At 59.9% G+C, this 55,090-nt stretch carries 59 protein-coding genes (2 of these 59 only partly in view); 31 read left to right on the plus strand and 28 right to left on the minus strand.

All coding sequences use genetic code 11. From position 1 onward, the window contains the following. From HQ912_RS09480 to HQ912_RS09490, 4 genes are all read right to left on the minus strand, one after another. A protein-coding gene (locus HQ912_RS09480; RefSeq protein ID WP_173406706.1) for a hypothetical protein crosses the window boundary here: on the minus strand, window positions 1-995 show its 5' portion. 28 nt of this gene lie to the left of the window's left edge; the window shows 995 of its 1,023 coding nt (coding positions 1-995); it begins with the start codon at window positions 993-995; its stop codon lies off the left edge, out of view. A 106-nt stretch (window positions 996-1,101) separates the two neighbouring features. Next, complete coding sequence (locus HQ912_RS27750; protein WP_260990086.1) at window positions 1,102-1,152, minus strand: hypothetical protein; 51 nt, start codon at window positions 1,150-1,152, stop codon at window positions 1,102-1,104. 155 nt (window positions 1,153-1,307) lie between these two features. Further along, window positions 1,308-1,580, minus strand: a complete 273-nt coding sequence (locus HQ912_RS27755) for a hypothetical protein (protein ID WP_313959892.1) — start codon at window positions 1,578-1,580, stop codon at window positions 1,308-1,310. A 45-nt stretch (window positions 1,581-1,625) separates the two neighbouring features. Beyond that, window positions 1,626-2,000, minus strand: a complete 375-nt coding sequence (locus tag HQ912_RS09490; RefSeq protein WP_173406707.1) for a hypothetical protein — start codon at window positions 1,998-2,000, stop codon at window positions 1,626-1,628. Window positions 2,001-3,304: 1,304 nt separating this feature from the next. Here HQ912_RS09490 and HQ912_RS09495 point away from each other — a divergent pair. Further along, window positions 3,305-3,805: a nuclear transport factor 2 family protein gene (locus HQ912_RS09495; protein WP_230682628.1), complete on the plus strand. Its 501-nt coding sequence runs from the start codon at window positions 3,305-3,307 to the stop codon at window positions 3,803-3,805. 77 nt (window positions 3,806-3,882) lie between these two features. On the opposite strand, the gene HQ912_RS09500 is transcribed toward HQ912_RS09495, so the two are convergent. The 4 genes from HQ912_RS09500 to HQ912_RS09515 all read right to left on the minus strand — a co-directional run bounded on the left by HQ912_RS09500 (window position 3,883) and on the right by HQ912_RS09515 (window position 7,148). After that, window positions 3,883-4,950 (minus strand): alpha/beta fold hydrolase, encoded by a 1,068-nt coding sequence (locus HQ912_RS09500; protein WP_173406708.1) that lies wholly within the window; start codon window positions 4,948-4,950, stop codon window positions 3,883-3,885. A 179-nt stretch (window positions 4,951-5,129) separates the two neighbouring features. Continuing rightward, window positions 5,130-5,606 carry a GNAT family N-acetyltransferase gene (locus HQ912_RS09505; protein ID WP_173406709.1) on the minus strand — a complete coding sequence of 159 codons (477 nt, stop codon included), beginning with the start codon at window positions 5,604-5,606 and terminating at the stop codon, window positions 5,130-5,132. A 104-nt stretch (window positions 5,607-5,710) separates the two neighbouring features. Further along, a complete protein-coding gene (locus HQ912_RS09510) occupies window positions 5,711-6,061 on the minus strand; it encodes a hypothetical protein (RefSeq protein ID WP_173406710.1) in 351 nt (116 codons plus the stop codon). After that, a complete protein-coding gene (locus HQ912_RS09515; RefSeq protein ID WP_107323254.1) occupies window positions 6,048-7,148 on the minus strand; it encodes an NAD(P)/FAD-dependent oxidoreductase in 1,101 nt (366 codons plus the stop codon). The genes HQ912_RS09510 and HQ912_RS09515 overlap by 14 nt, the downstream gene beginning before the upstream one ends. Window positions 7,149-7,225: 77 nt before the next feature. On the opposite strand from HQ912_RS09515, the gene HQ912_RS09520 reads away from it, so the two are divergent. The 5 genes from HQ912_RS09520 (at window position 7,226) to dapF (ending at window position 10,156) form a co-directional block, all read left to right on the plus strand. Then, entirely contained in the window at window positions 7,226-7,681 is a 456-nt protein-coding gene (locus tag HQ912_RS09520) for a GNAT family N-acetyltransferase (RefSeq protein ID WP_173406711.1), read from the plus strand. Window positions 7,682-7,819: 138 nt separating this feature from the next. Beyond that, window positions 7,820-8,395 (plus strand): GNAT family N-acetyltransferase, encoded by a 576-nt coding sequence (locus tag HQ912_RS09525; protein ID WP_173406712.1) that lies wholly within the window; start codon window positions 7,820-7,822, stop codon window positions 8,393-8,395. A 75-nt stretch (window positions 8,396-8,470) separates the two neighbouring features. Beyond that, on the plus strand, window positions 8,471-8,872 hold the full coding sequence (locus HQ912_RS09530) for a PaaI family thioesterase (protein ID WP_047228246.1): 402 nt from the start codon (window positions 8,471-8,473) through the stop codon (window positions 8,870-8,872). A 106-nt stretch (window positions 8,873-8,978) separates the two neighbouring features. Next, on the plus strand, window positions 8,979-9,344 hold the full coding sequence (locus HQ912_RS09535) for a VOC family protein (RefSeq protein ID WP_173406713.1): 366 nt from the start codon (window positions 8,979-8,981) through the stop codon (window positions 9,342-9,344). After that, the gene (gene dapF / locus HQ912_RS09540; RefSeq protein WP_173406714.1) at window positions 9,335-10,156 is read left to right on the plus strand and encodes a diaminopimelate epimerase; all 822 of its coding nucleotides are present in this window, start codon (window positions 9,335-9,337) and stop codon (window positions 10,154-10,156) included. Before HQ912_RS09535 ends, dapF begins: the two co-directional genes overlap by 10 nt. On the opposite strand, the gene HQ912_RS09545 is transcribed toward dapF, so the two are convergent. After that, a complete protein-coding gene (locus HQ912_RS09545; protein WP_173406715.1) occupies window positions 10,138-10,875 on the minus strand; it encodes a GntR family transcriptional regulator in 738 nt (245 codons plus the stop codon). The two genes, dapF and HQ912_RS09545, sit on opposite strands and share 19 nt — an antisense overlap. A 167-nt stretch (window positions 10,876-11,042) precedes the next feature. Here HQ912_RS09545 and HQ912_RS09550 point away from each other — a divergent pair, with 167 nt between their 5' ends. Next, window positions 11,043-11,867: an amidohydrolase family protein gene (locus tag HQ912_RS09550; RefSeq protein ID WP_139049485.1), complete on the plus strand. Its 825-nt coding sequence runs from the start codon at window positions 11,043-11,045 to the stop codon at window positions 11,865-11,867. A 34-nt stretch (window positions 11,868-11,901) separates the two neighbouring features. Then, entirely contained in the window at window positions 11,902-13,200 is a 1,299-nt protein-coding gene (locus HQ912_RS09555) for an SLC13 family permease (RefSeq protein WP_047228249.1), read from the plus strand. Between the two features lie 266 nt (window positions 13,201-13,466). Here HQ912_RS09555 and HQ912_RS09560 read toward each other — a convergent pair whose 3' ends face one another. Together HQ912_RS09560 and glcC are read right to left on the minus strand one after the other, a co-directional pair. Further along, a complete protein-coding gene (locus HQ912_RS09560) occupies window positions 13,467-13,628 on the minus strand; it encodes a DUF2986 domain-containing protein (protein WP_076383854.1) in 162 nt (53 codons plus the stop codon). 101 nt (window positions 13,629-13,729) lie between these two features. Next, window positions 13,730-14,503, minus strand: coding sequence for a transcriptional regulator GlcC (gene glcC, locus HQ912_RS09565; RefSeq protein ID WP_047228250.1), 774 nt, complete (start codon window positions 14,501-14,503; stop codon window positions 13,730-13,732). 251 nt (window positions 14,504-14,754) lie between these two features. On the opposite strand from glcC, the gene glcD reads away from it, so the two are divergent. The 12 genes from glcD to HQ912_RS09625 all read left to right on the plus strand — a co-directional run bounded on the left by glcD (window position 14,755) and on the right by HQ912_RS09625 (window position 28,925). Continuing rightward, a complete protein-coding gene (gene glcD / locus HQ912_RS09570; protein ID WP_047228251.1) occupies window positions 14,755-16,254 on the plus strand; it encodes a glycolate oxidase subunit GlcD in 1,500 nt (499 codons plus the stop codon). A 5-nt stretch (window positions 16,255-16,259) separates the two neighbouring features. Continuing rightward, a complete protein-coding gene (glcE, locus tag HQ912_RS09575; RefSeq protein ID WP_047228306.1) occupies window positions 16,260-17,318 on the plus strand; it encodes a glycolate oxidase subunit GlcE in 1,059 nt (352 codons plus the stop codon). Window positions 17,319-17,320: 2 nt separating this feature from the next. After that, window positions 17,321-18,538, plus strand: coding sequence for a glycolate oxidase subunit GlcF (gene glcF, locus HQ912_RS09580; RefSeq protein ID WP_047228252.1), 1,218 nt, complete (start codon window positions 17,321-17,323; stop codon window positions 18,536-18,538). A gap of 12 nt (window positions 18,539-18,550) precedes the next feature. Then, window positions 18,551-18,952 (plus strand): heme-binding protein, encoded by a 402-nt coding sequence (locus HQ912_RS09585; RefSeq protein ID WP_047228253.1) that lies wholly within the window; start codon window positions 18,551-18,553, stop codon window positions 18,950-18,952. 78 nt (window positions 18,953-19,030) lie between these two features. Then, window positions 19,031-21,208, plus strand: coding sequence for a malate synthase G (locus tag HQ912_RS09590; protein ID WP_047228254.1), 2,178 nt, complete (start codon window positions 19,031-19,033; stop codon window positions 21,206-21,208). 249 nt (window positions 21,209-21,457) lie between these two features. After that, window positions 21,458-23,155, plus strand: a complete 1,698-nt coding sequence (locus tag HQ912_RS09595; protein WP_047228255.1) for an L-lactate permease — start codon at window positions 21,458-21,460, stop codon at window positions 23,153-23,155. A gap of 503 nt (window positions 23,156-23,658) precedes the next feature. Then, on the plus strand, window positions 23,659-25,851 hold the full coding sequence (locus HQ912_RS09600) for a response regulator (RefSeq protein ID WP_173406716.1): 2,193 nt from the start codon (window positions 23,659-23,661) through the stop codon (window positions 25,849-25,851). A gap of 681 nt (window positions 25,852-26,532) precedes the next feature. Then, a complete protein-coding gene (locus HQ912_RS09605) occupies window positions 26,533-26,949 on the plus strand; it encodes a glycine zipper domain-containing protein (RefSeq protein WP_047228264.1) in 417 nt (138 codons plus the stop codon). 193 nt (window positions 26,950-27,142) lie between these two features. Continuing rightward, window positions 27,143-27,310, plus strand: coding sequence for a hypothetical protein (locus HQ912_RS09610; protein ID WP_171061338.1), 168 nt, complete (start codon window positions 27,143-27,145; stop codon window positions 27,308-27,310). Between the two features lie 69 nt (window positions 27,311-27,379). Continuing rightward, window positions 27,380-27,583, plus strand: a complete 204-nt coding sequence (locus tag HQ912_RS09615) for a hypothetical protein (protein ID WP_076383858.1) — start codon at window positions 27,380-27,382, stop codon at window positions 27,581-27,583. A gap of 90 nt (window positions 27,584-27,673) precedes the next feature. After that, entirely contained in the window at window positions 27,674-28,033 is a 360-nt protein-coding gene (locus HQ912_RS09620; RefSeq protein ID WP_047228266.1) for a hypothetical protein, read from the plus strand. 196 nt (window positions 28,034-28,229) lie between these two features. Then, window positions 28,230-28,925, plus strand: coding sequence for an HAD-IA family hydrolase (locus HQ912_RS09625; RefSeq protein WP_047228267.1), 696 nt, complete (start codon window positions 28,230-28,232; stop codon window positions 28,923-28,925). Window positions 28,926-28,994: 69 nt separating this feature from the next. Here the strand turns inward: HQ912_RS09625 and HQ912_RS09630 are convergent, their stop codons facing one another. After that, window positions 28,995-29,741 (minus strand): 3-oxoacyl-ACP reductase family protein, encoded by a 747-nt coding sequence (locus HQ912_RS09630; RefSeq protein WP_047228268.1) that lies wholly within the window; start codon window positions 29,739-29,741, stop codon window positions 28,995-28,997. 125 nt (window positions 29,742-29,866) lie between these two features. On the opposite strand from HQ912_RS09630, the gene HQ912_RS09635 reads away from it, so the two are divergent. Further along, complete coding sequence (locus tag HQ912_RS09635; RefSeq protein ID WP_047228269.1) at window positions 29,867-30,790, plus strand: LysR family transcriptional regulator; 924 nt, start codon at window positions 29,867-29,869, stop codon at window positions 30,788-30,790. Window positions 30,791-30,936: 146 nt separating this feature from the next. Here HQ912_RS09635 and HQ912_RS09640 read toward each other — a convergent pair whose 3' ends face one another. Continuing rightward, window positions 30,937-31,665 carry an aspartate/glutamate racemase family protein gene (locus tag HQ912_RS09640; RefSeq protein ID WP_076383859.1) on the minus strand — a complete coding sequence of 243 codons (729 nt, stop codon included), beginning with the start codon at window positions 31,663-31,665 and terminating at the stop codon, window positions 30,937-30,939. A gap of 142 nt (window positions 31,666-31,807) precedes the next feature. Then, window positions 31,808-32,548 carry a phosphoadenylyl-sulfate reductase gene (locus HQ912_RS09645; RefSeq protein WP_047228271.1) on the minus strand — a complete coding sequence of 247 codons (741 nt, stop codon included), beginning with the start codon at window positions 32,546-32,548 and terminating at the stop codon, window positions 31,808-31,810. Between the two features lie 173 nt (window positions 32,549-32,721). On the opposite strand from HQ912_RS09645, the gene thrH reads away from it, so the two are divergent. After that, the gene (gene thrH / locus HQ912_RS09650) at window positions 32,722-33,339 is read left to right on the plus strand and encodes a bifunctional phosphoserine phosphatase/homoserine phosphotransferase ThrH (RefSeq protein ID WP_047228272.1); all 618 of its coding nucleotides are present in this window, start codon (window positions 32,722-32,724) and stop codon (window positions 33,337-33,339) included. 138 nt (window positions 33,340-33,477) lie between these two features. On the opposite strand, the gene pabB is transcribed toward thrH, so the two are convergent. The 4 genes from pabB to HQ912_RS09670 all read right to left on the minus strand — a co-directional run bounded on the left by pabB (window position 33,478) and on the right by HQ912_RS09670 (window position 38,152). Then, entirely contained in the window at window positions 33,478-34,821 is a 1,344-nt protein-coding gene (gene pabB / locus HQ912_RS09655) for an aminodeoxychorismate synthase component I (protein ID WP_047228273.1), read from the minus strand. 270 nt (window positions 34,822-35,091) lie between these two features. After that, window positions 35,092-36,078, minus strand: coding sequence for an alpha-L-glutamate ligase-like protein (locus HQ912_RS09660; protein WP_047228274.1), 987 nt, complete (start codon window positions 36,076-36,078; stop codon window positions 35,092-35,094). Further along, a complete protein-coding gene (locus HQ912_RS09665; protein ID WP_047228275.1) occupies window positions 36,078-37,610 on the minus strand; it encodes an inactive transglutaminase family protein in 1,533 nt (510 codons plus the stop codon). Before HQ912_RS09665 ends, HQ912_RS09660 begins: the two co-directional genes overlap by 1 nt. 5 nt (window positions 37,611-37,615) lie before the next feature. Next, a complete protein-coding gene (locus tag HQ912_RS09670) occupies window positions 37,616-38,152 on the minus strand; it encodes an ATP-dependent zinc protease (RefSeq protein WP_173406717.1) in 537 nt (178 codons plus the stop codon). Window positions 38,153-38,436: 284 nt separating this feature from the next. Here HQ912_RS09670 and HQ912_RS09675 point away from each other — a divergent pair, with 284 nt between their 5' ends. The 5 genes from HQ912_RS09675 to prpF all read left to right on the plus strand — a co-directional run bounded on the left by HQ912_RS09675 (window position 38,437) and on the right by prpF (window position 45,230). Further along, window positions 38,437-39,150 (plus strand): GntR family transcriptional regulator, encoded by a 714-nt coding sequence (locus HQ912_RS09675; protein WP_173406718.1) that lies wholly within the window; start codon window positions 38,437-38,439, stop codon window positions 39,148-39,150. Further along, window positions 39,147-40,031 (plus strand): methylisocitrate lyase, encoded by an 885-nt coding sequence (gene prpB / locus HQ912_RS09680; protein ID WP_047228278.1) that lies wholly within the window; start codon window positions 39,147-39,149, stop codon window positions 40,029-40,031. Before HQ912_RS09675 ends, prpB begins: the two co-directional genes overlap by 4 nt. 42 nt (window positions 40,032-40,073) lie before the next feature. Then, window positions 40,074-41,201, plus strand: coding sequence for a 2-methylcitrate synthase (gene prpC, locus HQ912_RS09685; protein WP_047228279.1), 1,128 nt, complete (start codon window positions 40,074-40,076; stop codon window positions 41,199-41,201). Window positions 41,202-41,401: 200 nt separating this feature from the next. Continuing rightward, window positions 41,402-43,993, plus strand: a complete 2,592-nt coding sequence (gene acnD, locus HQ912_RS09690) for a Fe/S-dependent 2-methylisocitrate dehydratase AcnD (protein ID WP_107322048.1) — start codon at window positions 41,402-41,404, stop codon at window positions 43,991-43,993. A 43-nt stretch (window positions 43,994-44,036) separates the two neighbouring features. Continuing rightward, window positions 44,037-45,230, plus strand: a complete 1,194-nt coding sequence (gene prpF, locus HQ912_RS09695; protein ID WP_076383863.1) for a 2-methylaconitate cis-trans isomerase PrpF — start codon at window positions 44,037-44,039, stop codon at window positions 45,228-45,230. Between the two features lie 305 nt (window positions 45,231-45,535). Here the strand turns inward: prpF and HQ912_RS09700 are convergent, their stop codons facing one another. The 10 genes from HQ912_RS09700 to soxR all read right to left on the minus strand — a co-directional run bounded on the left by HQ912_RS09700 (window position 45,536) and on the right by soxR (window position 52,988). After that, on the minus strand, window positions 45,536-46,435 hold the full coding sequence (locus HQ912_RS09700) for a metal ABC transporter solute-binding protein, Zn/Mn family (RefSeq protein WP_173406719.1): 900 nt from the start codon (window positions 46,433-46,435) through the stop codon (window positions 45,536-45,538). Further along, window positions 46,436-47,335, minus strand: a complete 900-nt coding sequence (locus tag HQ912_RS09705; protein ID WP_139049502.1) for a metal ABC transporter permease — start codon at window positions 47,333-47,335, stop codon at window positions 46,436-46,438. Continuing rightward, window positions 47,335-48,087: a metal ABC transporter ATP-binding protein gene (locus tag HQ912_RS09710; protein ID WP_107322051.1), complete on the minus strand. Its 753-nt coding sequence runs from the start codon at window positions 48,085-48,087 to the stop codon at window positions 47,335-47,337. The genes HQ912_RS09705 and HQ912_RS09710 overlap by 1 nt, the downstream gene beginning before the upstream one ends. Next, entirely contained in the window at window positions 48,084-49,010 is a 927-nt protein-coding gene (locus HQ912_RS09715; RefSeq protein WP_047228285.1) for a metal ABC transporter substrate-binding protein, read from the minus strand. The genes HQ912_RS09710 and HQ912_RS09715 overlap by 4 nt, the downstream gene beginning before the upstream one ends. Window positions 49,011-49,045: 35 nt before the next feature. After that, the gene (locus HQ912_RS09720; RefSeq protein ID WP_173406720.1) at window positions 49,046-49,621 is read right to left on the minus strand and encodes a DUF6162 family protein; all 576 of its coding nucleotides are present in this window, start codon (window positions 49,619-49,621) and stop codon (window positions 49,046-49,048) included. Beyond that, on the minus strand, window positions 49,618-49,944 hold the full coding sequence (locus HQ912_RS09725; protein ID WP_173406721.1) for a hypothetical protein: 327 nt from the start codon (window positions 49,942-49,944) through the stop codon (window positions 49,618-49,620). Before HQ912_RS09725 ends, HQ912_RS09720 begins: the two co-directional genes overlap by 4 nt. Then, window positions 49,941-50,480 carry a hypothetical protein gene (locus HQ912_RS09730; RefSeq protein WP_047228288.1) on the minus strand — a complete coding sequence of 180 codons (540 nt, stop codon included), beginning with the start codon at window positions 50,478-50,480 and terminating at the stop codon, window positions 49,941-49,943. The genes HQ912_RS09725 and HQ912_RS09730 overlap by 4 nt, the downstream gene beginning before the upstream one ends. Beyond that, the gene (locus HQ912_RS09735; RefSeq protein WP_047228289.1) at window positions 50,477-51,691 is read right to left on the minus strand and encodes a PepSY-associated TM helix domain-containing protein; all 1,215 of its coding nucleotides are present in this window, start codon (window positions 51,689-51,691) and stop codon (window positions 50,477-50,479) included. The genes HQ912_RS09730 and HQ912_RS09735 overlap by 4 nt, the downstream gene beginning before the upstream one ends. Window positions 51,692-51,968: 277 nt before the next feature. Next, window positions 51,969-52,430, minus strand: a complete 462-nt coding sequence (locus HQ912_RS09740; protein WP_047228290.1) for a VOC family protein — start codon at window positions 52,428-52,430, stop codon at window positions 51,969-51,971. 105 nt (window positions 52,431-52,535) lie between these two features. Then, window positions 52,536-52,988, minus strand: a complete 453-nt coding sequence (gene soxR, locus HQ912_RS09745; RefSeq protein WP_173406722.1) for a redox-sensitive transcriptional activator SoxR — start codon at window positions 52,986-52,988, stop codon at window positions 52,536-52,538. A gap of 96 nt (window positions 52,989-53,084) precedes the next feature. On the opposite strand from soxR, the gene HQ912_RS09750 reads away from it, so the two are divergent. The 4 genes from HQ912_RS09750 to HQ912_RS09765 form a co-directional block, all read left to right on the plus strand. Continuing rightward, complete coding sequence (locus HQ912_RS09750; protein WP_047228291.1) at window positions 53,085-53,450, plus strand: antibiotic biosynthesis monooxygenase; 366 nt, start codon at window positions 53,085-53,087, stop codon at window positions 53,448-53,450. A gap of 116 nt (window positions 53,451-53,566) precedes the next feature. Beyond that, window positions 53,567-53,833, plus strand: a complete 267-nt coding sequence (locus HQ912_RS09755) for a hypothetical protein (RefSeq protein ID WP_047228292.1) — start codon at window positions 53,567-53,569, stop codon at window positions 53,831-53,833. Between the two features lie 101 nt (window positions 53,834-53,934). Beyond that, entirely contained in the window at window positions 53,935-54,549 is a 615-nt protein-coding gene (locus HQ912_RS09760) for a LysE family translocator (RefSeq protein WP_047228293.1), read from the plus strand. Window positions 54,550-54,658: 109 nt separating this feature from the next. Further along, window positions 54,659-55,090: the 5' portion of an aminopeptidase P family protein gene (locus HQ912_RS09765; protein ID WP_173406723.1), read on the plus strand. Its footprint extends 1,377 nt past the window's final position; only the first 432 of its 1,809 coding nucleotides appear in the window; the start codon lies at window positions 54,659-54,661; its stop codon lies off the right edge, out of view.

Raw genomic sequence — 55,090 nt, forward strand, 5'->3', positions numbered from 1 at the left:
ATGAATTTAAAATACTGGCAATAATTTTTAGCGTCTGTGAGGTCGCCCAGCTTAATAAGGTCGGCAGGGTCGTATTTCATTCCGGTATTTGTTTTGTAGAATATAGTCACAATAATCGTAAATGCTGCACTAATAATGCCGAGCAATGCGCCTTTGAAGGAGAGTATATTGCTTTTGATTGTTGTAATTGATGCGCTAATTTCTGGTGCGCCAATGGCAGGCATAAAGCTAAGCGGGTAAATGACTCCTATAAAGAATATAAATAGTACTAATATAAGGGCGATTGATATTTGAGCGGGGGATTCTGGATTCGCTGCTGTTGATTCTAGTAAGTCAGCAACTAATCGTCCGTGATGTTTCGCCTCTAAATAATTTTTCTCTAACTCCTCTCGTTCTTTTTTAACCGCAGGCCACGGCGTGTCATATACATCGCCGTATGTTGTAAATAGTGGCTTATAGCGTGGATTTAACATGTCGCTTATTCTGTTTGCGCTTCCCATAACTTGTGTAATTCCAAGTAGTCCTCCTAAGGGTGAGTTTCTAAGCTCTATTTCTGCTCTGTTGGCGGCCTCCTCGCGTTGTCGTTCTTCGGTGTTAAATTCAAACTGTTTTTCAACGATGTGTCTTAGTTCTTTTTTAATGTCGGTGGTGGAGGAGTATCTAGAGAATTTGTTGTCCGTAATAAATTTTTCCAATATTTCATTTGTGACTTTCGAGGTGTCTTCTTCTGATTTGAAATTTTCTTCGAGAAAGTCGTGAAAGTCTTTGAAGTGTGAATGGTTGAAGTGCAAGTTGTACCATTTTATATTACAGCTGTTAGCGTTGTCTGAAATTTTTCTGGCTTGAATTAGTAGTTGTTTTATTTTAAATTTTTTCTCTGAATATGAAGTTTGGTTTGAGAAGATCTTTGTGATGATGAACGCCCCAAATATCCCCACTATTGCAGCGGCGGATTGGGAAAGAGAACTAAAAAACCAGTTCCAATCTTGAGTCATGGCTTGATTCCTAGCGGCCAACAAAGTTGATAAGATTTATTTATATCGATTATGTCACACCTGGGTATCATAGCAGCGGCATTGTAACTGCGGACTATCAATTTGACTACACAACCCAAAGTTGATCAAGCTTCGTGGTGAAGCGTTGACTCCTCATCTCTCGCCTCACCCCCAATCAGGGTTTGCCGGTACACCTCCGGTGCGGAGCGGTCACAGGCCTCAGTGCTGGTTGATCTGATCCAGCACACTCATAGATTTTTCGGTCGCCTGCGGTTGAGGCTGTGCGAACAGATCATCGGTAAATTTGCCTGGTTACCGCAGACCCATAAATAGCACTTCGGCCTTACTGTATTTGATACCCGGCCGGAATATCCAATTAACCGCTTCGGTAGCGGCCTTGGACAGCAGCCGGACATCATTCGTTGGGTAAGGCAACCCCACTCCACGAGTGCCCCATTGGCATACTTGGCTTCCTCCCGGGCTGAACATGCCGCTACGGATGCTGACGCGCAGCTTTTTGCACAGCGAATTCCGAGCGCGCAGCTTTTCCGCAACACGCTGTGCGTAGAGGCCAGCAGAAGAAATGTCCGGATTTGTGTGGCTGGACTGATCCTATCCCACTAGCGGTCGTCATTTAAACGCGGCAATTGTCTCAGCTACTTCTGCATCAAGCACAGGGTCATGGTTAGGGCTGTTCTTTTTCCACTGTTCCAAAAGGGATAGCAACAAACGAATGGTTAGCTCTTTGTACTCAGGAAAATGGCGAAGCTCATATATGTACGCTCGTTGACTAATGTGCTTCAACTGACCGGCAGCGTCAAAGCCGCTACTAACGGTTCGCAGCAGATAGTGATAGCGCTCATACCGTTGGTTGCGAAGCTCATCTCTACGGACGGTTACATATCTGTACGCAGAAAACGCCAGAACACCCACCGCTATCAGCATGGAAAGAATAGTGGCGATGGTGCCTATGTCAGCTAGGTGATCGATGAAATATTGTCCCATGTATTTTTAACTCTCAGTTATTCAAAGGTGACTACGTCAATGCTAGGCATTGTGTGTGGAGCTGGAGGAAAAATGAAGCGGCTATAAAAAACGTTGTGAAAAAGCACTTATCCCCCTCCCGCCAACGGGCTTTGTGTCGCTTTTTGTGCTAAGGCGGGAAGGGGGGCAAACAATAGCTCCGCCTAGGCCGGCTGTGGGCCCTGTGGTTGTTGCCGTGATTGCACGAAGTGCAAGGTTTTGAAAAAAAGTGCAGTGGGTTTGCACAGCGTTGTGTCGGGCGCGTGAATTGATCAGGGGAAGGGGATGGCCGGCCCACGCGGTCTGCAGAGGTGAAAACCGCCAATAGACGCAGTTTTCGTTTTTGGAACTGTTGGCACCACCGGAATTTTAGTCATCATCCAGCCTAACCCAAATCTAGCTGAAAGGCCCAGCCAGTAAGGCTTTCCGGTGTTCTGCACCATTGCACAGCGTTACCAAGAAATTGGCAGGTTTCAGCGCCGGTTAAGAGGGGTAGAGAATTGTCATAAAATGGAGGGCGCTCGGCCATTTTTCAAACGTGGGCTGGGAAAAAGGTAATTTTGGTAACGGAGGGATGAAAAATAGCTAGGGCCGTTGCTGGACTTGGCTCTCAGGCATTACCTCAAGAGGTAATTTTTGGTAATGGTTAGGGTAATAATTTCTGAAGTGCCCGATTTTACTGGGTTTGAGGGCTATCAGGGATTACTAATAAGAAAGGTAATTTCCTAACCTCATACTTACCAAATTATTACCTCTGCGAAATTCGCTGAAAGCCACGATTTTCAAGGCTTCCAGAGGTTGGCTCATGCTCCATTACCAAAATTACCTTTTTCCCATGGGTCAACATGAAACGTCGGAATGGACTTCGCGACCCTGTTCTACAACCTGGTGCGCAAAACCCATGGGACTGGCACGGGACTGAGATCCAAAATCTGGCTCCTCTGCAGCCCTTATAAACCGGGGGGGTATGCTCAGAAAACCGCAAACGGGTAGTTTCGAATCTCTCCTTCACCGCCACATTCTGCAAACACAAACCCCTGATTTTCCTAGAGAAAGTCGGGGGGTTGTGGTTTTTGGCGTCTGGAAAAAGCCGATATGGGACCGGCGGGCGACTCCCCGCGTGCTGGCGGCAACCACGCATAGGAGCCAGGCTCAGGTGCCCACGCCGTTCCACCAAACAGCATCGGGCAATCTCACAGCAGTATCGAGCAAAAGCTTCCGAGCCCATGCCGTTAAGGTTCCTCTTGAAGAGGTTCCTATCAACGTATTGTTGTGAGAGAAAGATCATGACCCCATGGATGAGTTTGGCTGTGCGCCTTCAGGCTGTCGCGCTGTGTTTGGTGCTTTCAACGAACACGGTTTCAGCGTCGCAAGCCGCTGACCAAAACATCAATACCGACCTGGTGCGCCAAGCATTTACCAACTGGCAACAAGGCCAAGGCACGGTTTTCGATCTGCTGGCGCCCGACGCAACGTGGACCGTATCTGGATCAAGTCCGGTTTCTGGTGTGTATAACAGCAAGACGGATTTAATCGAACGAGCCGTACGACCGATCACCGCTCGGCTGGCAACGCCCATTTCCCCTACCGTGCAAAGCATTGTGGCTGAGGGCGATGTCGTGGTGGTTCTCTGGAAGGGAGAGGCCATGGCCCTTGACCGCAAGCCCTACAACAACACTTACCTGTGGCACATGACACTCAAGGATGGCCAGATCACAGAGGTAACAGCCTTTCTGGACACCTACGTGTTGAATGACCTTATGCGTCGGGTTGATCCTGTTCGGTAATAGCCCGCAAAAAGACGGCTCGTTGAATAAACGAGCCGTTTTTTTATGCCGGTGTTATCAAGGCAAGGGGCTGGCTATCAAAGATGATCCGCATCAATCACAGCCTTGGCAAACGCTTGCGGATCTTCCTGCGGCAAGTTGTGGCCGATGCCGCCGCTGATCAACCGGAACTCGTACTTGCCGGTGAAGCGCTTGGCGTAATCCTCGGGAGCTGGGTGCGGCGCGCCGTTGGCATCGCCTTCAAGGGTGATGGTCGGCACGCTGATGGAGGGCGCCGTCGCCAGTTTCTGTTCCAGCGCGTCGTATCGGGTCTCGCCCTGGACCAAGCCGAGACGCCAACGGTAGTTGAATACGGTGATCTCGACGTGGTCGGGGTTTTCCAGCGCCTTGGCGCTGCGGTCGAAGGTGGCGTCATCGAATGCCCATTTTGGCGACGCCAGTTGCCAGATCAACTTGGCGAAGTCGTGGGTATTTTTCTCGTACCCGGCGCGGCCACGGTCGGTGGCGAAATAAAACTGATACCACCACTGCAACTCGGCCTTGGGTGGCAGCGGGTTCTGACCGGCGGCCTGGTTGCCGATCAGATAGCCGCTGACCGCGACCAGCGCCTTGACGCGCTCCGGCCACAGGGCCGCGACGATGTCCGCCGAACGTGCGCCCCAATCGTAGCCACCGAGCACGGCTTGCTTGATTTTCAGCGCATCCATGAAGTCGATCACGTCACTGGCCAGCGCGGCTGGTTGACCGTTGCGAAGCGTTTTTTCGGACAGGAAATGCGTATCGCCGTAGCCCCGGGCATACGGCATCAGCACGCCGTATCCCTTCGCTGCCAGCAAGGGCGCGACTTCGTCATAGCTATGAATGTCGTACGGCCAGCCGTGCAACAGAATCACCACCGGCCCATCGGCGGGGCCGGTTTCGGCATACGCCACGTCCAGCAGACCGGCCTTGATATGCTTCAGCGCACCGAACGGGGAGGGCGTTGTATGCGTGACGCCGGACTTGTTCGCGGTTGGCTGCGCGGCGCTGGTGGATTGCCCGTGGGCTACCCCGAGCGCGCCGAACAGACTGAGAGCGAGGATGGATGAGCCGAGCAGGCGGCGATGGGTTTTACCGGTTTTGCTGTGCTGCAGTGCCGTTTTCATGGTGATGCCTCCATTGCGAGCCATGGGTCAGGGGCTCTGGTTGATGCCCTTGAAACCTTGGGTGCATTTGAACGGGGCAACGTATCCGGGCTGTGTCGAATGGGAGGTAAAAGTGCAAGGTTATGTAGCGATGTATCCTCGGGATACACGAGGATACATCGCAGTAAGATTGTCGGTGGCTAACGATTTTGGCCAACTGCAGGACCATTCTGTCGCAGATAATAATTGTCGAACTCGCCGCTTTCGATGAGTTGGAAACCGTGGCGGATGTAGAAGCGATTCGACGCGCTTTCTTTGAGAGCGCCCACTCGTAATGGCAGCGCAGCGGCATCCGCCTCTTTGAATATTTGGCTGAGAACAGCAGAGCCTATTCCTGATCCCTGCGCGTCAGGGCGCACGTACAAGTGGTCAAGCAAGAGTTCATTGCCGTGACGTTTGATGACTACGAACCCCACCCTCTGTCCTGTTACCACGATGTGGCGTGTGCAGTCTGGTTTAAAACCGCCTAGAAATCGCTCGCGTGCGCGCACGGGATCAAATCGCCCGACACGCTCAAGACTTTCGCGCATGGCTTCGATTCTGACGGCTACCAGATCGTCCAGGTCGCTGTTTTGAGCGGGGACCAAGGTGACAAGCGAATGGGGTGTGAGGGGCATTATTTCGTGCTCTATCATTTTGCCGAAAGACGTTGATCAGTGTGAGATTGTTGCCTGCCGAGTGCGGCATCCTGGGCGCGCGAGGGGCCGGATAAAAACCGGGATCAGGCATATCCCGGTGGAAGCCGGGTCGCCACATGGTTCCAGCATCTGGCGATCTCCACGGCAATACTGCCGCTGGGTTTTCGGACCTCGAGTTGATCATTTATCGTGAGCTGCTCCAGCAGCCACTCATCCGTCCATCCCGCCCATTCGCCTGCGACGGACCTGAGGTTTGCTTCCAGGACCGGGAACACTTCATTCCATAGGATGCTGTGGATTACCTTAGGTGAATAGCCGGTTTCAAGGATCACGCGAGCGATGTAGTCGTAGGTTAATGCGTCGATCTCGGTGTCGAGAAACAGTGATGAAAGGGCTTGCCAGATTTTCAGGCGATTGGGGTCAGCGGCTTTCATGCTTTGTCCTCTGCGGGTTTGGGAAAAAGCGGTCTGGACGACATGGGGCAAGGGCAGAAGAGGTCTTCTTATCGATTATCTCCTCGCAGACAAGACGACCCACTATCGCTGCCAAGGTGACTCCCGGATGCATCGCGCAAACATACATGCCGCCGATATCGGGTAGATAGCCGATGATCGGGATACCGTCGATAGGAATGGGTCTGAGTCCGACACAGGCCGACTCTGGTCGAATGGAAATAACCCCGTGTAATTCGTTCTGAATGACCCTGGCGGTCCTAAGCGCCATTTCCCCTGGCTGGTTTTCCAGAGCGTCGTCCAAGTAGTCTTCTGCTGCGACTAACGTACCGTTTGCGCTTTGTCGGACTTCCATTTCAGGGCTTGAGATGATGGTGTGCACGAGGTTGGGTTGTGATGTGTAACGGATGAATATTGCAGGGGATGCCTCTATTGGAAGGGACACTTTTAGCGTCTCTGTCAGCTTCGCGATACCCGTCCCAGCTGCCAGTACAACTATGTCGGCATCGATGATGCCCCGTGTGGTTTCTACGCCCGTTACCTTTGTCTTCTGAGTTGTAAAGCCAATGACCCGAGTCTGAGTCAGAACTTTCGCTCCATGAGCCTGAGCGCCTGCGATCAACGCATGGGTTGCTTGCACTGCGTCCAAAGCGCCTTCTTCAGCGTTATACAAGGCCTGTTGAGGGGGATTTTTGAGATTTGGCTCAAGGTCGAGAATTTGCGAACGGGATACCAAGGTGGCCGAAGCTCGATTCGCTGAGGCTTGCCGCACTCCATCCGGGCTCGTGCCATAGGCCAGAGAGCCAGTCCATTGCACCTTCAGGTCCGGCAGCTCCGTTTCGAGTCGACGGTACTCCGTGATGGCTGCACCTCGCAATTGCGCGACTGGGTCGTGCCCGCTGTGTGAGGTGTTGATCCATGCGAATGAGCTTCCAGTCACTCCAGACGCTATATCTTGAGCTTCGAGCAGGGTGACATTCGCACCTTTGCCCGCCAGATGATATGCCAGGGATGCGCCCACGATGCCCGCGCCAATGACAACAACTCGTGTATCTACAGCAATGGCCATATCAACTTCCTCCCTGTCGACCGCACGATGGTACAACAGCTGCATTGATCGCTGATCACTCGGAGCAAGAACTCAAGATGCAAGCCCACATTCGTCTCGCAACCCCTGAGGATGCAGAATCGATAAGCAACGTAGTGATCAGCGCCCTGCGTCAATCCAACGCCAACGATTACCCACCCGAGGTAATCGCCCAGGTTGAGCGCAGCTTCTCTGTTCAGGCAGTTCAGCTATTGATGGAGCAACGTCGGGTTTATGTGGCGTCTGTCGATCAATGTGTCGTCGCGACGGCCAGCCTCGACGGAGGTGTTGTCAGAAGTGTTTTTGTCGAACCGCAGTGCCAGGGAGAAGGCATTGGCGAGCAACTAATGTCCGTCATTTGTTCGGCCGCTCTCAACAGGGATCTGGACGTTTTGCTCGTGCCTTCCTCCATCACGGCAGAGGGCTTTTACGCAGCGCTGGGCTTTCAGAAAGTACGTGATGAACTTCACGGCGCCGAGCGCACGATTATCATGCGCAAATTGTTGTTGAAGTAGTGCCTGCTCAATCCCTGACTCGGTTGGAACAGCCCATCGCTTTTCAATACATCGGTGATCAGTGCTACAACATGTTCAGTTTTGTCCCTAAGGCAGGATGGTTTCGGGACGCCATAACATTTGAAAAGGAACTTCACTATGGAAACCATCCCCACGATTCAGACCCGCCGTCTCATTCTCACACCACTGCAACTGGCCGATGCACCGGCTATCCAACAGCTGTTTCCGCACTGGGAAGTGGTGCGTTATCTCGACAGTCGCGTGCCATGGCCCTATCCGGAAGACGGCGCGCTGACGTACGTTCGCGACCATGCGCTTCCCGCCATTGCGGCCGGGCGCGAGTGGCATTGGATGATCCGCACTTGCGAAGATCCGGCACGTTGCATCGGCAGCATCAGCCTGTACGATCAACCGGGCAACAACCGTGGCTTTTGGCTGGCGCCTCAATGGCAGGGAAAGGGCTACATGCGCGAGGCCTGTGAGGTTATCAACGCCTATTGGTTTGAAACCCTGGGGCGTCCCGTCATGCAAGTTCCCAAGGCGGTGGGCAATCATGCTTCGCGTAAAGTTTCGGAACACGAAGGCATGCGCATGATTGCAACGCGGCAGGGTGATTTTGTCTGTGGGTCGTTGCTAAAGGAAGTTTGGGAAATGACGCGGGAGGCATGGCTTGAGAAAAAAGCGGCTTTGGGGCCATTGAGCAGGGAGCAATGAGTCTGGTCGCTTTTGACGATCATTAATTACAGTCGCCGGACCTGAATACGCCTACAGGGTAAAGGAGTGAAAAAAATGGATATTCCACAGGATTTCAAACCGTTATTTCGGAGCAGTCCTTTTCTTGATCTACTGGGCCCTTTCTACTATCGGGAAAACGCCGAAGGATTCACCGTTGGGATTCGGGTCGAGGAGAAACACACCAATGCGCGTGGACTCGCTCACGGAGGGTTGTTCATGGCGCTGGCTGACATTGCTTTGGGCTACAGCGCTGCCTTCTCGAAAGATCCGCCCCTCAAGCTCGTGACGACCACAATGACCACTGATTTCGCAGGCTCCGCTAAGGTCGGTGATTGGTTGGAGGCGGCTGTCGATATTCAAAAGTCCGGTAGCCGACTGGTTTTCGCCAATACCTATATAAGCGCTGGGGAGGAGCGCGTGGTACGAGCCAGTGCGTCTTTTCTTGTGGTTGGTTGAAAGCATCTGGAGACGCACTACAAACGTCGAGCTTTGCATCCAAGCCCCGCTGCGATGATGCACAGCGTGCTTAGTTTCACCGTCAGCAGTGATCAAGGAAGAACACATGGAACCGACACTTAATCGAATCATGCTGTACGTACGGAACGTCCCGGCAACCTGCGCTTTTTATGAGCAACATTTCGGCTTTGTCAGTGAAAAGCATGCCGATGATCGCGTCACGGAATTGAAGCCTGCAAACGGTGGCGCGATTCTGATGGTTCATGCGGCAGGGAAGAGCGTTAAAACGGGACAAGTCACAGTCAAGCTGGTTTTTGATACCCGGGATGTTGAGGGCTTCAAGGAGAAGTGCATGGCCCAAGGCTTGAAGTTTGGCGCCACCCACAAGGCCGACGGCTATTCATTCGCCAATGCCAAAGACCCTGATGGCAACACCATCTCTATTTCCAGTAGAGCGTTTGCATGCCGCTGAACTTTCACAAAATGCACGCCAACGGCGATGATTTTGTTGTCGTGGACGCGCGAAACTCAGCCAACCCCATAACCAGTGCCCTGGCCCGGCGGATGGGTGATCGCAACCGAGGCATCGGTTTCAATCAGCTCGCGGTGATGCTCGATTGTGAGGATGCAGACGCACGCCTGATGTTCTGGAATGCAGATGGCTCCACGCTGGACGTTTGCGGCAGCGCGACGCGGGGCGCTGCGGATCGGCTGATGCGCGAATCGAATGTGACTTCGATAACGCTGCGCACGAACCGCGGTCTGCTCACTTGCGAACGAACTTCAACCGGTGCAATTTCCGTCAACATGGGGCAGCCGCTTTTCGGCTGGTCGGACATTCCCCTGGCTGGGGACCTGGATAGCGCTGTTCTGCCACTGGCGGGTAGCCCGATAGCGTGCAGCATGGGCAACCCACACTGCACTTACTTTGTGGATGATCTGGCCGACGTTGATATCGCGACAGTCGGACCGGCAATCGAAACCAGCGCGCTGTTCCCGCTCAAGACCAACGTGCATTTCGTTCAGGTCATCAATCGAAAGCACATTCGTTTGCGCATATGGGAACGGGGCGGTGGCATCGCACTCGGCTCAGGTTCCTGCTCTTGCGGCGCCGCTGTGAACGGGATTCGTCGTGGCTTGCTGGATCATTGTGTTGAGGTTGAATGTGATGGTGGAAGCGTGACGGTTCAATGGGATGGCCGGGGACCGGTGTTTCTCAGCGGGCCGGTAGAGGCAACGTTTTCGGGAGCTATCCCCGATCGTTTTCAGCAAATCTCCACCTGATAGCGAAAAGTGTCGGCTGCGCCACGCGACAGTCGGTATTCCAGTGGTTGACGGTCGTAGCCCAGGGCCACCCGTTCAACTACCACCACTGGGCTGCCGGCGGTGACTCCCAGCGTGGCGGCCAGTGGCTCATCGGCCGAGGTGACGGTGAGGGTTTCCCGGGCTGATGCGACGCGCATGCCGCAGCGTTCTTCGTAGAAGGGGTAGAGCAGGGTGCCGAAGTCGTTCAGGTCGGTGTCGAGCAGGGCGCCGAATTGAGCGGCCGGTAGCCAGATCTGCTCGTGGAACAGCGGTCGGCCGTTGATGAGGCGCAGGCGCTCCAGGCGGATGGTGGCGTCGTGCTCGGTCAGATTCAGCGCCTGGCGCACGTGGGCGTCCGGGGTCTCCTGGGTGCGACTCAGGATGCGGCTTTGCGGCACTTGCGATTGACCGCTGGCATCGACCTGTCGAAAGAAACGAAACAGTGAACCGTCGAAGTTGGGTCGGCGCACGAACGTGCCACGGCCCTGGACGCGCAGCAGTAACCCTTCCCCGACCAGCGTTTCCACCGCTTTGCGTACCGTGCCTACCGCAACGCCGTAGTGGCGGGTCAGTTCTGCCTCGGTGGGAATGGCTTCACCGGGCAGCCATTCGCCTGCGGCGATTTTCGCCAGCATCTCTTCACGCAGTCGTTGATAGAGCGGCAGTCGCTCGTCATGTCCAAGGTGTGTAAGGGCCATACCGTCAATCCAAATCCAAGCAATGCGCCACTTTACCTCACTGGGCGCGTTGACAGGGATGGTTGTTTATAGATATGGTCATCCAGTCATCTATATGAATTTTAGGTCTGTAATCACCTTACATGCCTGGCGGGCTCCCACAAAAAATCAACAAAGGCAGCTTCCTGATGTCCCTGTCGTTCGAAGGTATAGATACTCACGCCCACATATTCCGACATGACTTGCCCATGGCGAGTGATCGTCGCTACAGCCCTGATTACGACGCCTTGGCCGAGCACTATCTGGGGCATCTGGATCGCTGCAACCTTGCCCAGGGCGTGCTCATCCAGCCGAGCTTCCTGGGAACCGACAACCGTTTCATGGTCGAGGCCCTGCAACGTTATCCGCAACGTTTGCGAGGCATCGCGGTGGTCGAACCGGACATCGAGGATGCACAGCTCCAAGCTTTGGCCAAGGCTGGCGTGGTAGGCATTCGCTTGAATCTGATCGGCAAGGCGCCGCAGGACTACATCGATGCACGCTGGCAAACGTTTTACCAGCGACTGGCCCGACTTGGCTGGCAGGTTGAAATCCAGTGCGGCTTCGACGCCTTGGTCCTGGTTGTACCGTTCGTTCTGGCGAGCGGCGTCACGGTGGTCGTGGATCACTTCGGTCTTCCGTCCAATGGTATCGACCCGAGTAACCTCGCCCATCAGGGCTTCCTGGCCTTGCTCGGCGAGGACCGGCTGTGGGTCAAGTTGTCTGCCGCCTATCGCAGTCAGTCAGACCTGCCCCGCGCGGCTTGCGTGTTGGCGCAATTGCGCCAGGCATGTGGCGGTATCGATCGTTTTGTCTGGGGCAGCGATTGGCCCCATACCCAGTTCGAGTCGCGCACCGGCTATGACGCGCAATTGGCCTTTGTGCATGCCTTGTTTCCCGACCCGGTGGAGCGCCGGCAGGTGTTGGTGGATAACCCCACAACCCTGTTCGGCTTTGCTGCGTCGACGCGTTGAACTCCCCATAACAAAATAATACGGAACACACATCATGATGAGCCTGTACGTCGTCGCCGCGATCGTTCTTGCTGTCGCGCTGGGATACACCACCAAAATCAACATCGGCCTGTTCGCCATCGCCTTTGCCTATCTACTGGGCTGTTTCGGCATGGGCTTGAGTCCTTCCGAAATCATCGCCATGTGGCCGCTGAAGATTTTCTTCATCATCTTCTCGGTCTGCCTGTTCTACAGCTTCGCCATCGTCAACGGCACGCTGGAGAAACTGGCCGAACACCTGCTCTATCTCTGTCGTAACGTGCCGCACCTGCTGCCTTATGCGGTGTTCCTGACCGCTTGCCTGATTGCCGGGCTCGGCGCGGGTTACTACACGGTGCTGGCTTTCATGGCCCCGCTGACGCTGCTGCTGTGCCAGCGCACGGGCATGAGCCTGATACTCGGTGGCATGGCGGTGAACTACGGGGCCCTGGGCGGTGCCAACTTCGTGTCCAGCCAGAGCGGTATCATTTTCCGAGGCCTGATGACCGGCCTGGGTGTTCCTGAAAGTGAAGCCTTCATCAATGGCCTGGCGATCTTTGCCAGCACCATGGTCATTCCGCTGGTGGTCATCACTGCGTTCGTATTCTTCGCCGGCCACGGCCGTGCGCTGAAGAGCGCGGCGGTCGCGATCGAGACGCCGAGCCCGCTCAACCGTGAGCAGAAAATCACCTTGTGGCTGACCTTGCTGATGATGCTGATTGTGTTGGCCGGTCCTATCGCGCACATCCTGTTCCCGGACAATGCTACGGTGACGTTCGTCAACTCGAAGGTGGACATTGGCCTGATCGCCAGCGTGTTCTCGGTGATTGCGCTGGTGCTCAAGCTGGGCGACGAGCGCAAAGCCATCGCCTCGCTGCCTTGGGGCACACTGATCATGATTTGTGGTGTGGGCATGCTGATTTCGGTGGCGATCAAGGCCGGCGCTATCGACGCTTTGGCATCGTGGATTGGCGGCAATATCCCACCGGTGCTGGTAGCCCTGGTGTTCGGTGTCGTCGCTGCGCTGATGTCGATTTTCGCCAGCACCTTGGGAGTGGTTACACCCGCGCTGTTCCCCATGGTGCCGCCGCTGGCCGCCGCCATGTCGATCGACCCCATGGTGCTGTTCATCAGCATCGTGGTTGGCGCCCAAGCCACCTCTATCTCGCCGTTCTCCTCCGGCGGCAGCCTGATCCTGAGCTCCTGCGCCGATGAGCAGAGCCGAACCCGGCTGTTTCCCCAATTGCTGCTGCGTGCCGCGCCCATCGGCTTCGTCGCGGCCATGCTGTTTAACCTTGCGCTGACTTTTATCTGAAGAGTTCGTTTTGGTAGGTCTGGGAAGTTGATCGTTCCCACGCTCTGCGTGGGAATGCATCCCGTGACGCTCTGCGTCATCTTCCAGAAGCGGAACGCGGAGCGTCCCTGGCGACATTCCCACGCAGGAGCGTGGGAACGATCGAGGTGCAATTCACTCAAGACCTGCCTGAACCACTGTGGCGAGGGAGCTTGCTCCCGCTGGGCTGCGCAGCAGCCCCACTTTCACCGCCATTGCTGATGCGACTGGCGCTTAAGATCGAAGACTCAGCTCTCAGGGGTTATGACTGACTCTGGAGCGGGTTCAGCAGCCAGTTTTAACCGGTCAGCCTTACTGATGTATTTGGATTTCTTCGGCGGGGCCAGTTTGGCACTCGCCTTTTTTGCGTGAGCTTTTAGTAACTGATTTATTTTTTTACGACGATTCATACTTTTCTACTCGGTTTGCAAAGTCTTGGATGATGGTGAAAGTCTGGTGTGAAGCCAGGCATTGATTTTGCGCTTCCCAGCCGGCCCCGCTACCCAGAAACCTACCCCCAACCCTCAAGCCGCATGGTCGCGCGTACCAGGCGTTGCTCTTCCTGTTCGATCTCCTTGAGGTTGTCGCGGATGCTGTGGATGTGTTCGCGCGCAGCGCGCTGAGCTTGTTCTGGCAGGCGCTCGATGACGGCGTGATAGAGCCGGGTGTGCTGGCGGTCGATCTGGCGTTTTTGCATCGGGCGATGGTAGAGGTTGTTGACCGAGGCGAACACCGTACTGAGCATCAAATCGGTCAACGACTGCAGGGTGTGCAGCAACACCGGGTTGTGCGAGGCCTCGCAGATCGCCAGGTGGAAGGCGTGGTCGAGGCGGGCATGTTCGCGCGGCTCGGCAGGTACGGGTTGGCTGTGGGCGGCGAGCATTTCTTCGTAGCGCCGGGTGAGCAGGACAAAGTCTGCATCGGTGCCGCGCAAGGCGGCCAGGCGTGCTGATTCGGCTTCCAGCAGTGCGCGCACTTCCAGAAGATCAAACAGGGTGCGCGGCTGCGAATTGAACAGGTGCATCAGTGGGCTGGCATCGCGGTTCCCGTTCAGCGTGGCCACCCGTGAGTCACGGCCTTGGGCGGTCTCGATAATGCCGCGCCCGCGTAGCACTTTCAGCCCTTCACGCAGGGCCGAGCGGGATATTCCCAGTTTTTCGCACAGGCGGCGCTCCGAGGGCAGTGCCTGGCCCACCTTGAGCACGCCATCGACGATCAATCGTTCGATCCGCTCGGCGACCACATCACTGACCTGGCGGCGAACGGCGGAAGTTTCTTCGAGCATGTCAGGGGCCTCGGCTAACTGGTAGTACCAGTTTTAAATGGTCATTCACGCTGCGCCCAATATAGCCACTAACCCCTTTATAAGTAAGGCCCTTGGCAAATACGGGTTAGAGGCGGGCTTGAATAAACTGGTCATACCAGTTCATCCGGTGATAGACGACCACCCTGCAAGGCTCTACATATAGCGCATAACAAGCAGCCCGGCTCGCTACCGGCGCGGCACAAAAGAACAATAAAGCGAGAAAGCCTGCCATGAGTATTTTGTACGACGAGCGCGTTGATGGGGCGCTGCCTGAAGTGGACAAGTCAGCGCTGCTGGCGGAACTGCGCCAGCAGCTTCCTGACCTGGAAGTGCTGCACACCCAGGAAGACCTCAAACCCTACGAGTGCGACGGCCTCTCTGCCTACACCACCACGCCGATGCTGGTGGTATTGCCGGAGCGCATCGAACAAGTCGAACGCCTGCTCAAACTCTGTTATCAACGCCGTGTGCCCGTGGTGGCACGCGGGGCAGGGACGGGCTTGTCCGGTGGTGCACTGCCATTGGTCCAGGGGATTTTGCTGGTGATGGCGCGCTTCAAGCACATCCTTGAAGTCAATCCAGAAGGGCGCTTCGCTCGCGTTCAGCCGGGCGTTCGCAACCTGGCCATCTCCCAGGCGGCCGCCCCTTACGACCTGTATTACGCACCGGACCCATCCTCGCAGATCGCCTGTTCGATTGGCGGTAACGTCGCCGAGAACGCCGGAGGCGTGCACTGCCTCAAATATGGCCTGACCGTGCACAACCTGCTCAAGGTGGAAATCCTCACAGTTGAAGGCGAGCGCATGACCTTGGGCAGCGAGGCCCTGGATTCGCCCGGCTTCGACCTGCTCGCCTTGTTCACCGGCTCCGAAGGCATGCTGGGGATCATCACTGAAGTCACGGTCAAGCTGCTGCCCAAGCCGCAGGTGGCCAAGGTGTTGCTGGCCAGCTTTGATTCGGTGGAGAAAGCCGGGCGCGCGGTGGGTGAAATCATTGCGGCCGGCATCATCCCCGGCGGCCTGGAGATGATGGACAACCTGGCCATTCGCGCCGCCGAGGACTTTATACACGCCGGTTATCCGGTGGACGCCGAGGCCATCCTGCTGTGCGAACTGGACGGTGTGGAGGCCGACGTGCACGACGACTGCGAGCGTGTCCGCGCGGTGCTGGGCGAGGCCGGCGCCACCGAAGTGCGCATGGCCCGCGATGAGGTTGAACGGGTCAAGTTTTGGGCCGGGCGCAAGAACGCCTTCCCGGCCGTCGGGCGTATCTCGCCGGACTATTACTGCATGGACGGCACCATTCCACGTCGCGAACTGCCCGGGGTGCTCAAGGGCATCAGTGAGCTGTCCGAGGCGTTCGGCCTGCGTGTGGCCAACGTGTTCCATGCCGGTGACGGCAATATGCACCCCTTGATTCTGTTTGATGCCAACCAACCCGGCGAGCTGGAGCGGGCCGAGTCCCTGGGCGGCAAGATTCTCGAACTCTGCGTCAAGGTGGGCGGCAGCATCACCGGCGAACACGGGGTGGGGCGCGAGAAGATCAATCAGATGTGCGTTCAGTTCAACAGTGACGAACTGACCCTGTTTCACGCGGTGAAGGCAGCATTCGACCCGCGTGGCCTGCTCAACCCCGGCAAGAACATTCCGACCCTGCACCGCTGCGCCGAATTCGGCGCCATGCACGTGCACCACGGCCAACTGCCCTTTCCTGAACTGGAGCGCTTCTGATGGTGATGCAGCACGACTGCGACGCCAGCGAGGCGTTGCTGGAACAAGTCAATCACGCCCTCAACAGTACTACGGCGTTGCGCATTCAGGGAGGTAACAGCAAGGCGTTTCTCGGTCGCAAGGTCGAAGGCGAAGTGCTCGATACCCGTGCCCACCGCGGCATCGTCAGCTACGACCCGACCGAGTTGGTGATCACCGCCCGCGCCGGCACGCCGCTGGTTGAGCTGGAGGCGGCGCTGGACGCGGCCGGGCAGATGCTCACCTGCGAGCCTGCGCAATTTGGTGGCGCCGCGACCCTCGGCGGGATGGTTGCGGCAGGTCTTTCGGGCCCGCGCCGGCCTTGGTCCGGCGCGGTTCGTGACCTGGTCCTGGGCACCCGCTTGATCACCGGAACGGGCAAGCACCTGCGCTTTGGCGGCGAGGTGATGAAGAACGTCGCCGGCTACGACCTGTCGCGGCTGCTGGCCGGGAGCTTTGGCTGCCTGGGAGTGATTACCGAGGTGTCGCTCAAAGTGCTGCCCAAGCCGCGCCAGTGCCTGAGTCTGCGGCTGGAGATGGACGCCGCGCTGGCCTTGCGCAAACTGGCCGAGTGGGGTCAGCAACCCATTTCGCTGAGCGCCGCCAGCCATGATGGTCAGGCTTTGCACCTGCGCCTGGAAGGTGGTGAAGGCTCGGTCGCAGCGGCCCGTGAGCGTCTCGGCGGTGAGCTGCTTGAGAGCTCGTACTGGGTTGACCTGCGCGAGCAGCGCCTGGATTTCTTCGCGGACCCGCGCCCGCTCTGGCGATTGTCGGTGCCGACCAACACCGGCGTGTTGGCGCTGCCCGGTGAGCAACTGATCGACTGGGGAGGCGCCCAACGCTGGCTCAAGTCCGATGCCGATGTCGCGCTGATCCGCCAGATCGCCGCCCAAGCCGGTGGCCACGCCACCTGTTTCACCGCCGGCCACTGCGACAGTCCATTCCATCCGCTGGCCACCCCGTTGCTGCGCTACCACCGACAGCTCAAAACCCAGCTTGACCCCCAGGGCATTTTCAACCCTGGCCGTATGTATCGCGAGGTGTAGTTGTGCAGACCCATCTGAGTGAACAGGCCAAGCACCTGCCGCGCGCCGAGGAAGCCGAACGCGTCCTGCGCAGCTGTGTGCATTGCGGCTTTTGCAACGCCACCTGCCCGACCTACCAGCTTATCGGTGATGAGCTGGACGGCCCGCGCGGGCGTATTTACCTGATCAAGCAAGTGCTGGAAGGCAATGAAGTCACGGCCAAGACCCAACTGCACCTGGATCGCTGTCTGAGCTGTCGCAACTGTGAGACCACCTGCCCGTCGGGCGTGCAGTACCACAATCTGCTGGATATCGGCCGCGCGGTAGTCGATGCCGCCGTTCCGCGCCCGCTGGCTCAGCGCGTATTGCGTCAAAGCCTGCGTGCCGTGGTGCCTCATGCGCGGCTGTTCAAAGGGTTGATTGAGGTTGGCCAGGTTTTCCGTCCGCTGTTGCCGGCCAGCCTCAAGGCCAAATTGCCGCGTACTGCCAGTGCCGCCAAACCCCGCCCCGAGCCACGCCATGCACGCCGTGTGCTGATGCTTGAGGGCTGTGTGCAGCCTGGCCTGGCACCTAACACCAATGCCGCCACGGCGCGGGTGCTTGATCGCCTCGGCATCAGCGTCACGCCGATCAATGAAGCCGGTTGCTGCGGCGCAGTGGACTACCACCTCGACGCCCAAGAGCAAGGCTTGCAGCGTGCGCGGCGCAACATCGATGCCTGGTGGCCCGCCATCGAGCAGGGCGCCGAGGCCATTGTGCAGACCGCCAGCGGCTGCGGCGCCTTCGTCAAGGATTACGGCCATCTGTTGGCGCAGGACCCGGCCTACGCCGAGAAAGCCAGGCGCGTCAGTACGCTGGCCAAAGACCTGGTTGAAGTGCTCAGCGTCGAACCTCTGGAGCAACTGGGTGTGCATGCCGACAAGCGCGTGGCTTTCCATTGCCCCTGCACTCTGCAGCATGCGCAGAAGCTGGGGGGCGCCGTGGAAAGCGTGCTCGCTCGCCTCGGGTTCGGTTTGACGGCTGTGCCCGACAGTCACCTGTGTTGCGGCTCCGCCGGGACCTATTCGTTAACCCAGCCGCAGCTGTCCAGGCAGTTGCGCGACAACAAACTCAATGCCCTGGAAAGCGGTAAGCCGCAGGCGATTGTCACCGCCAACATCGGCTGCCAGACCCACCTCGACGGCGCCGGTCGTACCCCTGTGCGACATTGGATCGAACTGGTCGAAGAAGCCCTGAATTAACCGGAGAACAGCATGCTTAGCAAAGCCGTATTGAGCCAGACCGAAGTCAGCAAAATCCTCGCCGCTGCCCGCAGTGAAGCGGAGAAAAATCACTGGGCCGTGAGCATCAGCGTGGTCGACGACGGCGGGCATCCGCTGGCCCTGGAACGCCTGGATGGCTGCTCACCGATCGCCGCCTACATCGCCGCCGAGAAGGCCCGCAGCGCCGCCATCGGGCGTCGTGAAACCAAAGGTTATGAAGACATGGTCAATGGCGGGCGTAGCGCGTTCCTGTCCGCGCCGCTGCTGACTTCGCTGGAAGGTGGTGTGCCGGTGATTGTCGACGGCCAGGTGATTGGCGCGGTGGGCGTTTCCGGGGTCAAGGCCGATCAGGACGCCCAAGTGGCCAAAGCCGGTATCGCCGCATTGGGCTGATTACAAGGGCTAGGCGCCTGTTCAGTGAGCCGCGCTGACATCTGACGCCGGCCACCTACTGTTTTTTGGAGAGTGAAAATGACTGATCGCGTGAACTGCCAGCGCCTGCAAGTGGCCATCAACCTGCAACGTTTCGTCGACGAGCAAGTGCTGCCCGGCACCGGGATTGAACGCGAGGCGTTCTGGGCCGGCTTCGACGCCCTGGTGCATGACCTGGCGCCGCACAATCGTGCGCTGCTGGCCGAGCGCGATGCGCTGCAGGCGAAGCTGGACAGCTGGCACCGCGCGCACCCAGGCCCGATCAGCGACATGTCGGCCTATCGCGATTTTCTCGAGTCCATCGGCTACCTGTTGCCGCAGCCAGACACGGTGCGGGTCAGCACCGCCAACGTCGACAGCGAGATCACCCACCAGGCCGGTCCACAGCTGGTGGTGCCGATGATGAATGCCCGCTACGCGTTGAACGCCGCCAATGCGCGCTGGGGCTCTTTGTACGATGCGTTGTACGGCACCGATGCCATCGCTGAAGACGGTGGTGCTCAAAAGGGCCCGGGTTACAACCAGGTGCGTGGTGACAAAGTCATCGCCTTCGCCCGTGCGTTTCTCGATCAGGCCGCGCCTTTACGCATGGGCTCGCATGCCGACTCGGTCAATTACCGAGTCAGTGAGGGGCAACTGCAGGTGACCCTGGCTGACGGCACCCAGACCGGTTTGGCCCAGGCCGACAAGTTCGTCGGTTATCAGGGCCAGGCCAGCGCGCCGACAGCGGTGCTGCTGAAAAACAACGGCCTGCACGTGGAAATCCAGATCGATGCCGGCAGCCCGATCGGCGCCAGCGATGGCGCAGGGGTCAAGGATCTGCTGGTGGAGTCCGCGCTGTCGACCATTCTCGACTGCGAAGACTCCGTCGCGGCGGTCGATGCGGCCGATAAAGTGCTGATCTACCGCAACTGGCTCGGCCTGATGAAAGGCGACCTCAGCGAAGCGCTGGAAAAGGGCGGCAAGTCTATCGTGCGCCGTCTCAACCCGGACCGCGAGTACACCGCTGCCGCTGGCGGTGCGTTGAAGCTGCACGGCCGTTCGTTGCTGTTTGTGCGCAACGTCGGGCACCTGATGAGCAACCCGGCGATCCTCGACGGCGAAGGCCACGAGATCCCCGAAGGCATCCTCGACGGCGTGATGACCAGCTTGATCGCCCTGCATGACCTCCAGCGCCACGGTAACTCGCGTACAGGCAGTATCTATATCGTCAAGCCGAAGATGCACGGCCCGGCTGAAGTGGCCTTTGCCGATCAGTTGTTCACGCGCATCGAAGACCTGCTGCACTTGCCCCGGCACACCCTGAAGATGGGGATCATGGACGAAGAGCGCCGCACCAGTATCAACCTCAAGGCGTGTATCGCCAGCGCGGCGGCGCGGGTGGCCTTCATCAACACCGGCTTCCTCGACCGCACCGGTGATGAGATGCACACCGCCATGGAGGCCGGCGCGATGCTGCGCAAGGGCGACATGAAGAGCAGCGCCTGGATCCAGGCCTACGAGCGCAACAACGTGCTGGTTGGCTTGAGCTGCGGTCTGCGTGGTCGGGCGCAGATTGGCAAGGGGATGTGGGCCATGCCGGACCTGATGGCCGCCATGCTCGAGCAGAAGATCGCCCATCCCCAGGCCGGCGCCAACACGGCCTGGGTCCCGTCGCCGACCGCCGCCACCTTGCATGCCTTGCACTACCACCAAGTGGATGTGCAGGCGGTGCAGCGCGAGCTGGAAGCCATCGACCTCAACAGTCAGCGCGACGACCTGCTCAATGGCCTGCTCAGCGTGCCGGTGGTGGCCGAGCCTGACTGGAGCGCCAGCCAGATCCAGCAAGAGCTGGACAACAACTGCCAGGGCATCCTCGGTTATGTGGTGCGCTGGGTCGAGCAGGGCGTGGGTTGCTCCAAAGTGCCAGATATCCACAACGTCGGCCTGATGGAAGACCGCGCCACCCTGCGTATTTCCAGCCAACACATTGCTAACTGGCTGCACCACAACGTCGTTAGCCAAGCTCAGGTGCGCGCAAGCCTTGAGCGCATGGCCAAGGTGGTCGATCAGCAGAACGCTGGCGATCCGCTGTATCGCCCGATGGCCGATGACTATGCCGCCTCGATGGCGTTCCAGGCCGCCTGCGACCTGGTGTTCAAGGGCCGCGAGCAACCCAGTGGCTACACCGAACCGCTGCTGCACGCCTGGCGTCTGCGGTTCAAGCAACAGGCCTGAGGGAGACACGCTCTGCAATCGTCGAGGGGCTGCGGTGTGCGTCGTGACCGCAACCCCGAAAGCCCCTGCTTTAGCGGGGGCGCAATACAACAGGCCCCGACAGCCCATGGCTGCCGGGGCCCTTGAGCATGAGCGCGGCGACGGGTGATCCCCTGTCGACGCGGTTCGCGGAGCACCTGTGCTCTGGATGCGTGGCGCCGGATACCCCCGGCAAACTGTGGTTCACAACAATAAAAAGGAACCAAAACCATGAGTCAAACACTGCTGTCCATCCTGGCCTTCGTGCCGCTGGTACTGGCGGGCGTGTTACTGATCGGCTTTCGCTGGCCAGCCAAATACGCCATGCCCGTGGTCTTCGTACTGACGGCGCTGATCGGCCTCGGGGCCTGGGACATGACGTTGAATCGGGTCCTGGCGTCCTCGCTGCAGGGCCTCGTCCTGACGGCGGCGATTCTGTGGATTGTTTTCGGTGCCATTCTGTTGCTCAACACCCTCAAGCATTCCGGCGGCATCAGCTCCATTCGCCGTGGCTTTGCCAATATCAGCCCGGACCGTCGGGTCCAGGCGCTGATCGTGGCCTGGCTGTTCGGCTGCTTCATCGAGGGCGCTTCGGGCTTTGGCACACCTGCGGCGGTAGTCGCGCCGTTGATGGTCGCGCTGGGCTTCCCGGCCATGGCCGCGGTGGTACTCGGCATGCTGGTGCAGTCCACGCCGGTGTCTTTTGGTGCCGTCGGCACGCCCATGGTGGTCGGGGTCACAGGCGGACTTGACCAGACCGGTCTTGGCGCGCAACTGGCTGCTGTGGGCAGCAACTGGGACGTGTTCTTCCATTTGATCGTCTCGCGGGTGGCGATCATCCATGCCCTTTGCGGGATTCTCATGCCGCTGATCATGATCAGCATCATGACCCGCTTCTTCGGCAAGAACCAATCCTGGCGCGAAGGCCTGGTCATGGCGCCGTTTGCGATCTTCACTGGCCTCGCCTTCGTCATCCCTTACGCCGCCGCTGGGGTGTTCCTCGGTCCGGAATTCCCTTCGATGATTGGTGCCCTGGTGGGCCTGAGCATCGTGATCCCGGCTGCCAAAGCGCGCTTCCTGTTGCCCAAGACCACCTGGGATTTTGCCCCGGCCAGCGAGTGGCCAGCGGAGTGGATGGGCAGGATCGAGATGAAGCTCGACGACATGGCCGGCAAAAAAGCGATTTCCGTCCCCATGGCCTGGGCACCCTATGTGCTGCTGGCCGTGTTGTTGGTGCTGTCGCGCAACATTCCACCGCTCAAGGCCTGGCTGCTGTCCCTGAGCTTCGGGGCCAAAGACATTCTGGGGGAGACGGGCGTGTCCGCCAGCCTGGAACTGCTCTACCTGCCAGGTGGTTTGCTCTGCGTGGTTGCGCTGATGACATTCTTCTTGCACCGCATGCGCGCCAGCGAACTGGTGGCGGCCGTGAGTGAATCGAGCAAAACCTTGCTGGGCGCCGGTTTCGTGTTGATCTTCACCATCCCTATGGTGCGTATCCTGATCAACTCAGGGGTGAACGGATCGGACTTGGTGTCGATGCCGGTGGCAATGGCGCGTCTGGTCGCAGACAGTGTCGGCAGCGTGTACCCGTTCTTCGCCCCGGCTGTGGGCGCACTGGGCGCATTCATCGCCGGCTCCAACACCGTGTCCAACCTGATGCTGGCGCAGTTCCAGTTCAACACCGCGCAACTGTTGGGCATCTCTGGCGCGCTGATGGTGGCGTTGCAATCGGTAGGCGCGGCGGCCGGTAACATGATCGCCATCCACAACGTGGTGGCGGCGTCGGCGACAGTCGGCCTGCTGGGCCGCGAAGGCATCACCCTGCGCAAAACCATGCTGCCGACGCTGTACTACATCGTCCTGGCCGGTATCATCGGCATGATCGGCTTCTATCTGCTGGGTATCAGCGATCCGCTGACGAAGTCCTGAAACCTGCAGGCTGCCCGCCGAGGGGGCGGGCAGCTTCGGTCAGCGAGTTCGCATGAGCTAAACCAGCGCATCTGTTGACAGGTGTAAATGAAAGCCCCTGAATCGTGATGAATCAGGGGCTTTGTAGTGTCTGGCGTTTTATAGAAGGGTACCCGCCAGCGCCGCATCCAACCGCCTTGCAATCACATCCATCACGTCGCAACCGTCACGCAGCGGAATGCAGCAAAGCTGTGCCAAACCCCATCGCCATTTGAGCGACGCCCAGACTATAGGTGCCACCGTAAAAACTACGCAAGGGATTGATAGCGCGGAGGTTTCCCAATGACATGTGGGATATTTCCGTAGCTCAATCAGCCAATTCCGCCATTCCACCCCCATTTACAGCCCTACACGTCCCACAATCCAATCGCGCATTCCCCTCCGGCGCGGGATAATACGGCCCGGCTTGGGGTCACAACCGCTTCCCCCCGATTGTATTGGCGGCTGAGGAAGGATCGATCGCAATGACAGACTGGCTGCAAAGCTATGGAGAGATGGCTGAACGGGTGCGCGGCCACGATTGGGAGGCCAGCCCGCTCGGGCCGCCGAAACAGTGGCCCGATGTGCTGAAGACCACCGTAGCGTTGAGCCTCGCCTCGCATTTTCCCCAGGCCATCGTGTGGGGGCCGGACCTGATCACGTTGTACAACGATGCCTTCGTGCCCATCCTCGGCAATAAACCCCAAGCGCTGGGTCGGCGGTTCGATGAGGTGTGGAAGGAAGTCTGGAGCGACATCGGCCCGATTGTGCGGGCGGCCTTCGAGGGGCAGGCGACTTATATCGAGAATTTTCCCCTGATCATCGAGCGTGGCGGCGGCCTGGAACAGGCGTATTTCACGTTCTGCTACAGCCCCATCCGTGATCAGTTCGGCAAGGTCGTGGGCATGCTGGACACCGTCACCGAGACCACTTCCACGGTGTTCATGACCCAGCGCCTGGCGGTGCTGGATGCCATTGGCAATGCCGTGGCGAATGCCACCGACCCACAGGCCATCATGGCCACCACCACGCGGATTCTGGCGGCGCACCTGAACCTGTCCAATTGCGCCTATGCGGATATGGATGAGGACGAGGATGGCTTCACCATTCGCGGTGATTGGGCTCGGGCGGGGTCACCCAGTATTGTCGGGCATTACCGACTGGCGGATTTCGGTCGGCTGGCGGTTGCCAACCTGCGGGCTGGCAAACCCCTGGTGGTCAACGATAACCTCAAGGAGCTGGCGCCCGAGGAAGCGGCGACGTTCCAGGCGATCGGTATCGCAGCGACCATTTGCGTGCCGCTGATCAAGAACGGACGTTTGACCGCATTGATGGCCATCCACGACAAAACGCCGCGGGTCTGGTCCAGCAACGATCTGGCGCTGCTGATGGAAGTGACCGAACGATCCTGGGCTCACATCGAGCGGACCCGCGCGGACGCCGCCGTGCGCGAGGGGCTCGCGGCCCTGGCGGAACTGAACGCGACACTGGAGGAGCGGGTCGAGGAACGCACCACGCGCCTGAAACAGACCGAAGCGGCCCTGCGCCAGTCGCAGAAACTTGAAGCCATCGGCCAGCTCACCGGCGGGGTGGCCCACGACTTCAACAACCTGCTGACGATCATTCGTTCCTCCGTCGACTTTCTGCGCATGCCCAATCTGTCCGATGAGCGGCGCAACCGCTACATGACGGCGGTTTCCGAGACGGTGGAGCGTGCCGCCAAGCTGACCAGCCAGTTGCTCGCCTTCGCCCGGCGTCAGCCGTTGAAACCGCAAGTCATCGATGTGGGCAAGCAGGTGCAAAGCCTCGGCGACATGCTGCAGACCGTCACGGGGGCGCGGATTCAGGTCAAGGTCGAGCTGAGCGACCGGCCTTGTTACATCCGCGCTGACTTGAGCCAGTTTGAAACGGCGCTGATCAACATGGCCCTCAATGCCAGGGATGCCATGGATGGGCAAGGCACGTTGTCGCTGCGGCTCATTGGCGGTGCTGGCATGCCGCCGATCCGAGGTCACGCGGGAGCCGGGCAGTCTTTTGCCGCCATTGCCCTGGCGGACACCGGCACCGGCATTGCGGCAGAAGTCCTGGAGCATATTTTCGAGCCGTTCTTTACCACTAAGGAAGTGGGCAAGGGCACCGGGCTGGGGTTGTCCCAGGTGTTCGGTTTTGCCAAACAGTCTGGCGGCAACGTGGATGTTTCGACCGTGGTCGGGGAGGGGACGGTGTTTACCTTGTACCTGCCGGAAGTCGAGCCCGAAGAGATTGATGAGCCCAACCGGGAGGAAACCACGCCCCTGCTGCTGGAAAAGGGCAAGCGTCGGGTGTTGATCGTGGAGGACAACCTGGAGGTCGGGCGTTTTGCCAATCAGATCCTGCAGGATCTGGGCTACGAAACGGCCTGGGCGACCAACGCCGAGGAGGCTCTGGATATGGTTGGCCCGGATGCGATGGCGTTCGACGCGGTATTTTCCGACGTCGTCATGCCCGGCATCAGCGGCATTGCCCTGGCCAAGGCACTGCGCCGGCGCCGCCCGGATCTGCCGGTGGTCCTGACGTCGGGTTATAGCGAGGAGCTGGCCCACCGTGGCCATGAAGATTTCGAGTTTCTATCCAAGCCCTATTCGGCCGATCAGGTTTCCCGGATCTTGAGCCGCGCGATGGCGGGGCGGATTGAATAAAGCGGTCCGTGGGCAAGTCACGCAGCTCCATTCGTCGGCCAGACGCTTGCCTGAATAATCAGTCCTTTGATGACCGACTAGTCTGAAAGTCGTGAAGGCCTATATTTTTCAGGCAACGGGTTGTTGCCGGTGTGGGCCTCGACGAAAAGGGGAAAGGCGATGGGAGCACCGTACAGCGAGGATAACGGAGCCGCATATCCGATCAATGAAGGTTTGCAGTGTGGGCAATCGGCCTATAGGGCGGACTTTGGCGACGAGCCGATCAAATCCATCAGGACCAAGGTGTCCAAAGTGCCGCGAGGGGAAAAGGCCAAGTTCCTGCCCAGGGTCCCGGTCAGGAAGTAACGTTGCAACTCTACAATTCAGTCCTGTCATCGTGGCGAGGGAGCAAGCTCCCCGCCACGACACCATTCCAGCCTCTGGCATAAATATTCTTCATCTTTTTTTTCACGACGGTTTCTTTCACGTTTCTTTCACAAGCGGGCGCGTAATCTTGGCTCATCCGTTAGAAAGCAGTAACCGCAGTACCTGCCCGTTTCCCCAGCGGGCTTTTTTTTGCCTGTCATAAAACTACCCCTCCGTTTGTTGTCCAAGTGACATGGCCCGACGCTATCTGGCGTAGACTGACGCCCGCGCGTACCGGCCATCTTTCCCCGATGCGGCATTCTTGAGGTTTCTATCATGCGTTTGACTTTATCCACCTTGGTGCTTGGGCTTGTGGTTGCTCAAGGCGCGATGGCTGCCGGTGACGGTACTGCTGCGGTTGGCGGTGGTCTGGGCGGTGCGTTGGGTAACGTAGTCGGCCAACAGATGGGCGGCAGCACAGGCGCGGCCATTGGCGCCGGTGTCGGTGGTGCAGCCGGCAGTGCGGTGGGGGCGCGTAAGGGCAGCCGTACGGAAGCGGCCATTGGCGGTGGTTTGGGGTCGGCCGGCGGTTCGATTGTCGGTAACAGCCTGGGCGGCTCGACGGGCTCCACCATTGGCGCAGGTATTGGTGGCGCGGCGGGTGGTGCATTGGGTAGCAACCTGTCCAATGACAACGATGGTCATTCGGGTGGTAAGAAGCACAAGCACAAACATAAGAACAAACATCGCTAAGCGCATGTTTGGATGAGAAAGACCCGGCCTGTGAGCCGGGTTTTTTGTTCGCCATGGGTTTGCGGTTTATCTGCTCACAGGGTTGTCTGGCCACAGGGCTGTCCGGCGTTTTCTTTACCGGGTTATTTACCCGGAACGTTTCCCCTCTGCGCACCTCGAACTCATACATCCATCAGCAATTGCGAGGTGCGTCATGACGCCGGAAACCGAAGGTACGGAAGAAAAAGGCCCGTCGGGCGTTCCTTTCGTCAATGATCCGGGCAATGAAGACCCCGGCTCGCTGATGGACGATGCCCAGGTGCCCTTGATCGAGGGTGAAGAGGTGGAAGACGCTGAGATCGAGGACGAGTCCTACGATTGAAGTCGCTCAAGCTGACCGCCCGTGTTCTCAAAACTGCATGACGTGTTGTCCCGTCATCAGGAGGTTGCCATGACTGCCGATTCGCCTGTCCCTGACGACGATGAAACCCCGGAATACCCGCTGCCCTCGCCAACCGACTCGCTGAGCCGGGACCAGCGCCCGCCTGACGACGACGCCGGGGTAGAGCAGGTGCCGAGTGAGGATGAGGATATCGAGGCGAGCCCGGACGATCCGGACATTGCCGGTAACGACGCCTCCGGCGAACCGAGCTGATTGCCGGTTCCGCCCGTCGATTTATCGGCACCATCGGCCAGTCACGATTGCCACACATCAGGTAGGTAACCTTAAAAAGGGAGACTCACCATGATGAAATCAAATGTGACCGCGCTGACCCTGGCCGGGATTCTGTCGGTCAATTCCATGGCGGTTTTCGCCCAGTCTTCGGGCGGCAATCCCCCCGTAGATAAGGGCGGGATGCCACCCTCCACCGAGATGGAAGCCGGCACGCCATCGGGCACGGGAGGCGCTTTGCCGCCGGGTTCCGTGGAGGGCGGTAATGGCAGCGACGCCAGTGGCAGCAGCACCAGTCCCGGTACGGGCAGCGGCTCAATGAGCGGCGGCAGTTCCATGGGGGGCGATGCCTCCAGCAGTGGAACCGGGGCCGGAACCAGCGACAGCGGTGGTAGCTCCGATGACGGCGGTTCGAGTGGTTCCAGCCAATAACGCATTGATCATCATCTGAACCTGATCCTTGTTGCGGCGAGGGGGCAAGTGCCCTCGCTGCAACAGTCGCCCACACAGATTTCCCGTTGCCTGTGCCAAGCCACTCTCGTTATTCTGCTGAATCCTTTAAGGTGAACACGTTGCTCTGGCCAAACCTGAGCCATTTCTGGAACCTTGTGATAACGGATCAGATGCGATGAAAGCACCGCTGCAAGAGCTTGGCCCGATCAAAGCTGTGATATTCGACATGGATGGGCTGTTGCTGGACACCGAGGGCATTTACACCGAGGTGACCTCCATCATCGCCGAGCGTTACGGGCGCACGTTTGATTGGAGCGTCAAGCAGAACATCATCGGACGTGGGGCCGGGGATCTGGCCCGCTATGTCGTTCAGGCGCTGGAGTTGCCGATCACCCCGGAAGAGTTCCTGGTGATCCGCGAGCCCTTGATGCGCGAACGCTTTCCGCACGCCCTGGCGATGCCCGGTGCTGAAGAGCTGGTGCGGCATTTGAAGGCCCATGACGTTCCGATTGCGGTGGGCACCAGTTCGTCGAGCCAGTCGTTTGCACTGAAAACCACGCTGCACCGGGACTGGTTTGCGTTGTTCGATTTCATCGTCACAGCGGATGACCCGGAGGTCGGCGCGGCGAAGCCGGCACCGGATATCTTCCTCACTGCCGCCCGACGCCTGGGCGTTGCACCCCGCGATTGCCTGGTATTCGAAGACTCACCGTTCGGGGTGACTGCGGCGAAAGCGGCGGGAATGACTGCCATTGCCATTCCGGATTCGGCCATGGCCGACGAAAAATACGCCCATGCCGACGCGATCATTCGTTCCCTGAAGATCTTCCAGCCAGGCCTGTGCGGTTTGCCAGAGCTGGAGTGGGCCTGACGACACATCGCGGCACAACAGAACGCCGTTCATGGTATTACCCATGAACGGCGTTTTTTATGGCCTGGATCAGGCGCCGAACCCCCCATCGATGGTCAGGCTGGCACCGGTGATGTAAGCCGCTTCCGGGCCTGCCAGGTAGGCGACGAAACTGGCGATTTCTTCGACGGTGCCGTAACGGCCGACCGCCATCAACGCCATCAGACTGGAGGCGAAGTCGCCGTCGGCCGGGTTCATGTCGGTGTCCACCGGGCCGGGCTGCACGTTGTTGACGGTAATGCCACGCGGGCCGAGGTCGCGGGCCAGGCCTTTGGTCAGACCCACCAGCGCGGACTTGCTCATGGCATAGGCAGCACCGCCGGCGAAGGGCATGCGGTCGGCGTTGGTGCTGCCGATGTTGATGACCCGTCCGCCTTCGCTCATGTGCCGAACCGCTGCCTGGGTGGCGATGAATACGCTGCGCACGTTGATGGCCAGGGTCTGGTCGAAATCTTCGAGCTTGAATTCTTCCAGCGGCGCCATCGCCAGCACACCGGCGTTGTTGACCAGGATGTCCAGCCGGCCAAAGGTCTCGACGGTAGCATTGACGGCGTTGCGGATGGCCTCTGCGTCGGCGCTGTCGGCCTTGATCGCCAGGGCCTTGCCGCCGGCTGCGATGATACTGTTTTGCAGTTCTTCGGACTTGGCCGCGGAGCTGACGTAGGTGAAGGCCACTGCGGCGCCTTCGGCTGCCAGCCGCTTGACGATGGCGGCGCCAATACCGCGGGAACCGCCCTGGATCAAGGCGACTTTACCGCTCAGTGTTTGAGTGCTCATGATGTTCTCCAAATCTGCCGGGGCGAGATGCCGCGGTTGATGGCGCGAGTATCGGGATTCGGTGTTGGGCTGTGTAGAGGCTTATAGATACAGTCTGTGTAAACCAAAAGTTTAGAGTGGTCCTTATGGAAACCTTCAGCAGTATCGAATGCTTTGTGCGCAGCGCCGAAGTCGGCAGTTTTGCCGAGGCTGCGCGTCGCTTGAGCGTGACCCCTGCGGCGGTAGGTAAAAGCGTGGCCAAGCTCGAAGCGCGGCTGGGGGTACGCCTGTTCCAGCGCAGCACCCGCCGCCTGACGCTGACCGAAGCCGGTCAGCTATTTCTCAGGGAAGTGGGCACCAGTTTCAATACGATCCAGAACGCCGTCGCCAACCTGGCCAGCGCCGGCGGGCAACCGGCTGGCACATTGAAAGTGAGCATGGGCACGGCGTTCGGTCGACTGTATGTGGTGCCGTTGCTGGGGGAGTTTTTGCAACGCTATCCGGCGATCAATCCGGACTGGCATTTCGATAACCGCCAGGTGGACCTGATCGGCCAGGGATTCGATGCGGCCATTGGTGGTGGCTTCGAACTGCCCCAGGGTGTGGTGGCGCGCAAACTGACCGTGGCTCATCGCGTGTTGGTTGCCTCGAAGGACTATGTGCAAAGCCATCTCCCGCTGATTGAACCGGAAGATCTGGCGCACCATCAGGGCATCCTGATCCGTTCACCCCAGACCGGACGTATCCGTTCATGGCAACTGACCAGCCGCACACGACAGCACAGCCCGCTCATGCTCAAAGCACGCATGACCATGAGCGACTCTGAAGCTGACTGTGCAGCCGCCGCCCAAGGGCTGGGCATCGGACTGGTGAGCATGCCGGTGGCCGTTCCTTATCTGCAATCGGGGGTACTGCAACGGGTGCTGCCGGACTGGTACGTCGATGATGGCAACATTTCCATCTACTACGCCGAGCACAAACTGCTGCCAGGCAAGACCCGTGCGTTTGTGGATTTCATCATCGAACAGTTTGCCGCGCAGGGCTTGGGGGAGCGGTTCAGTGCGGTTTGAGCTTGGCTCTGAACCGCGTGGGCCCCATCGCGAGCAGGCTCGCTCCCACAGGGATTTTTGGTGGACACAAAAGGTGCGGTCGCCACAAAACCAATGTGGGAGCGAGCCTGCTCGCGATGGGGGCGATGTGATTCAGAGCTGTGAATTCACCGCCCAAACCGCCCCGGCCAGCCAATAATGGTCTTGGGCCGAGGCGTGGCATAGGTGCGCACTTTCGAGGTGGACAAGCCCAACCGCACCAGGGCTTCGGCAATGGTCACCGCCGCCGTCACGCCATCGACCACCGGCACCCCGGTGCGCTGGCGGATCTGCTCATCGAGCCCGGCCATGCCACCGCAACCCAGGCAGATTACTTCGGCTTTGTCCTGACTGACTGCCAGTTCTGCCTGCTGCACGATGGCTTCCACCGCCCGTTGCGGGTCTTGCTCAAGCTCCAGCACTGCCAGGCCACTGGCACGTACCGAGGCGCAGCGATCGAACAGGCCGGAGAGCTTTAGGCGGTCCTCGATCAGCGGCACGGTGCGGTCCAGGGTGGTGACCACCGAATAGGCGTGGCCCAGGAACATCGCGGTGCTGGCGCCCGCGTCGGTGATGTCCACCACCGGTACATTGAGCAGTTCCTGCAAGCCTTCGCGCCCATGTTCGCCGTAACCGGCCTGGATCACCGCATCAAACGGCTGATCGTAGGCCATCACCCGATCCATCACCGCGATGGCGGCCAGGTAGCTTTCGAAATTGCCTTCGATGGAGTCAGCGCCGAAGTACGGCGTGAGCCCGACGATCTCGGTGCCCGGCGCGGCCACGGCCTGGGCTTGTTGGGCGATGGCCCGGGTGATGGATTCGGTGGTGTTGACGTTGACCACAAGAATTCGCATGAGCTGTCCTCTTCCATAAGCGCAAACAGGCGGCCCGGTCTGGCGGGCCGTTTTTACAATCAACGGCAGATGTTATCCATAGGAATGGACAAATGGCAGGTTCTTGCGGTCCGCATGGTTTTTATAGGCGCTGTGGTTTTTTTCAGGCCTTGGATTTGCTGATGATATTGCCGGCGTGCAGCCCGCATTCTTTCTGCGTGGCTTCTTCCCACCACCAGCGACCTTCGCGTTCGTGCTGGTTCGGCAGCACCGGGCGGGTGCAGGGTTCGCAGCCGATGCTGATGAAGCCGCGTTCATGCAGGCTGTTGTAGGGCAGTTCCAGCATGCGGATGTAGCCCCAGACTTCTTCGCTGGTCATCTGCGACAGCGGGTTGAATTTGTAAAGGGTGCGTTCTGGAGTGGAAAACGCCGTGTCGATTTCCAGTGCGGCCACCTGGCTGCGGGTGCCGGGGCTCTGATCGCGACGCTGGCCGGTGGCCCAGGCGCGGACATCGGACAGCTTGCGCCGCAGCGGTTCGATCTTGCGAATGCCGCAGCACTCACCATGACCGTCCTTGTAGAAGCTGAACAGGCCTTTTTCCTTCACGAAAGGCTCGAGTTTCGCCGGGTCCGGCGAGATCAGTTCGATATCGATCTTGTAGTGTTCGCGCACCTGTTCGATGAACCGATAGGTTTCCGGGTGCAGGCGACCGGTGTCGAGGCTGAACACCTTGACGTTCTTATTCAGCTTCCAGGCCATGTCCACCAGCACCACGTCTTCGGCGCCGCTGAAAGATATCCACAGGTCATCGCCGAATTCGGCGAAGGCCAGTTTGAGGATGTCCTGTGGGGACTTGTTGGCATAGGTCGTGGCGAGTTCCACGACGTCAAACGATGGGCTCATCAGGGCGGCTTCCTACAGGTCGGTGGCGCTGGGCGCTCTATATGGGGCTGATGGTAACAAAAGCTGTCGGGGCTGGCGCGCTCCTGTGCGTTGCGTAGGCATCGGCGAATGGCTAGAGTCGGCAGTCCTTTTGTTCGCTCAACCGATAAACATCAAAAAAATGGGAGTGTCTTGTGGAAATTGCCTGTCTCGACCTGGAAGGTGTGCTGGTCCCGGAAATCTGGATCGCCTTCGCTGAAAAAACCGGTATTGAATCCCTCAGGGCGACCACGCGGGACATTCCCGACTACGATGTGTTGATGAAGCAACGGTTGCGCATCCTTGATGAGCATGGCCTCAAGCTCTCCGATATTCAGGAAGTCATCGCCACCCTCAAGCCGCTGGACGGCGCCATCGAGTTCGTCGACTGGCTGCGCGAGCGTTTCCAGGTGGTGATTCTTTCCGACACCTTTTACGAATTCTCCCAACCCCTGATGCGCCAGCTGGGTTTCCCGACGTTGCTCTGCCATCGTTTGATTACCGATGACAGCGGACGGGTAACCGGATACCAGCTGCGTCAGAAAGATCCCAAGCGCCAGTCGGTATTGGCCTTCAAGAGCCTGTACTACCGGGTGATTGCGGCGGGGGATTCCTACAATGACACCACGATGCTGGGTGAAGCCGATGCCGGGATTCTGTTCCATGCGCCGGATAATGTGATTCAAGAGTTCCCGCAGTTCCCGGCAGTGCACAGTTTTGCTGAGTTGAAGCAGGAATTCATCAAGGCCTCGAATCGAAATCTAAGCTTGTAAACCCAATCCCCCTGTGGGAGCGAGCTTGCTCGCGATAGCGTTGGGTCAGCAGCATTTGAGCCAACTGGCACACCGCTATCGCGAGCAAGCTCGCTCCCACAGGGTTCTGCGCCTGGTCAGGGGCTTGTTTGCGATGCTTTAAAGGTTCTGCAAAGTTTCGAGCAACACCCGAACCTTGGTAATCGACTCCTGATACTCCGCCTGCCAATCCGAATCCGCGACAATCCCGCCGCCGCCCCAGCAACATACCTGTCCATCCTTGACCAGCAAGCTGCGGATGGCGATGGAACTGTCCATCTCTCCGCGTACGTCCAGGTACAGCAACGAGCCGCAATACAGCCCGCGCCGGGTCGGTTCGAGTTCGTCGATGATCTGCATGGCGCGGATTTTCGGTGCGCCGGTGATCGAGCCGCCGGGGAAGCTGCCTGCGATCAAGTCCAGGGCGTCCTTGGCGTCGGCCAGCTCGCCGGTCACGCTGCTGACCAGATGGTGGACGTTGGGGTAGCTTTCCAGGCTGAACAACTCCGGCACGCGCACCGAGCCGATGCGGCAGGTACGGCCCAGGTCGTTGCGCAGCAGATCGACAATCATCAGGTTTTCCGCCCGGTCCTTGGGGCTGGCCAGCAACTCGGCGGCGTGTGCGGCGTCTTCGTCAGGGGTTGCGCCGCGTGGACGGGTGCCCTTGATCGGGCGGGTCTCCACATGACCTTCGCTGACCTTGACGAAACGCTCGGGTGACAGACTCAGCACCGCGCCGCCGTCGGGCAAGCTCTGGAAGCCGGAAAACGGCGTCGGGCAAGCCGCCCGCAGCGCCTGATAGGCGGCCCAGGCATCGCCTTGGCACGGGGCGCGGAAGCGCTGGGCAAAGTTGACCTGGTAGCAGTCGCCGGCCTGGATATACGCTTGGATCCGTTCGAAGGCCAGTCGATAGGCATCGCTATTGAGGTCGGGCGCCATGGGCGCTTCGAGGCTGAAGGCGGTCACAGGCGCTGAGGTTGGCTGGCTGAAGAGCGCAATCAGGCGCTGGCGTTCGCTGTCGGCGCAGTGAGGGTGAAACACCAACTGGCTGGTCCCGGCCTGATGGTCGGTGACCAGCGCCCAGTCGTACACACCGAACCGCGCGTCGGGCAGGTGCAGATCGTCTTTGGCGTGGGACGGCAGGGTCTCGAGATGTCGGCCGAAGTCGTAGCTCAGGTAGCCGATCAGGCCGCCAGCGAAAGGCAATTGCACCGAGGCCGGCAGTACAGCACTCCCCAGTTGCGTCAGATGAATACGCAAGCGTTGCAGGAAATCGGCACCGGTCTCGTCTGACAGTACCGCCAGATGCTCCAGCGGCCAGGCACTGAGCAAATCATAGCGTCCGCGTTCGGCACTCGGCCGGCCGCTGTCGAGCAGCACACTGCCCGGGGCATGGCGGATCACCGCGAAATACTCGGCGGGGTTGGCGCGGTAGGGCAGCGGGTGTACGGAGCAGGTTGACATGGGCGGGGTGGGTCAGCCGTTCAGGCGGGGTGGCGATTGTAATCCCTCTGTAGGATTTGCTCCTAGAGGGATGTCGGAGATGAGTAAGTATGGGGCCATCGAAACATTTGGCTGTGAACACCTTGTGGCGAGGGGATTTATCCCCGCTGGGTTGCGCAGCAACCCTAAAACTTACCACCCCGGTGTATCAGGCTGACTGCATCTGCCTGTTTGGGGCTGCTTCGCAACCCAGCGGGGATAAATCCCCTCGCCACAGGGGTGTTTCAGCCCTCAACCCTCAACCGGCGGAATATGCCCAAACAACTCCTGGGCAAACGCCACGCGCTCCTCGACGGTTTCAACCACGCCACGGGCCTTGAGTTCTTCCAGGCGGGCTTCCACCGCGTGGGTGCGCAGAGTCAGGCCGCAGTCGTTGGCGATCTGGATGTTCAGACCCGGTCGGGCGTTGAGCTCCAGGATCAACGGACCTTTTTCCTGGTCCAGCACCATGTCCACGCCGATGTAGCCCAGCCCGCACAGTTCATAGCAACCGGCGGCCAGTTTCATGAAGCCGTCCCAGTAGGGCAGTTGCACGCCGTCCACCGCGTTGGTGGTGTCAGGGTGTTTGGTGATGATGTTGTTCAGCCAGGTACCGCGCAGGGTTAGGCCGGTGGCAAGGTCGACACCCACGCCGATGGCGCCCTGGTGCAGGTTGGCCTTGCCGCCGGACTGGCGGGTTGGCAAGCGCAGCATGGCCATCACCGGATAGCCCATCAGTACGATGATGCGAATGTCCGGCACGCCTTCATAGCTGATGCTCTTGAAGATCTGGTCCGGGGTCACGCGATATTCGATCAGCGCCCGGTCCCGGTGCCCACCCAAGGAGTAGAGACCGGTAAGGATGCTGGACACATGGTGTTCGATTTCTTCATGGCTGATGATCTTGCCGGACACCGTGCGATAGCGGCCCTCGAAGCGGTCGGCAATGACGATGATGCCGTCGCCACCCGCGCCCTGGGCCGGCTTGATCACGAAGTCGGTGCGCCCGCCGATGATCTCGTCGAGCTTGTCGATTTCCTTCTCGGTGGAGATCACCCCGTACAGCTCCGGCACATGGATGCCGGCAGCGATGGCCCGTTCCTTGGTGATGATCTTGTCATCGACGATCGGGTACAGGCTGCGCTTGTTGTATTTGAGCACATAGTCGGCGTTACGCCGATTGATGCCCATGATGCCCCGGGCCTCCAGAGCCTTCCAGGTCTTCCACAGGCCGAACATTATGAGTCAGCCTTGACGAAGGCCTTGAACCGTACCAGCTCGGTCAGGCGGTAGCCGCGGTAGCGACCCATGGCCAGCATGAAACCTACCAGAATCAGCAGGATGGCCGGGAAGGTGAACACGAAGTACACCAGCTCCGGCACGCTCATGATCAGGTGCGCCAGGGCGGCGGCGAACAGGGTGCCGATGGCCACCTTCATGGCGTGGCTGGCGCCGCGTTCTTCCCAGGTAATGGACAGGCGTTCGATGGTCATGGTCAGAATCACCATCGGGAACAGCGCGACCGACAGCCCGCGTTCCAGGCCCAGCTTGTGGCTGAACAGGCTGATGGCGGCGATCAGCACCACCACGAACGTCAGCACCACCGAAAGCCTTGGCAGCATTTGCAGCTTGAGATGTTCCAGATAGGAGCGCAGGGACAGGCCCAGCGTCGTGATCACCGTAAACAGGATGATCCCGAAGCCCAGCTGGGTTTCGCGGAAGGCCAGGGCGATCAACACCGGTGTGAACGTGCCCAGGGTCTGCAGGCCGATCAGGTTGCGCAGCACCAGAATCACCAGCACGCCGATCGGGATCATCACCATGATCATGAACGTTTGCTGGGTTTGCAGCGGCAGGCCGTAGAGCGAGTATTCGAGGAAGTTGGCGTCGGTGTTTTCGTCCGTCAGCTTGGCCAGGCGAATGGCGTTCATTTCGCTGTTGTTCATGGTGAAGGTGACGGTGGCTTTTTTGCCGCCATCGACGGTGATCAGGTTTTCATCACCGGTCCACCACAGCAGACGGTCGCTGGGCAGGCCCCGCTCAGCGGTATCCGGGTTGAAATACAGCCAGTCGGTGCCGTTGAAACTGCGCAGCCACAGTTCAGGCGACTGCGGTTGGTCGGCAACCAGGCGGATGGTATGGACCTTCTCCACCGGCACGTGGGCGATAGACAGCACCAGTTCGACGACTCTGGCCTTGCTGGCTATGGACGGATCGCCAGCCAGCAGCAGTTTGACGTTGTCGTCGTTGGGGTTGTTGACCCGTTTGATCGCTTCACTGATGAAGGTCTCGACGTCAGCCGAGTGCTGGCGGATCGGCGCGAGCAGGGCTTCGGCGGCCAGCTTCTCGGGGCCCTCGACGGCGATGCTGTCGCGGAAGGTCGGGCCCTTGATCTTGGATTTTTCCGAGGTATAGCGCTTGGTCAGCACCAGGCGGTAATACAGGGTCTGGTTGCCCTTGGCCCGACGGGCCGACCACGTGACCTTGCGGTTACCGTCCACCCGGTTCACCGCCACACCGTAGTTATTGGAGATGAAGCTCTCGTTGAGGCTGACGTAGTCCATGCTCAGCGGCGGCACGAACATCTGGATCTTCACCGGATCCTTGGCATTGGGGACGAACTCGATCTTGGCGTCGATGTTCCACAAGTCGTCGGTGGCGTCTTCGGTCACCGGAATGCCGAGCACGAAAATCTGATAGGCCGTCACCGACAGGCCCAGCACCACCAGGATGGCGATCAGCATTTTCAAATGGAGGGTAAGAGAGCGCATTGGAATTACTCTGCGGTTTGAGCGGCATTGGCGCAGGCGGGTTTGCCGGCAGCGTATTTGAGACTGGGGTCGACCAGCGCGTCGAAGCGTTTGAGGGCTTCGGAGCCGATCAGTAGCGGGTATTGGAAAGCGCTGCGGTCGGTGAGGTTCACTTCGATGCTGCGCAGGGCCGAGCCCATGCAGATGTCCAGCTCGATGACCGGCCGAGCCGTGTAGTTCTTGCCTTCTTCGGGGTCATAGTCACCGGCGCGGCGTTTGATCTTGCTGACACGGGCCAGCGGACGTTCGATAGGGTGCGAATGCGCCGCGTCGATGGCCAGGTAAAAACGCACCCAGGATTCGCCTTCGCGTTTGAAGCGCTTGATGTCCCGGGCGCTGAGCGAAGCGGTTTTGGCCCCGGTGTCCAACTTGGCGGCAACCTCCAGGTCGATGCCCTGCAGGGCGGCGTATTCATTGAGGCCGTACACGGTCTTTTCACCCGCCAGGACAAGCCCCGGCAGGCACGTGAAACAAAGGACAGCAGTTAAGGGCTTGAGTGTCATAAATCCTGATGCACAGTGTTCCGTTCGTCGGTTCAGGCCCTGGCATTGCTGCACAAGCTCCCTGGGTTGCCTTCTCTTAATAGATGCAGAGCGGCAAATTGCGGCGGCATTCTAGCACGGTGGTTTTCTGACGCCACCGCCGCCCGGACGCAACCGCTTATCCGACGCACTTGGTTATGGAGGAGGCCCTTATTAGACGATTGTCGACAATGTCTAATTTTACTTTGACGAAAGTGCAGTGATTGGTTAGTTTTTGCCTTATAGATTTATAAGGTGTCGACAATATGCTCGATCAGCTCGAATCACCGGCCATTGCCCAAGAGGAATCGGAAACCCTTTCCGAGAACGTCTTCCGGCGTATCCAGGCCGCAATCGTGCGAGGCGATATCGCGCCTGGCAGCAAGATCTCCGAGCCCGAACTGGCACGCACCTACGGCATCAGCCGCGGCCCGCTGCGCGAGGCCATCCATCGCCTGGAAGGCCAGCGCCTGCTGGTGCGGGTGCCTCACGTGGGCGCCAGGGTGGTATCCCTGAGCCACGCCGAGTTGCTGGAACTCTATGAAATCCGCGAGTCCCTGGAAGGCATGGCCTGCCGTCTGGCGGCCGAGCGCATGACCGTGGAAGAAATCGACGAGCTGCGCCGGGTCCTGGAAACCCATGAGCGCGACGCGGCGTTCCAGGCCGGTGTCGGCTATTACCAGCAGGAAGGCGACTTCGATTTCCATTACCGGATCATCCAGGGCAGCGGCAACCGCACCCTGACGCAAATGCTCTGCGGCGAGCTGTATCAGTTGGTGCGCATGTACCGCATCCAGTTTTCCACCACGCCCAACCGTCCGCGCCAGGCCTTTGCCGAGCACCACAGGATTCTCGATGCCATCGCCGACCGTGACGGTGAACTGGCTGAATTATTGATGCGCCGGCACATCGGCGCTTCCAAACGCAACATCGCGCGTCATTTCCAGGACAGCGCCGCCACTGAACGAGGTGAGTCATGAGCAACAGCACTCCAGGCCAGCGTTTTCGCGATGCGGTCGCCAACGAGCATCCGCTGCAAGTGGTGGGCACGATCAACGCCAACCACGCGCTGCTGGCCAAACGCGCCGGTTTCAAGGCGATCTACCTGTCGGGCGGCGGCGTGGCGGCCGGCTCCCTTGGCGTGCCGGACCTGGGCATCACCGGCCTGGATGACGTGCTGACCGATGTGCGCCGTATCACCGACGTCTGCGACCTGCCGTTGCTGGTGGACGTGGATACCGGGTTTGGCTCCTCGGCGTTCAATGTGGCCCGCACGGTCAAGTCGATGATCAAGTTCGGCGCGGCGGCCATTCATATTGAAGACCAGGTCGGCGCCAAGCGTTGCGGTCACCGTCCGAACAAAGAGATCGTCTCGCAACAGGAAATGGTCGACCGCATCAAAGCCGCCGTCGACGCGCGCACCGATGACAGCTTCGTGATCATGGCCCGTACCGACGCCCTGGCCGTGGAGGGCTTGGAATCGGCCCTGGACCGCGCCGCCGCGTGCATCGAGGCCGGTGCCGACATGATCTTTCCGGAAGCCATTACCGAACTTGAGATGTACAAGCTGTTCGCCAGCCGGGTGAAAGCCCCGATCCTGGCCAACATCACTGAATTCGGCGCGACACCGCTGTACACCACCGAACAATTGGCGGGCGCCGACGTGTCCCTGGTGCTGTACCCCCTGTCGGCCTTCCGCGCCATGAACAAAGCGGCCGAGAACGTCTATACCGCAATCCGCCGCGACGGTACGCAACAGAACGTCATCGACACCATGCAGACTCGCATGGAGCTTTACGATCGCATCGACTACCACACCTTCGAGCAAAAGCTCGATGCGTTGTTCGCGGCAAAAAAATGAACAGAGCGCAGCCTCTACAAATCTAAAAAATGGAGACAGCAAATGGCCGAAGCAAAAGTACTCAGTGGCGCCGGGCTCCGTGGCCAGGTGGCCGGGCAAACCGCATTGTCCACCGTAGGCCAGTCAGGTGCCGGCCTGACCTATCGCGGCTACGACGTCCGCGAGCTGGCGGCTGACGCGCAATTTGAAGAAGTGGCTTACCTGCTGCTGTATGGCGAGCTGCCGACCCAGGCGCAACTGGACGCCTACACAGGCAAACTGAGCCAATTGCGGGACTTGCCCCAAGCCTTGAAAGAGGTGTTGGAGCGCATTCCCGCCGACGCCCACCCAATGGACGTGATGCGCACCGGCTGCTCGTTCCTGGGCAACCTGGAACCGGAGCTGAATTTCTCCGAACAGCATGACAAGACCGACCGCCTGTTGGCCGCGTTCCCGGCGATCATGTGCTACTGGTATCGCTTCAGCCACGAAGGCCAGCGCATCGAGTGTGTGACCGACGAAACCTCCATCGGCGGCCATTTCCTGCACCTGTTGCATGGCAAGAAGCCGAGCGAGCTGCACGTCAAGGTGATGAACGTCTCGCTGATTCTGTATGCCGAGCACGAGTTCAACGCCTCGACCTTCACGGCGCGGGTGTGTGCCTCGACCCTGTCTGACCTGTTTTCCTGCATCACCGCCGCCATCGGTTCGCTGCGCGGCCCGTTGCATGGTGGGGCCAACGAAGCGGCGATGGAGATGATCCAGCGCTTCCAGTCGCCGGAGGAGGCGATCAAGGGCACCCTCGGGATGCTCGAGCGCAAGGACAAGATCATGGGCTTCGGCCACGCGATCTATAAGGACAACGACCCGCGCAATGAGGTGATCAAGGGTTGGTCGAAAAAACTTGCCGACGAGGTGGGTGACACGGTGCTGTTCCCGGTTTCCGAGGCCATCGACAAGACCATGTGGGAGCAGAAAAAACTGTTTCCCAACGCCGATTTCTACCATGCCTCGGCGTACCACTTCATGGGCATCCCGACCAAGCTGTTCACGCCGATCTTCGTTTGTTCGCGCCTGACCGGCTGGGCCGCCCACGTCTACGAACAACGTGCCAACAACCGCATCATCCGACCGAGCGCCGAATACACCGGCGTCGAACAGCGCAAGTTCGTGCCAATCGAACAACGCTGAACTGGAGGGCGCTGACGCTGCAACTGAAGGAACCGAAAACCATTGTGGGAGCGAGCCTGCTCGCGATAGCGGTGGGCCAGACGACATCGATGTCGGCTGCGACTCAGTCATCGCGAGCAGGCTCGCTCCCACAGGGGAACAGGTTCACTTCAGTAGCTGCGCCAACCCCTTCTGAAACCACCGTGACCCGAGTGCTGACGATGAACACAGAATTTCGCAAACCGCTGCCCGGCACTTCGCTGGATTATTTCGACGTTCGCGGGGCCGTGGATGCCATCCGGCCTGGCGCTTACGATGGCCTGCCGTATACCTCCAGGGTGCTGGCGGAAAACCTGGTGCGTCGCTGCGACCCGGCGACGCTGGGCGAGTCGCTGCTGCAACTGATCGAGCGCAAGCGCGATCTGGACTTCCCATGGTTTCCGGCCCGGGTAGTGTGCCATGACATCCTCGGCCAGACCGCCCTGGTAGACCTGGCCGGCCTGCGCGACGCCATTGCCCTGCAGGGCGGCGATCCGGCGCAGGTCAATCCGGTGGTGCCGACCCAGTTGATCGTCGACCACTCCCTGGCGGTGGAAAGCGGCGGGTCCGATCCCCAGGCGTTCGCCAAGAACCGCGCCATTGAAGACCGGCGCAACGAAGACCGCTTTCACTTCATCAACTGGACCAAGAAAGCCTTCAAGAACGTCGACGTGATCCCGCCGGGCAATGGGATCATGCACCAGATCAACCTGGAAAAAATGTCACCGGTGATCCAGCAGCGTGACGGCGTGGCGTTCCCTGATACCTGCGTGGGCACTGACAGCCACACCCCCCACGTCGATGCCTTGGGCGTGATCGCCATTGGCGTTGGCGGCCTGGAAGCCGAAAGCGTGATGTTGGGGCGTGCCTCGTGGATGCGCCTGCCGGAAATCATTGGCGTCGAGCTGACCGGCAAGTTACAACCGGGCATCACCGCCACCGACATGGTGCTGGCGCTGACCGAATTCCTGCGCAAACAAAAAGTCGTCGGTGCCTGGCTGGAGTTTTTCGGTGAAGGCGCCAGCGCCCTGACCTTGGGCGACCGCGCGACCATTTCCAACATGGCCCCGGAATACGGCGCCACGGCGGCGATGTTCTACATCGACCAACAGACTATCGATTACCTGAAGCTCACCGGCCGCGAAGACCAGCAGGTTCAACTGGTCGAGACCTACGCCAAGCAGGCAGGCCTGTGGGCCGACACGCTCAAGGGCGCGCAATACGAGCGCGGCTTGACCTTTGATCTGTCGTCGGTGGTGCGCAACATGGCTGGTCCCAGCAACCCCCACGCCCGCGTCGCGGTGTCGGATCTGGCCGCCAAAGGTATCTCCGGTCAGTGGGACGATGTGCCCGGGCAAATGCCCGACGGCGCGGTGATCATCGCCGCCATCACCAGTTGCACCAACACCAGCAACCCACGCAACGTGATCGCTGCCGGCCTGCTGGCGCGCAACGCCAACCGCCTGGGCCTGACCCGCAAGCCATGGGTCAAGTCGTCCCTGGCGCCGGGGTCGAAAACCGTGGCGCTGTACCTGGATGAAGCCGGTCTGACCAAAGAGCTGGAGCAATTGGGTTTTGGTGTCGTGGCCTTCGCCTGCACCACCTGCAATGGCATGTCCGGTGCGCTGGACCCGCTGATCCAGCAGGAAATCATCGACCGCGACTTGTACGCCACCGCTGTGTTATCGGGCAACCGCAACTTCGATGGGCGCATCCATCCGTACGCCAAACAGGCGTTCCTTGCCTCGCCGCCGCTGGTGGTGGCCTATGCCATCGCCGGGACCATCCGCTTCGACATCGAGAAGGATGTGCTGGGCGTGGTGGACGGTCGCGAGATCCGCCTCAAGGACATCTGGCCGAGCGACGAAGAAATCGATGCGGTGGTCAAGGCCTCGGTGAAGCCGGAGCAGTTCCGTCAGGTGTACATCCCGATGTTCGCCATCCAGGAGGACACCGGGCCAAAAGTGACGCCGTTGTATGACTGGCGCCCGCAAAGCACCTATATCCGTCGCCCGCCGTATTGGGAAGGAGCGCTGGCCGGTGCGCGGCCGCTCAAGGGCATGCGTCCGCTGGCGGTGCTGCCGGACAACATCACCACCGACCACCTGTCGCCGTCCAACGCCATCATGCTCGACAGTGCCGCTGGCGAATACCTGGCGAAAATGGGCCTGCCGGAAGAAGATTTCAACTCTTACGCAACCCATCGGGGCGACCATTTGACCGCCCAGCGTGCGACCTTCGCCAACCCGAAACTGTTCAACGAGATGGTCCAGGAAAACGGCAAGGTCAAGCAGGGTTCTCTGGCCCGGGTCGAGCCGGAAGGCCAGGTCATGCGCATGTGGGAAGCCATCGAAACCTACATGGAGCGCAAGCAGCCGCTGATCATCATCGCCGGTGCCGACTACGGCCAGGGTTCGTCCCGGGACTGGGCGGCCAAGGGCGTGCGCCTGGCCGGTGTCGAGGCGATTGCCGCTGAAGGTTTCGAGCGTATCCACCGCACCAATCTGGTGGGGATGGGGGTGTTGCCGCTGGAGTTCCAGCCGGGCACCGATCGCAAGACCCTGGGCATCGACGGCAGCGAGGTCTATGACGTGATCGGCGAGCGCACCCCGCGTGCGACGCTGACCCTGGTCATCACCCGCAAGAACGGCGAGCGCGTCGAAGTGCCGGTGACCTGCCGTCTCGATACCGCCGAAGAAGTGTCGATCTACGAAGCCGGCGGCGTATTGCAGCGCTTTGCCCAGGACTTCCTGGAATCGGCGGTTGCCGTCTAAATCACAGCTGCGGGCACCCTTGCGGGCCCGCTTGAGGAGCATCATGGCTCACGCACCGCAAATCAGAATCCCCGCCACTTACATGCGTGGTGGCACCAGCAAAGGCGTGTTCTTCAGCTTGCAGGACCTGCCCGAAGCGGCCCGCGTTCCCGGCTCGGTCCGGGATGCTTTGCTGCTGCGGGTGATCGGCAGCCCCGATCCATACGAGAAGCAGATCGATGGCATGGGCGGCGCGACGTCGAGCACCAGTAAGACTGTGATCCTGTCCAAGAGCACCCGAGCCGATCACGATGTCGATTACCTGTTCGGCCAAGTGTCCATCGACAAGCCGTTCGTGGACTGGAGCGGCAACTGCGGCAACCTGTCGGCGGCGGTCGGTTCATTCGCCATCAGCAGTGGTTTGGTGGACGCCAGTCGCATCCCACAAAACGGCGTGGCCGTGGTGCGGATCTGGCAAGCCAATATCAGCAAGACCATCATCGCCCATGTGCCGATCACCGACGGCGCGGTGCAGGAAACCGGTGACTTCGAGCTCGACGGCGTGACCTTTCCGGCGGCTGAAGTGCAACTGGAATTCATGGACCCGGCGGCCGAGGAGGAGGGCGGTGGCGGCTCGATGTTTCCCACCGGCAACCTGGTGGACGACCTTGAGGTGCCTGGTGTTGGTACCTTCAAGGCAACCCTGATCAACGCCGGCATCCCGACGATCTTCATCAATGCCCGGGACGTTGGTTATACCGGCACCGAATTGCAGGGCGCCATCAATGGCGATCCCAAGGCCCTGGCCATGTTCGAAACCATCCGTGCCCACGGCGCCTTGCGCATGGGCCTGATTCAGCATCTGGACGAAGCCGCCCAGCGCCAGCACACGCCGAAGGTGGCGTTTGTCGCACCGCCGGCGGACTACCTCTCCTCCAGCGGTAAAGCCGTGACGACGCGGGACGTCGACTTGCTGGTGCGAGCACTGTCCATGGGCAAACTGCACCACGCGATGATGGGCACCGCGGCGGTCGCCATCGGCACGGCGGCGGCGATCAGCGGCACGCTGGTGAACCTGGCGGCCGGCGGCATCGACCGCACCGCTGTGCGCTTCGGCCATCCCTCCGGCACCCTGCGCGTCGGCGCTGAGGCCAGCCAGGTCAATGGCGAATGGACCGTGAAAAAAGCCATCATGAGCCGCAGCGCGCGGGTATTGATGGAAGGGTTTGTGCGGGTACCGGGGGATGTTCTGAACTGACACTTGACCCAGGCAAACCCGTGGTGAACGCGGCGTCTGCGAGCATCCGCGATCAAAACTGTGGGAGCGAGCCTGCTCGCGATAGCGATGGTACAGCCCGCAAAGAGGTTGGATGTGCCGGCCTCATCGCGAGCAGGCTCGCTCCCACAGTGGATTTGTGGTGAGCACAGAATCTGCGAACATCCGCGATTGAACCTGTGGGAGCGAGCCTGCTCGCGATGAGGCCGGCACAGTCAGCATTGATGTCGCCTGATACACCGCTATCGCGAGCAAGCCCGCTCCCACAGGGGCGCGCATTCCTGCAGTCAGCCCCCTGTCAACGCCGTGACGACCAGGTTCACATTGCTCTCCAGCTCCGCCACCGGGTCGGCGGCGTCGGTGCTCAGGACCAGTAACTGACTGCCGCCCTCAGTGATGGCCGCTTTCACGGCATCCGCGGGCTGACGATGATGCAGCACCCGCTTCACGTCGTTGTCTTTCAACGTGGCGGTCAATTGCTTGAGGGCTTCGGGTGTCCATTCGGCGTCGGGCCGGGCATCGGTGCTGATCCCGTCCAGATTCAAACCGCTGATCAAGTAGCCGAAATGCTCGCTCAGGCTGACAACGCTCAGGTTGTCGGCACTGGCCAGGCGCTTTTCACTCTCGGCGCTGAGCTTGAGCAGGCGCTGCTTGAGCGCCGCCAGGTTGGCGTCGATCTTCGGTTTGGCCGTCGGTGCCAGGCGCACCAGGTCGGCGGCGATGACATCGGCCATCCGTCCCAGATTATGGCTGGCCATCCACGGTTGGCTCGCCAGGCCATCGGCCGATCCCGATTGCACGGCGATACCGGGCAGGGCGCCGTCCACCGGGCGGGCGGCATCGACTTCGACGATGCGGATGTTGCTGCGGCGGGCCATGGGGTACAGCGGATCATCCGGCCACAACGAACGCAGCCCGATCACCGCGTCGGCATCGCTGGCCAGCTTGCTCAGGGCCGGCGCGCCACGGCCGCTGAAGTAGGCATTCTGGCGCGTCCCGGGCAGATTGGCCGGCGCGGCGCGCTCCAGGCTGACATCGGTGCCCTTGAGCAACGCTTCACCCAAGCCGTAGGTGACCGGCAACGAAGCAAGCAGGCGCACCGGTGTGCCTTCGGCGGCGAAAGAAGGGCTGTTTACCAGACCGCACAAGGCTACGGCCAATGCCAGTTGTCGCAATGAAAAAACCATTTATCCAAGATTCCCTTTGAGGCTGGGGACAACACCCCGGGCAATGGCGGCCAGGGCAAATGCGATGCCGGCCACCAGAATGATCGCGGCACCGGACGGGATCGGCAGGTCGAAGACAATCGGTGCGAGAATCCCGCACAGGGTGCTGATGGTTGCGATCAGCACGGAGCACCAGAAAAAACCTTTCAACGACTGGCTGAGCAGACGCGCCGCTGCTGCCGGAATCACCAGCAAGGCCCCCACCAGAATCGCGCCGATGACCTTTACCGCCGCCACGGTGATCAGCGTCACCAACACCACGAACAGGTAATCCAGCGTCTTGACCGCCACCCCGCGCACCGCCGCCAGTTGGGGGTTGAAACTGGCGAGCATGATGCGGTTGTACAGCGGCAACGCCAAAGCCATCACCAGTGAGCCGACCACCGCCAGCACCAGCAGGTCATTGCCATTGACCGTCAGCACCGAGCCGAACAGCACGTTTTCAAGGATGTGCACGTTGATCTTGCCCGCCAGGATCAGCAGCAGGCTGGCGCCCAGGGCCAGGGACACCGAGAGGAAAACGCCGATCAGCGTGTCCGGTGCCAGGCCGGTGCGGTTGCGCAGGTAATTGAGCAGGATGCCGAACAGCAGGCAATAGCCGAACAGGCTGCCGTAGGGCCCGGTGTAGGGTTCGCCGAGCAGGATGCCGACCGCCACGCCGGTCAGCGCCGCGTGGCCCACGGCTTCAGAGAAAAACGCGAAGCGCTTGACCACCACCAGGGTGCCGAGGCCACCCAGCACCGGGCCGATCAGCAGCCCGGCCAGCAACGCATTGACCACAAACCCGTAAGCCAGCGCTTCGGGCAGATAGCCGGACGACGCCCAACCCTGGACCATCAAACGAAAGGCTTCGTAACTCATCAGGCGGCGCTCCCGTTCGGGCGTGGATGGGTGGAAAACAGCGTCAGCAAGCGCTCCGGCGTCAGGGTCTGACGCGGCGGGCCATCGAACAGCACGCGGCGGTTCAGGCCGGTGACGCGGTCAGCCAGGCGCCCGACGGCTTCCAGGTCATGTTCGATCCACAGCACCGTGATGCCGGCCTGGCGCCAGTCTCGCAGCAGTTGTTCAAACACCTGGATGCCGGCCTCGTCCAGCGCCGACATCGGTTCATCCAGCACCAGCAGTTGCGGCGCAGGAATCAGCCCCTGGGCCAACAACACCCGCTGGCGTTCACCGCCGGACAGCGCGCCCATGCGACGCTTGCGTTTGTCCTGCATGCCGACCCGTTCCAGGGCCTGGCCGATAGCGCCGACGTAATGCTTGCTCAGGCCGAGAAAGGCCGGCCGGCGTTGGCACATCGCTGCCATGAAATCATCCACGGTCATAGGCAGGCCGCGGTCGAATTCCAAGGCTTGGGGCACATAGCCGATGACACCGGGCTCCCCCGGCCATTGCAGGCTCAAGCGTCCCTGGTGGGGCATCTGCCCGAGCAAGGTCTTGATCAGCGAACTCTTGCCTCCGCCGTTCGGACCCACCAGCGCATGAATGCTGCCCGGCTGCACCTGGAAGGCCACGGCGTCGAGAATCGTGGTGCGGCCCAGGTTCAGGCTGACATCGTCGAACTCGATCAAGGGGCCGACGTGTTGCAAGGTGAGCGTTTCCTGGACAGTCATGCGCCGGACTCCTGAATAGCCCGGACCACGGTGTCGAGGTTGCCGGTCATTTCCTTTTCGTACTTCTCGGCGCTGTAGTCGCCGTAGGAAATGTGCGAGAGCGGGTACAGTTTGACCCCCGACTCACGCTGGATGGTGTCGACGTAGGTGGACGGAAAGTCCATCTCCGAGAAGATCACTTTCACGTCCAGTTCGCGCAGTTGGTCGATGGTCTTCTTCAACTGGCTCGGGCTTGGCTCGATGCCATGGGCCGGCTCGACCACGGCGGTGACCTCCAGGCCGAATTCGCGCAGAAGGTAATCGTAGGCGGCGTGGACCGTGGCGACCCGCAACTCGGCATTGGGGGCCTGGGTCAACTTTGCCAGGGCCGCGGCACGCATTTGTCGCAGGCGCTTGCCATAGGCGCGGGCGTTCTGGGTGTATGCCTTGGCGTTGTCCGGATCAAGCTTGCCCAGCTCCCGGGCGATGTTATTGACCTGGGCAATGGAGGCGCTGATGGACAGGAAGGTATGCGGGTTCACGACCTTGCCGGCGCCCCGGGCGGCGATCCCGGTGGCAGCCAGCAGCGGTACGTTTTCATTGGCTTCGATCACGTTCACGTTCGGGGTTTCGCTGGCGGCGATCATCCGGTCGGCGAAATCGTCATGACCCACACCGTTGAGCACGATCACATCGAGCCCACTGATGCGCTTGATGTCCTCGGCACGAGGTTCGTAGGCGTGGGGGTTGAAGCCGGCCGGGATCAGCGGCACCACTTCGGCCTTGTCGCCGACGATGTTGGCCACGTAGCTGTAATAAGGATGCAGGGTGATGCCAATACGCAGGCGCTTGGCCGCTTCGGCGCTGGCCAGTGGTGTGAACAGACAGGCGAGCAGGCCGATCAGCAGGCCCAGCAAAGGGCGGCGTTGAAATGCAATAGACATGGGCAAACGGTCTTCTCTCGAATGAGGACGTGGGGTCAGTGCCGGTGCTGGCGGGTTACGCCGGCGTCGAACTGCGCGACGATCTGCTTCCAGCCGGCGGCGGACAAAGCGGTGTCGTCCAGATCGCTGGAGACGGCGACGCTGTTGCCGCGATTGAGCCAGATGTCCGGAGCGGCGTCGGATGCTTCGCCGATGCGCATCAGAAACGAACCGGCGACGGATGGATTTGCACTGGCGCCGAAGTAGGCCCGGTTCTCCACCTGCCGCCAGACATGTCCGCCTCGGCTGACGGAACTGGCGTCCTGAGCGAACGGGGCAAAGCCCTCTTCGGCCAGGATTTGCGGGGTGGGTAGGGACTGTTGCTCTTCGCGTAGCAGACGGATCTCATCCAGGGTCACCCGCAGGTCGGCATAGATGCCTTGCTCGGCAGCGCTGAGATCGCGGCGGGCGTCAACTTGATGGGCAGGCACCTCGCTGACGTCATGGGTTTCGCCGTGCCAGGCCACCACCGATCCGGCCACCAGAATGATGATCAGGCACAGCAGCAACACATACAGGGTTTCATGGCCGGCGCCGGCGGGACGGATCACTTGGGTGGTGGGATTGCTCATGGGGCCTCGATATCGGCTTGGTCGATTTCCACCACGTGGCCGGGGCCGGCGTCGAAGAGTACGTAGAACTCGGCGTTGGGCTTCTTGAATGTCAGCGTCGAATCGGCGCCGAGCTTGCCCGGCACCAGGATGGTTTCGTCGTAGCCGATCACATCCAGGGTCACGCCGGGCGCGCCACTGCCGTCGGAAAAACCGCCGGTGCACTGGATCTGCTCGGCGTCGATGGCCTTGCATTCACACATCGGGTTATGGGCCAGGGCGTTGCTGCTGGCACCTGCGCAGAACAGCAGCACCAGGCTGTTGAGATAGCCGCGGGCAGTCATGGTTGGGCTCCTTGGGTTTTCAGCCAGGCGATGGTGGCCGGCGAGGCCTGGCTCAGGGGTATGGAAGCCTGGTGCATCGAGCCGTCCCAGCCTTCAAGGGTGATCCACAGTTCGGCGTCGAGCCGGGTCTTTTGCGGCACCGGCAACAAGGCGCCCATGCGATAGGGCGAGCCGAAGAAAATCACCCCGGCGGCCCGCAGGCTGCGAGGTTTGCCGATACGCAGATAAGTAGCCTTGACCTGGCTGATGCAGCTTTGGCACAGCGCGGCGTTGAAGTGCTTCATATGGCCTGCCGGTCCATCGAGACGTGGCGCTTCGTCGCGAAACTCTGCAAGGCGCAGGCTCCAGGGGCCGACCTGGACTTCACCGACCTCCCGCTCACCCAGCCCGGCATCACCGCGGAACAACGCGGCTTCGGAGAAGTACTTGGGCATGAAACCCAGTGGGATCAGCAATAGCAGAACGTTGAGGTGAAAGCGCCATTTTTGCCAGAACACACTTAAACGCGATGGCTGCGCGGTGGTGGACGGGGTCACAGGTTGCCCTCCGGCGATTCACGGTGGATGGACGGCTGCAACAACGGCGCAGTTCGAGCTTGCCGGGAAGGTTTTTGGCTGCGCTTGAAGGCATTCGCGGTAGCCAGGGCGGTGCGTTTGGTCCAGATCAGCAGTCCGCTGAGGACCATCATGCTCATGATCAAACCGAAGAAGAACCAGATGAGCTTGATCCAGAGGCCGCCGAAGTCCCCGGTGTGCAACGGACGCATGGATTCGGTGACGAATTCCAGCGCTGTGCGGTCCGACAGCAGTCGCGAGGCGGCTACCTCACCGTTATAGGGATTGATGGTGGCGGTCTGGAACATCAGCGGATACCAACCACGTCCACCGATTTCCAAGTGGCTGTAAGCGTTGCCGGGCAGGCTGACGAAGCTGGTTTCCAGGCCAGGGATTTGCTGGCGGGCGATTTCAATCGCGCGGTCCAGGTTCAGTTGTGATGGCGCGGTACCGTCGGCTGACAGTGGGACACTTTCACGTGATACCACCGGAATGACCGGTGCGCTGGAAATGGAAATCTGGTTGTCCGACAGCAACGCCTCGATCAGGAACCAGGTGCCGGTAATGGAAATGACCGCGATGAACCAGATCGACCAGATGCCGCTGAGCCTGTGGAAATCGCCCCAGAAAATGCGTGCGCCGTGGCGGATCCGCAGGGTCGGACGGAAAAACCCCTTCCAGAAACGCTTGTAGACCACCAGCCCGGTCACCAGGGATGCCAGCAGCGGCAGGCCGAGGAGTGACACCAGGTACCATCCCCAGCTGTAACCATTGGTGAACGGTACCAGCCACCAGCCATGCAGGGCACGGGTAAAACCTCTGAAATTGAACGTCGGCGCCGAGCCCTGGACGATGCCGCTGTATGGGTTGACGTAGATCTTGTCGGGGCGCCCGTCGGGGTAGGTCACGCCGACCTCCAGGGCAAAATGCGACTCATCCGGGCGTACGATGCTCTGCACCTGGGTTTGCGGCTGGGCTTGCTTGATGGCGGCGACGACCTGGTCGTAGCTGAGCAGCGCTGCGTCGTCCGAGGGTTTGCTGGCGCGCATCTCGGGATTGACCAGCCAGACGATCTCCTGGCTGACCACCGCCAGCGTGCCGGTGACGCAAACGATGAGGACGAAAAACCAGATGGGCAGTGCCAGCCAGCTATGAACCAGAAACCAGAGTTTGGAGCGGGATTTCTTCGACATGGTTTGAACGTCTTGATTCGATGAAAGGCTCGGTATTACGGGCTTCGTAATCCCCTGAACCCTGAAAAGCCGGTCGTGGCTTTTGCCGACGCGACCTGCTGCATCTAATTAAGACGAACGAGCAATGGAAATCCTGAAGCGAAAGATGAAAGAAAATGTTTCGCGTTTGCGAACCGGATGTATTTCCCATCCTGGCTCCAGCAAATCGGCGGGGCGGAAAATGTAAAAAAACTGCGGCAAGGGGATGGGGCCCCTCGCCACAAGAGCAGGTTGGCCGTCAGCCCTGCTGTTGAAACATCTCCCTGGCCCGCTGTTCAATCTGTTCCTGAGTCAGATCCTCCTTGTGCGTAGCCAGAAACCACACATGCCCAAAGGGGTCTTTCAAGGTGCCGCTGCGATCACCATAGAACTGATCCTTGACCTCGGAAATCACCGTGCCACCAGCGGCAATCGCTTGGGCGAATGCTTTGTCCACATCTTCGACATAGAGGTGCAGGCCTACCGGCACCGATTGTTCGGGGTTACGCAACGGCCCTTGATCACAAGGCGTGCCGAGCATGATCGGGCAATCGCCAATCCGCAGCTCGGCATGACCGACGCCCCCGTCCGGCATGTCCAGGCGCATGACCTCGGTGGCATTGAAGGCTTTTTTGTAGAACTCGATGGCTTCAGCGGCTTTTTGAATGCCCAGGTAGGGCGTGATGCTATGGAAACCTTCAGGAATGGCTTTGACACCCATGACGTTTCTCCTTGTTGTTATGGGGAGGCGAAGAGGGCCTCGCCGATTTGCGCCCATCCACTATAGGACAGCGACTTGGGGGCGGCGCATGACCCGACGAACGTTTCACGGCGCGTCCAGCAGATGCGCTCCCGGCCCGCGCTTGCCCAACACATCGCCCTGGTTGCGCAGCGGGCAACCTTCCATCGACAGGCAGCCGCAACCGATGCAGCCGTTGAGGCGATCGCGCAGCGCGATCAAGTGGTTGATGCGCTGATCCAGCTCGCGGCTCCACTGGGCTGAGAGGATCTTCCAGTCGTTCGCCGTTGGGGCGCGGTCGTCGGGCAAGGTTCTCAAGGCGCTGCCGATTTCGGCCAACGGAATGCCAAGGCCTTGGGCGACCTTGATCAGCGCCACACGTCGCAACACTTCCCGTGGATAGCGGCGTTGGTTGCCCTGGTTACGATTACTTTTGATCAGCCCCTTGGATTCATAGAAGTGCAGGGCGGTGACGGCCACGCCACTGCGGGCGGCCACTTGGCCGACGGTGAGTTCCTTGTGGACGTTTATCTGTGTCATCGCCTGCATTCTCTGCTTGACCTTGAGTTAACTAGAGGTTTTACCCTGCACGCCATCGGACCGCAAGATCCGCCCTACGTACAGCGAGGACCTTTCATGCAATCACCAAGGAACAATCAGAGTTTTACCCAGTTGATGGAGTTCGACATCGAACCTCAATGGCAACAGGCGCTGGTGACGGCCCTTTCAGAGCAGACCGAGCGGCTGGCCCGGGGGCATGCAGGATTTCTGAGTGCCAGTATCCAGGTCAGCGAGGACGGACGACGGGTTCTCAACTATTTGCATTGGCAAAACCGCGAGGCGGGCGAAGCGGCGTTTCAGAGTTTCGAGCGTGGTGAGCAGGATTTCTGGCGGCTGATCCAGGCCCATAGGGCCAAGGCCGTGACATTCGGCTCGTTCCAGGTGTTGCGCAACATCGAACGCAGTGCCGACAACGCGCTGCATTGCCAGTTGGTCGGTTAAGCGTAGCGGACGATCCGAGCCAGCAATACCCACTATCAAAAGGGTTGATTTCTGCCGCGCAGAGGCGGCGGGTAGCCTTTGTTCATCGCCCCACTTCAGAACATTGGATACTTGCCATGAATCGGACTTTTGCTGTTTTGCTGCTGTTAACGGCCACTGTGTTGAGCGGCTGCGCCTCTTCGTCGCCGGAGTTGCGCCCCTACACCGCCGAAGAAACCCGTGAACTGGCCCTTGAGGCCTTGAATCGTCGTGGCCTGTCGTTTGAGGAATATCACGCGAAAAAAGCCGAGTTGCTCGGTCCTTCGCAGAAAAACGTGGGATTCGACGACCAGGGGCAAATGAGCGCCGAGCGAGCCATGAAGCGGTCTGGGCGGCCGAGCTGAGGACTGTACTGCTCGAAGTTTTGCCTAACTGTCCATGGGTTTGGCTCAGGACGTGGGGTAGGGTCATGACTTGACTGACCGTCCCATTGGATATGCCTGCCATGACCCTTTCGCTTGACCTGTTGCTGGGCTTCGCCCTGTTTGCCCTGGTGACCTCGATCACCCCCGGTCCCAACAACACCATGTTGCTGGCCTCGGGCGTCAATTTCGGTTTCAACCGCACGATTCCTCACATGCTTGGCATCACCTGCGGCTTCTTTTCCCTGGTGCTGGCGGTGGGGCTTGGCCTGGGCGCGGTGTTCCAGACCTACCCTCTGCTCTACACCGTACTGCGCTACGTGGGTGCGACCTACCTGTTGTACCTGGCGTGGAAAATCGCCCACTCCGGACCGGTCTCTGAAAACCGGCCAGGGGACAGCACGCCCATCAGCTATTGGGGCGCGGCGGCGTTTCAGTGGGTCAATCCCAAGGCCTGGATCATGGCCATCGGCGCCATCAGCACCTACACGCCGCTTCAGGGTTATTTCTTCAATGTGGTGGTTATCGCCGCGGTGTTTGCCCTGATCAACCTGCCGAGCGTAAGCCTGTGGGTGGTGTGCGGCAGTCTGTTACGCAATCTTTTGCGTGATCGTCGCTGGCTGCGCCTGTTCAACTGGGGGATGGCGCTGTTGTTGGTCGCCTCGTTGTATCCGTTGCTGCTCGAAAGCATCGGCTAAGGGCTGAGCTTGAGGCGGATGCCTGTTAAGCTCGCTGATCAGTCGCTGTGGTTGATATCCAGAGCCCTTGGTGCAAGCGAACAACACTATTTTACGAGCAGGAGAAACGATGAGTACCGAGCCTTTGACCCATGGACTGGTTCCCCAGCGCCTGGCCCGAATCCGCCAATTGATGAATCGCGAAGGCATTCACGCATTGCTGGTGCCATCGGCCGACCCGCATCTGTCGGAATACCTGCCGGGCTATTGGCAAGGACGGCAATGGCTGTCGGGGTTTCATGGCTCGGTTGGGACTCTGATCGTCACGGCGGACTTCGCGGGCGTCTGGGCGGACAGCCGTTATTGGGAGCAGGCCACCAAGGAGCTTGAAGGCAGCGGTATTGAACTGGTCAAGCTCATTCCCGGTCAGGCTGGCCCGCTGGATTGGCTGGCCGAACAGACGCCTGAAGGCGCAGCGGTGGCGGTTGATGGCGCGGTCATGGCTGTGGCCTCGGCCCGGACCCTGAGCGACAAGCTTGAGGCACGCGGGGCGCGGTGGCGC

The sequence above is a fragment of the Pseudomonas sp. MPDS genome (assembly GCF_013283895.1).
Taxonomy (GTDB): Bacteria; Pseudomonadota; Gammaproteobacteria; order Pseudomonadales; family Pseudomonadaceae; genus Aquipseudomonas; species Aquipseudomonas rhizophila.

What these genes read in the sequence shown, in the direction of transcription:
- HQ912_RS09495 (WP_230682628.1), top strand. Translation starts at nt 3,305, where the DNA reads ATGACCCCATGGATGAGTTTGGCTGTGCGCCTTCAGGCTGTCGCGCTG.
- HQ912_RS09705 (WP_139049502.1), bottom strand. Translation starts at nt 47,335, where the DNA reads ATGAGTTACGAAGCCTTTCGTTTGATGGTCCAGGGTTGGGCGTCGTCC.
- acnD (WP_107322048.1), top strand. Translation starts at nt 41,402, where the DNA reads ATGAACACAGAATTTCGCAAACCGCTGCCCGGCACTTCGCTGGATTAT.
- HQ912_RS09590 (WP_047228254.1), top strand. Translation starts at nt 19,031, where the DNA reads ATGACTGATCGCGTGAACTGCCAGCGCCTGCAAGTGGCCATCAACCTG.
- HQ912_RS09640 (WP_076383859.1), bottom strand. Translation starts at nt 31,665, where the DNA reads ATGCGAATTCTTGTGGTCAACGTCAACACCACCGAATCCATCACCCGG.
- HQ912_RS09660 (WP_047228274.1), bottom strand. Translation starts at nt 36,078, where the DNA reads ATGTTCGGCCTGTGGAAGACCTGGAAGGCTCTGGAGGCCCGGGGCATC.
- HQ912_RS09605 (WP_047228264.1), top strand. Translation starts at nt 26,533, where the DNA reads ATGCGTTTGACTTTATCCACCTTGGTGCTTGGGCTTGTGGTTGCTCAA.
- HQ912_RS09530 (WP_047228246.1), top strand. Translation starts at nt 8,471, where the DNA reads ATGGATATTCCACAGGATTTCAAACCGTTATTTCGGAGCAGTCCTTTT.
- HQ912_RS09600 (WP_173406716.1), top strand. Translation starts at nt 23,659, where the DNA reads ATGACAGACTGGCTGCAAAGCTATGGAGAGATGGCTGAACGGGTGCGC.
- HQ912_RS09545 (WP_173406715.1), bottom strand. Translation starts at nt 10,875, where the DNA reads ATGGCCCTTACACACCTTGGACATGACGAGCGACTGCCGCTCTATCAA.
- HQ912_RS09665 (WP_047228275.1), bottom strand. Translation starts at nt 37,610, where the DNA reads ATGCGCTCTCTTACCCTCCATTTGAAAATGCTGATCGCCATCCTGGTG.
- dapF (WP_173406714.1), top strand. Translation starts at nt 9,335, where the DNA reads ATGCCGCTGAACTTTCACAAAATGCACGCCAACGGCGATGATTTTGTT.
- HQ912_RS09520 (WP_173406711.1), top strand. Translation starts at nt 7,226, where the DNA reads ATGCAAGCCCACATTCGTCTCGCAACCCCTGAGGATGCAGAATCGATA.
- HQ912_RS09675 (WP_173406718.1), top strand. Translation starts at nt 38,437, where the DNA reads ATGCTCGATCAGCTCGAATCACCGGCCATTGCCCAAGAGGAATCGGAA.
- HQ912_RS09630 (WP_047228268.1), bottom strand. Translation starts at nt 29,741, where the DNA reads ATGAGCACTCAAACACTGAGCGGTAAAGTCGCCTTGATCCAGGGCGGT.
- HQ912_RS09500 (WP_173406708.1), bottom strand. Translation starts at nt 4,950, where the DNA reads ATGAAAACGGCACTGCAGCACAGCAAAACCGGTAAAACCCATCGCCGC.
- glcC (WP_047228250.1), bottom strand. Translation starts at nt 14,503, where the DNA reads ATGCTCGAAGAAACTTCCGCCGTTCGCCGCCAGGTCAGTGATGTGGTC.
- HQ912_RS09610 (WP_171061338.1), top strand. Translation starts at nt 27,143, where the DNA reads ATGACGCCGGAAACCGAAGGTACGGAAGAAAAAGGCCCGTCGGGCGTT.
- glcE (WP_047228306.1), top strand. Translation starts at nt 16,260, where the DNA reads ATGCAGCACGACTGCGACGCCAGCGAGGCGTTGCTGGAACAAGTCAAT.
- HQ912_RS09595 (WP_047228255.1), top strand. Translation starts at nt 21,458, where the DNA reads ATGAGTCAAACACTGCTGTCCATCCTGGCCTTCGTGCCGCTGGTACTG.
- HQ912_RS09490 (WP_173406707.1), bottom strand. Translation starts at nt 2,000, where the DNA reads ATGGGACAATATTTCATCGATCACCTAGCTGACATAGGCACCATCGCC.
- HQ912_RS09740 (WP_047228290.1), bottom strand. Translation starts at nt 52,430, where the DNA reads ATGGGTGTCAAAGCCATTCCTGAAGGTTTCCATAGCATCACGCCCTAC.
- HQ912_RS09620 (WP_047228266.1), top strand. Translation starts at nt 27,674, where the DNA reads ATGATGAAATCAAATGTGACCGCGCTGACCCTGGCCGGGATTCTGTCG.
- prpB (WP_047228278.1), top strand. Translation starts at nt 39,147, where the DNA reads ATGAGCAACAGCACTCCAGGCCAGCGTTTTCGCGATGCGGTCGCCAAC.
- HQ912_RS09635 (WP_047228269.1), top strand. Translation starts at nt 29,867, where the DNA reads ATGGAAACCTTCAGCAGTATCGAATGCTTTGTGCGCAGCGCCGAAGTC.
- HQ912_RS09515 (WP_107323254.1), bottom strand. Translation starts at nt 7,148, where the DNA reads ATGGCCATTGCTGTAGATACACGAGTTGTTGTCATTGGCGCGGGCATC.
- HQ912_RS09720 (WP_173406720.1), bottom strand. Translation starts at nt 49,621, where the DNA reads ATGAGCAATCCCACCACCCAAGTGATCCGTCCCGCCGGCGCCGGCCAT.
- glcD (WP_047228251.1), top strand. Translation starts at nt 14,755, where the DNA reads ATGAGTATTTTGTACGACGAGCGCGTTGATGGGGCGCTGCCTGAAGTG.
- HQ912_RS09615 (WP_076383858.1), top strand. Translation starts at nt 27,380, where the DNA reads ATGACTGCCGATTCGCCTGTCCCTGACGACGATGAAACCCCGGAATAC.
- HQ912_RS09560 (WP_076383854.1), bottom strand. Translation starts at nt 13,628, where the DNA reads ATGAATCGTCGTAAAAAAATAAATCAGTTACTAAAAGCTCACGCAAAA.
- HQ912_RS09670 (WP_173406717.1), bottom strand. Translation starts at nt 38,152, where the DNA reads ATGACACTCAAGCCCTTAACTGCTGTCCTTTGTTTCACGTGCCTGCCG.
- HQ912_RS09725 (WP_173406721.1), bottom strand. Translation starts at nt 49,944, where the DNA reads ATGACTGCCCGCGGCTATCTCAACAGCCTGGTGCTGCTGTTCTGCGCA.
- HQ912_RS09550 (WP_139049485.1), top strand. Translation starts at nt 11,043, where the DNA reads ATGTCCCTGTCGTTCGAAGGTATAGATACTCACGCCCACATATTCCGA.
- HQ912_RS09735 (WP_047228289.1), bottom strand. Translation starts at nt 51,691, where the DNA reads ATGTCGAAGAAATCCCGCTCCAAACTCTGGTTTCTGGTTCATAGCTGG.
- HQ912_RS09715 (WP_047228285.1), bottom strand. Translation starts at nt 49,010, where the DNA reads ATGTCTATTGCATTTCAACGCCGCCCTTTGCTGGGCCTGCTGATCGGC.
- HQ912_RS09510 (WP_173406710.1), bottom strand. Translation starts at nt 6,061, where the DNA reads ATGAAAGCCGCTGACCCCAATCGCCTGAAAATCTGGCAAGCCCTTTCA.
- HQ912_RS09755 (WP_047228292.1), top strand. Translation starts at nt 53,567, where the DNA reads ATGAATCGGACTTTTGCTGTTTTGCTGCTGTTAACGGCCACTGTGTTG.
- HQ912_RS09710 (WP_107322051.1), bottom strand. Translation starts at nt 48,087, where the DNA reads ATGACTGTCCAGGAAACGCTCACCTTGCAACACGTCGGCCCCTTGATC.
- soxR (WP_173406722.1), bottom strand. Translation starts at nt 52,988, where the DNA reads ATGACACAGATAAACGTCCACAAGGAACTCACCGTCGGCCAAGTGGCC.
- HQ912_RS09750 (WP_047228291.1), top strand. Translation starts at nt 53,085, where the DNA reads ATGCAATCACCAAGGAACAATCAGAGTTTTACCCAGTTGATGGAGTTC.
- HQ912_RS09505 (WP_173406709.1), bottom strand. Translation starts at nt 5,606, where the DNA reads ATGCCCCTCACACCCCATTCGCTTGTCACCTTGGTCCCCGCTCAAAAC.
- HQ912_RS09760 (WP_047228293.1), top strand. Translation starts at nt 53,935, where the DNA reads ATGACCCTTTCGCTTGACCTGTTGCTGGGCTTCGCCCTGTTTGCCCTG.
- HQ912_RS09585 (WP_047228253.1), top strand. Translation starts at nt 18,551, where the DNA reads ATGCTTAGCAAAGCCGTATTGAGCCAGACCGAAGTCAGCAAAATCCTC.
- HQ912_RS09700 (WP_173406719.1), bottom strand. Translation starts at nt 46,435, where the DNA reads ATGGTTTTTTCATTGCGACAACTGGCATTGGCCGTAGCCTTGTGCGGT.
- HQ912_RS09625 (WP_047228267.1), top strand. Translation starts at nt 28,230, where the DNA reads ATGAAAGCACCGCTGCAAGAGCTTGGCCCGATCAAAGCTGTGATATTC.
- HQ912_RS09525 (WP_173406712.1), top strand. Translation starts at nt 7,820, where the DNA reads ATGGAAACCATCCCCACGATTCAGACCCGCCGTCTCATTCTCACACCA.
- prpF (WP_076383863.1), top strand. Translation starts at nt 44,037, where the DNA reads ATGGCTCACGCACCGCAAATCAGAATCCCCGCCACTTACATGCGTGGT.
- pabB (WP_047228273.1), bottom strand. Translation starts at nt 34,821, where the DNA reads ATGTCAACCTGCTCCGTACACCCGCTGCCCTACCGCGCCAACCCCGCC.
- HQ912_RS09555 (WP_047228249.1), top strand. Translation starts at nt 11,902, where the DNA reads ATGATGAGCCTGTACGTCGTCGCCGCGATCGTTCTTGCTGTCGCGCTG.
- prpC (WP_047228279.1), top strand. Translation starts at nt 40,074, where the DNA reads ATGGCCGAAGCAAAAGTACTCAGTGGCGCCGGGCTCCGTGGCCAGGTG.
- HQ912_RS09645 (WP_047228271.1), bottom strand. Translation starts at nt 32,548, where the DNA reads ATGAGCCCATCGTTTGACGTCGTGGAACTCGCCACGACCTATGCCAAC.
- HQ912_RS09535 (WP_173406713.1), top strand. Translation starts at nt 8,979, where the DNA reads ATGGAACCGACACTTAATCGAATCATGCTGTACGTACGGAACGTCCCG.